The organism is Halomonas sp. 3A7M (assembly GCF_014897875.1).
GTDB lineage: Bacteria > Pseudomonadota > Gammaproteobacteria > Pseudomonadales > Halomonadaceae > Vreelandella.
In genome coordinates this window covers 1-56,320 of record NZ_JABUZD010000145.1, presented here as the reverse complement: position 1 = coordinate 56,320, position 56,320 = coordinate 1, and the positions used below count along the sequence as shown (strand labels likewise).

54 protein-coding genes (1 of these 54 cut by a window edge) are annotated in these 56,320 nt (G+C 53.2%); 25 read left to right on the top strand and 29 right to left on the bottom strand.

Annotation, left to right across the window (positions count from 1 at the left end; all coding sequences use genetic code 11):
• Together INT19_RS12610 and INT19_RS12605 are read left to right on the top strand one after the other, a co-directional pair.
• A protein-coding gene (locus INT19_RS12610) for a TonB-dependent siderophore receptor (protein ID WP_193061008.1) crosses the window boundary here: on the top strand, nt 1-1,388 show its 3' portion. Its footprint begins 739 nt before the window's first position; only the last 1,388 of its 2,127 coding nucleotides appear in the window; the start codon falls outside the window, past its left edge; the stop codon is at nt 1,386-1,388.
• A 197-nt stretch (nt 1,389-1,585) separates the two neighbouring features.
• Nucleotides 1,586-2,386, top strand: coding sequence for a PhzF family phenazine biosynthesis protein (locus INT19_RS12605; RefSeq protein WP_193061007.1), 801 nt, complete (start codon nt 1,586-1,588; stop codon nt 2,384-2,386).
• Between the two features lie 129 nt (nt 2,387-2,515).
• Here the strand turns inward: INT19_RS12605 and luxS are convergent, their stop codons facing one another.
• The 4 genes from luxS to hisI all read right to left on the bottom strand — a co-directional run bounded on the left by luxS (nt 2,516) and on the right by hisI (nt 7,002).
• Nucleotides 2,516-3,040: an S-ribosylhomocysteine lyase gene (luxS, locus tag INT19_RS12600; protein ID WP_193061006.1), complete on the bottom strand. Its 525-nt coding sequence runs from the start codon at nt 3,038-3,040 to the stop codon at nt 2,516-2,518.
• Nucleotides 3,041-3,061: 21 nt separating this feature from the next.
• The gene (locus tag INT19_RS12595; protein ID WP_193061005.1) at nt 3,062-4,432 is read right to left on the bottom strand and encodes a dihydroorotase; all 1,371 of its coding nucleotides are present in this window, start codon (nt 4,430-4,432) and stop codon (nt 3,062-3,064) included.
• On the bottom strand, nt 4,429-6,450 hold the full coding sequence (gene thrS / locus INT19_RS12590) for a threonine--tRNA ligase (protein ID WP_193061004.1): 2,022 nt from the start codon (nt 6,448-6,450) through the stop codon (nt 4,429-4,431). The genes INT19_RS12595 and thrS overlap by 4 nt, the downstream gene beginning before the upstream one ends.
• Nucleotides 6,451-6,570: 120 nt before the next feature.
• The gene (gene hisI / locus INT19_RS12585; protein ID WP_442311338.1) at nt 6,571-7,002 is read right to left on the bottom strand and encodes a phosphoribosyl-AMP cyclohydrolase; all 432 of its coding nucleotides are present in this window, start codon (nt 7,000-7,002) and stop codon (nt 6,571-6,573) included.
• A gap of 97 nt (nt 7,003-7,099) precedes the next feature.
• On the opposite strand from hisI, the gene INT19_RS12580 reads away from it, so the two are divergent.
• Nucleotides 7,100-8,284, top strand: coding sequence for an S-(hydroxymethyl)glutathione dehydrogenase/class III alcohol dehydrogenase (locus INT19_RS12580; protein ID WP_193061003.1), 1,185 nt, complete (start codon nt 7,100-7,102; stop codon nt 8,282-8,284).
• A gap of 59 nt (nt 8,285-8,343) precedes the next feature.
• Here the strand turns inward: INT19_RS12580 and INT19_RS12575 are convergent, their stop codons facing one another.
• A complete protein-coding gene (locus INT19_RS12575) occupies nt 8,344-9,525 on the bottom strand; it encodes an AAA family ATPase (RefSeq protein ID WP_193061002.1) in 1,182 nt (393 codons plus the stop codon).
• A gap of 27 nt (nt 9,526-9,552) precedes the next feature.
• Complete coding sequence (locus tag INT19_RS12570; RefSeq protein WP_193061001.1) at nt 9,553-10,188, bottom strand: TetR/AcrR family transcriptional regulator; 636 nt, start codon at nt 10,186-10,188, stop codon at nt 9,553-9,555.
• A 180-nt stretch (nt 10,189-10,368) separates the two neighbouring features.
• Between INT19_RS12570 and INT19_RS12565 the strand changes: the two genes are divergently transcribed.
• On the top strand, nt 10,369-11,892 hold the full coding sequence (locus tag INT19_RS12565; protein WP_193061000.1) for an MFS transporter: 1,524 nt from the start codon (nt 10,369-10,371) through the stop codon (nt 11,890-11,892).
• Nucleotides 11,893-11,956: 64 nt separating this feature from the next.
• Here the strand turns inward: INT19_RS12565 and INT19_RS12560 are convergent, their stop codons facing one another.
• A complete protein-coding gene (locus INT19_RS12560; protein WP_193060999.1) occupies nt 11,957-12,484 on the bottom strand; it encodes a hypothetical protein in 528 nt (175 codons plus the stop codon).
• A gap of 51 nt (nt 12,485-12,535) precedes the next feature.
• Nucleotides 12,536-12,979 (bottom strand): MerR family transcriptional regulator, encoded by a 444-nt coding sequence (locus INT19_RS12555; protein ID WP_125745891.1) that lies wholly within the window; start codon nt 12,977-12,979, stop codon nt 12,536-12,538.
• Nucleotides 12,980-13,052: 73 nt separating this feature from the next.
• Here INT19_RS12555 and INT19_RS12550 point away from each other — a divergent pair, with 73 nt between their 5' ends.
• Both INT19_RS12550 and INT19_RS12545 read left to right on the top strand, forming a co-directional pair.
• Complete coding sequence (locus tag INT19_RS12550; RefSeq protein WP_193060998.1) at nt 13,053-14,081, top strand: SO_0444 family Cu/Zn efflux transporter; 1,029 nt, start codon at nt 13,053-13,055, stop codon at nt 14,079-14,081.
• A gap of 344 nt (nt 14,082-14,425) precedes the next feature.
• Nucleotides 14,426-15,622 carry an MFS transporter gene (locus tag INT19_RS12545; RefSeq protein WP_226924612.1) on the top strand — a complete coding sequence of 399 codons (1,197 nt, stop codon included), beginning with the start codon at nt 14,426-14,428 and terminating at the stop codon, nt 15,620-15,622.
• Between the two features lie 443 nt (nt 15,623-16,065).
• Here INT19_RS12545 and INT19_RS12540 read toward each other — a convergent pair whose 3' ends face one another.
• Nucleotides 16,066-16,458, bottom strand: coding sequence for a RidA family protein (locus tag INT19_RS12540; protein WP_193060996.1), 393 nt, complete (start codon nt 16,456-16,458; stop codon nt 16,066-16,068).
• Nucleotides 16,459-16,597: 139 nt separating this feature from the next.
• Here INT19_RS12540 and INT19_RS12535 point away from each other — a divergent pair, with 139 nt between their 5' ends.
• Nucleotides 16,598-17,536 (top strand): LysR substrate-binding domain-containing protein, encoded by a 939-nt coding sequence (locus INT19_RS12535; protein WP_193060995.1) that lies wholly within the window; start codon nt 16,598-16,600, stop codon nt 17,534-17,536.
• A 44-nt stretch (nt 17,537-17,580) separates the two neighbouring features.
• Here INT19_RS12535 and INT19_RS12530 read toward each other — a convergent pair whose 3' ends face one another.
• The 4 genes from INT19_RS12530 to INT19_RS12515 form a co-directional block, all read right to left on the bottom strand.
• Nucleotides 17,581-19,656: an FUSC family protein gene (locus INT19_RS12530; protein WP_193060994.1), complete on the bottom strand. Its 2,076-nt coding sequence runs from the start codon at nt 19,654-19,656 to the stop codon at nt 17,581-17,583.
• Nucleotides 19,657-19,659: 3 nt separating this feature from the next.
• Nucleotides 19,660-20,532: an efflux RND transporter periplasmic adaptor subunit gene (locus tag INT19_RS12525; protein WP_193060993.1), complete on the bottom strand. Its 873-nt coding sequence runs from the start codon at nt 20,530-20,532 to the stop codon at nt 19,660-19,662.
• Nucleotides 20,532-20,750: a DUF1656 domain-containing protein gene (locus tag INT19_RS12520; RefSeq protein ID WP_193060992.1), complete on the bottom strand. Its 219-nt coding sequence runs from the start codon at nt 20,748-20,750 to the stop codon at nt 20,532-20,534. Before INT19_RS12520 ends, INT19_RS12525 begins: the two co-directional genes overlap by 1 nt.
• 259 nt (nt 20,751-21,009) lie before the next feature.
• Nucleotides 21,010-22,173 carry an MFS transporter gene (locus INT19_RS12515; RefSeq protein ID WP_193060991.1) on the bottom strand — a complete coding sequence of 388 codons (1,164 nt, stop codon included), beginning with the start codon at nt 22,171-22,173 and terminating at the stop codon, nt 21,010-21,012.
• Nucleotides 22,174-22,313: 140 nt separating this feature from the next.
• Between INT19_RS12515 and INT19_RS12510 the strand changes: the two genes are divergently transcribed.
• The 5 genes from INT19_RS12510 (at nt 22,314) to INT19_RS12490 (ending at nt 28,148) form a co-directional block, all read left to right on the top strand.
• The gene (locus tag INT19_RS12510; RefSeq protein ID WP_193060990.1) at nt 22,314-23,198 is read left to right on the top strand and encodes a helix-turn-helix transcriptional regulator; all 885 of its coding nucleotides are present in this window, start codon (nt 22,314-22,316) and stop codon (nt 23,196-23,198) included.
• Nucleotides 23,199-23,253: 55 nt separating this feature from the next.
• Nucleotides 23,254-23,778, top strand: coding sequence for a sigma-70 family RNA polymerase sigma factor (locus tag INT19_RS12505; protein ID WP_193060989.1), 525 nt, complete (start codon nt 23,254-23,256; stop codon nt 23,776-23,778).
• Nucleotides 23,775-24,749: a FecR domain-containing protein gene (locus INT19_RS12500; protein WP_193060988.1), complete on the top strand. Its 975-nt coding sequence runs from the start codon at nt 23,775-23,777 to the stop codon at nt 24,747-24,749. Before INT19_RS12505 ends, INT19_RS12500 begins: the two co-directional genes overlap by 4 nt.
• Before the next feature lie 83 nt (nt 24,750-24,832).
• Entirely contained in the window at nt 24,833-27,244 is a 2,412-nt protein-coding gene (locus tag INT19_RS12495; RefSeq protein ID WP_226912520.1) for a TonB-dependent siderophore receptor, read from the top strand.
• 31 nt (nt 27,245-27,275) lie between these two features.
• The gene (locus INT19_RS12490) at nt 27,276-28,148 is read left to right on the top strand and encodes an alpha/beta hydrolase (RefSeq protein ID WP_193060987.1); all 873 of its coding nucleotides are present in this window, start codon (nt 27,276-27,278) and stop codon (nt 28,146-28,148) included.
• Between the two features lie 9 nt (nt 28,149-28,157).
• Here INT19_RS12490 and INT19_RS12485 read toward each other — a convergent pair whose 3' ends face one another.
• Nucleotides 28,158-29,060 (bottom strand): LysR substrate-binding domain-containing protein, encoded by a 903-nt coding sequence (locus INT19_RS12485; protein ID WP_193060986.1) that lies wholly within the window; start codon nt 29,058-29,060, stop codon nt 28,158-28,160.
• 186 nt (nt 29,061-29,246) lie between these two features.
• Here INT19_RS12485 and INT19_RS12480 point away from each other — a divergent pair, with 186 nt between their 5' ends.
• A complete protein-coding gene (locus INT19_RS12480) occupies nt 29,247-29,825 on the top strand; it encodes an NAD(P)H-dependent oxidoreductase (RefSeq protein WP_193060985.1) in 579 nt (192 codons plus the stop codon).
• Between the two features lie 29 nt (nt 29,826-29,854).
• Here INT19_RS12480 and msrQ read toward each other — a convergent pair whose 3' ends face one another.
• From msrQ to INT19_RS12455, 5 genes are all read right to left on the bottom strand, one after another.
• Entirely contained in the window at nt 29,855-30,475 is a 621-nt protein-coding gene (gene msrQ, locus INT19_RS12475) for a protein-methionine-sulfoxide reductase heme-binding subunit MsrQ (RefSeq protein ID WP_193060984.1), read from the bottom strand.
• Nucleotides 30,475-31,491, bottom strand: a complete 1,017-nt coding sequence (gene msrP, locus INT19_RS12470) for a protein-methionine-sulfoxide reductase catalytic subunit MsrP (RefSeq protein WP_193060983.1) — start codon at nt 31,489-31,491, stop codon at nt 30,475-30,477. Before msrP ends, msrQ begins: the two co-directional genes overlap by 1 nt.
• Nucleotides 31,492-31,576: 85 nt before the next feature.
• The gene (locus tag INT19_RS12465) at nt 31,577-33,076 is read right to left on the bottom strand and encodes a sensor histidine kinase (protein ID WP_193060982.1); all 1,500 of its coding nucleotides are present in this window, start codon (nt 33,074-33,076) and stop codon (nt 31,577-31,579) included.
• A gap of 3 nt (nt 33,077-33,079) precedes the next feature.
• Nucleotides 33,080-33,781 (bottom strand): response regulator transcription factor, encoded by a 702-nt coding sequence (locus tag INT19_RS12460; RefSeq protein ID WP_193060981.1) that lies wholly within the window; start codon nt 33,779-33,781, stop codon nt 33,080-33,082.
• 61 nt (nt 33,782-33,842) lie between these two features.
• Nucleotides 33,843-34,142, bottom strand: coding sequence for a hypothetical protein (locus INT19_RS12455; RefSeq protein ID WP_193060980.1), 300 nt, complete (start codon nt 34,140-34,142; stop codon nt 33,843-33,845).
• A 207-nt stretch (nt 34,143-34,349) separates the two neighbouring features.
• Here INT19_RS12455 and INT19_RS12450 point away from each other — a divergent pair, with 207 nt between their 5' ends.
• From INT19_RS12450 to INT19_RS12440, 3 genes are read left to right on the top strand one after another with little or no spacing between them, the layout of a single operon-like run.
• Nucleotides 34,350-35,324, top strand: a complete 975-nt coding sequence (locus INT19_RS12450; protein ID WP_193060979.1) for a DUF2157 domain-containing protein — start codon at nt 34,350-34,352, stop codon at nt 35,322-35,324.
• A complete protein-coding gene (locus tag INT19_RS12445) occupies nt 35,321-36,415 on the top strand; it encodes a DUF4401 domain-containing protein (RefSeq protein ID WP_193060978.1) in 1,095 nt (364 codons plus the stop codon). The genes INT19_RS12450 and INT19_RS12445 overlap by 4 nt, the downstream gene beginning before the upstream one ends.
• Nucleotides 36,405-36,950, top strand: a complete 546-nt coding sequence (locus INT19_RS12440; RefSeq protein ID WP_193060977.1) for a GDYXXLXY domain-containing protein — start codon at nt 36,405-36,407, stop codon at nt 36,948-36,950. Before INT19_RS12445 ends, INT19_RS12440 begins: the two co-directional genes overlap by 11 nt.
• An 8-nt stretch (nt 36,951-36,958) precedes the next feature.
• Here the strand turns inward: INT19_RS12440 and INT19_RS12435 are convergent, their stop codons facing one another.
• Nucleotides 36,959-37,870, bottom strand: coding sequence for a LysR family transcriptional regulator (locus INT19_RS12435; protein WP_193060976.1), 912 nt, complete (start codon nt 37,868-37,870; stop codon nt 36,959-36,961).
• A gap of 145 nt (nt 37,871-38,015) precedes the next feature.
• On the opposite strand from INT19_RS12435, the gene ycaC reads away from it, so the two are divergent.
• The 3 genes from ycaC (at nt 38,016) to INT19_RS12420 (ending at nt 40,458) form a co-directional block, all read left to right on the top strand.
• Entirely contained in the window at nt 38,016-38,651 is a 636-nt protein-coding gene (gene ycaC / locus INT19_RS12430; RefSeq protein ID WP_193060975.1) for an isochorismate family cysteine hydrolase YcaC, read from the top strand.
• A 90-nt stretch (nt 38,652-38,741) separates the two neighbouring features.
• Nucleotides 38,742-39,323: an antibiotic biosynthesis monooxygenase gene (locus tag INT19_RS12425; RefSeq protein ID WP_193060974.1), complete on the top strand. Its 582-nt coding sequence runs from the start codon at nt 38,742-38,744 to the stop codon at nt 39,321-39,323.
• Nucleotides 39,324-39,510: 187 nt separating this feature from the next.
• Nucleotides 39,511-40,458 (top strand): pirin family protein, encoded by a 948-nt coding sequence (locus INT19_RS12420; protein ID WP_193060973.1) that lies wholly within the window; start codon nt 39,511-39,513, stop codon nt 40,456-40,458.
• A 104-nt stretch (nt 40,459-40,562) separates the two neighbouring features.
• Here the strand turns inward: INT19_RS12420 and INT19_RS12415 are convergent, their stop codons facing one another.
• Entirely contained in the window at nt 40,563-41,444 is an 882-nt protein-coding gene (locus INT19_RS12415; RefSeq protein ID WP_193060972.1) for a pirin family protein, read from the bottom strand.
• 247 nt (nt 41,445-41,691) lie between these two features.
• Here INT19_RS12415 and INT19_RS12410 point away from each other — a divergent pair, with 247 nt between their 5' ends.
• Entirely contained in the window at nt 41,692-43,422 is a 1,731-nt protein-coding gene (locus INT19_RS12410; RefSeq protein ID WP_193060971.1) for a mechanosensitive ion channel family protein, read from the top strand.
• A 93-nt stretch (nt 43,423-43,515) separates the two neighbouring features.
• Here INT19_RS12410 and INT19_RS12405 read toward each other — a convergent pair whose 3' ends face one another.
• Nucleotides 43,516-44,301, bottom strand: a complete 786-nt coding sequence (locus tag INT19_RS12405; protein WP_193060970.1) for a glutamate racemase — start codon at nt 44,299-44,301, stop codon at nt 43,516-43,518.
• Nucleotides 44,302-44,537: 236 nt separating this feature from the next.
• Here INT19_RS12405 and INT19_RS12400 point away from each other — a divergent pair, with 236 nt between their 5' ends.
• A complete protein-coding gene (locus INT19_RS12400; RefSeq protein ID WP_193060969.1) occupies nt 44,538-44,699 on the top strand; it encodes a hypothetical protein in 162 nt (53 codons plus the stop codon).
• 56 nt (nt 44,700-44,755) lie between these two features.
• On the opposite strand, the gene INT19_RS12395 is transcribed toward INT19_RS12400, so the two are convergent.
• The 4 genes from INT19_RS12395 to INT19_RS12380 all read right to left on the bottom strand — a co-directional run bounded on the left by INT19_RS12395 (nt 44,756) and on the right by INT19_RS12380 (nt 51,000).
• On the bottom strand, nt 44,756-45,247 hold the full coding sequence (locus INT19_RS12395) for a RidA family protein (protein ID WP_226912518.1): 492 nt from the start codon (nt 45,245-45,247) through the stop codon (nt 44,756-44,758).
• Between the two features lie 43 nt (nt 45,248-45,290).
• Nucleotides 45,291-45,692, bottom strand: coding sequence for a c-type cytochrome (locus INT19_RS12390; RefSeq protein ID WP_226912517.1), 402 nt, complete (start codon nt 45,690-45,692; stop codon nt 45,291-45,293).
• 12 nt (nt 45,693-45,704) lie between these two features.
• The gene (locus tag INT19_RS12385) at nt 45,705-47,291 is read right to left on the bottom strand and encodes a flavin monoamine oxidase family protein (RefSeq protein WP_193060967.1); all 1,587 of its coding nucleotides are present in this window, start codon (nt 47,289-47,291) and stop codon (nt 45,705-45,707) included.
• 535 nt (nt 47,292-47,826) lie between these two features.
• Nucleotides 47,827-51,000 (bottom strand): acyl-[ACP]--phospholipid O-acyltransferase, encoded by a 3,174-nt coding sequence (locus INT19_RS12380; RefSeq protein ID WP_193060966.1) that lies wholly within the window; start codon nt 50,998-51,000, stop codon nt 47,827-47,829.
• Between the two features lie 134 nt (nt 51,001-51,134).
• On the opposite strand from INT19_RS12380, the gene INT19_RS12375 reads away from it, so the two are divergent.
• The gene (locus INT19_RS12375; protein WP_193060965.1) at nt 51,135-51,866 is read left to right on the top strand and encodes a helix-turn-helix domain-containing protein; all 732 of its coding nucleotides are present in this window, start codon (nt 51,135-51,137) and stop codon (nt 51,864-51,866) included.
• 27 nt (nt 51,867-51,893) lie between these two features.
• Here the strand turns inward: INT19_RS12375 and INT19_RS12370 are convergent, their stop codons facing one another.
• Nucleotides 51,894-52,829, bottom strand: coding sequence for a LysR substrate-binding domain-containing protein (locus tag INT19_RS12370; protein WP_193060964.1), 936 nt, complete (start codon nt 52,827-52,829; stop codon nt 51,894-51,896).
• 97 nt (nt 52,830-52,926) lie between these two features.
• Between INT19_RS12370 and INT19_RS12365 the strand changes: the two genes are divergently transcribed.
• Together INT19_RS12365 and INT19_RS12360 are read left to right on the top strand one after the other, a co-directional pair.
• Nucleotides 52,927-53,856, top strand: coding sequence for a DMT family transporter (locus INT19_RS12365; RefSeq protein WP_193060963.1), 930 nt, complete (start codon nt 52,927-52,929; stop codon nt 53,854-53,856).
• Between the two features lie 86 nt (nt 53,857-53,942).
• A complete protein-coding gene (locus INT19_RS12360; RefSeq protein WP_193060962.1) occupies nt 53,943-54,806 on the top strand; it encodes a putative RNA methyltransferase in 864 nt (287 codons plus the stop codon).
• A 161-nt stretch (nt 54,807-54,967) separates the two neighbouring features.
• Here INT19_RS12360 and INT19_RS12355 read toward each other — a convergent pair whose 3' ends face one another.
• On the bottom strand, nt 54,968-55,174 hold the full coding sequence (locus INT19_RS12355) for a cold-shock protein (protein WP_009722287.1): 207 nt from the start codon (nt 55,172-55,174) through the stop codon (nt 54,968-54,970).
• A 364-nt stretch (nt 55,175-55,538) separates the two neighbouring features.
• Here INT19_RS12355 and INT19_RS12350 point away from each other — a divergent pair, with 364 nt between their 5' ends.
• Nucleotides 55,539-56,012 (top strand): nucleoside deaminase, encoded by a 474-nt coding sequence (locus INT19_RS12350; RefSeq protein ID WP_095602597.1) that lies wholly within the window; start codon nt 55,539-55,541, stop codon nt 56,010-56,012.
• A 151-nt stretch (nt 56,013-56,163) separates the two neighbouring features.
• Here the strand turns inward: INT19_RS12350 and INT19_RS12345 are convergent, their stop codons facing one another.
• On the bottom strand, nt 56,164-56,274 hold the full coding sequence (locus tag INT19_RS12345) for a YqaE/Pmp3 family membrane protein (protein WP_442311550.1): 111 nt from the start codon (nt 56,272-56,274) through the stop codon (nt 56,164-56,166).
• Between the last annotated feature and the right edge of the window lie 46 nt (nt 56,275-56,320).

The window sequence follows — 56,320 nt, the reverse complement described above, 5'->3', positions numbered from 1 at the left end:
ATAACAATGGCTTCCTGATGGGAGGCCTGACCTGGGAGCCGACGGCGTACACCTCGGCAAGCGTTATCTTCGATTACCTGAAGCGTGACGACACCCCTAATAGCGGCGGTTATCCGCTTGATCGGGAGTACGACCGCAGCGAGTTCTTTGGCGAGCCCGGCTTTAACTATCATGACGTCGAGCGTACCAGTCTCACCGGGCAGTTCACTCATGATTTCAACAACGGGCTGACGCTGCGGGGGAATCTACGCTACAGCGACCTGACCGACGACTTCGGTTACGTTTATATCACCGACTCTGCGGCGCGCGTTGGCAGCGTGGTAGATCGCGACTACTTTGGTACCGACAACGAAGCCCAGGAGTTGATCGGCAACGCTATCCTGCAATATGACGCCCGCTTTGATCAGGTCGATAGCAGCACGCTCGTGGGTATCGAGTATCGTGACGCCTCAACCGAAGACCGTTCGTTTTACGGCGATGCGACCTCCATTGATATCGCAAATCCCGTCTTTAGCGGTGCCCCAAGTAGCCTGAACGTCTATAGCCGCAACAAGCAGGACTTCACCACCGAGTCGGTTTTCCTGACACAGAATTTGTCCTTCTATGACCGCTTCATCGTGACAGCGGGCGTGCGCAACGACTCAATGGATGTCTCAAGTACCAACATGGAGGGCGTTACCGATTCCGATGATTTCTCGGAGACCTCATTCCGTGGTGCTCTGACCTATCGAGTCACCGACGAAATTTCTACCTATGTCAGCATGGTGGAGTCGGTCGCACCGCCCACGATTGGCGTCGATCCCGAGCGGGGCGAGCAGTACGAAATTGGTGCGAAATATTCTCCCTTTGGTACGAATGCACTGTTTTCGGCGGCCATCTATGACCTGACCAGGGATGACGTCACCATCTCGGTTGTACAGGACAATGGCGTTATCGAGCGGGAAACTGTAGGTGAGTCCCGCGTACGGGGGCTTGATTTGGAAGCCAAGGCTGAGGTGACCGATAGCTTTAGCGTGGCCGGTGGTTACTCCTATATGGAGTCGGAAGTGGTACGCGACAGCAACGCCTCCAGAGAAGGTAACGAGTTCACTGCGGCACCTAAACATACGGCGTCACTGTGGGGCTACTATACCTTGCCACGCCAGGATATGAGTGTTGGCCTCGGCGCCCGTTATGTTGGCTCCTACTACTTTGATACTGCCAATACGTCAAAGAGCAGTGCAGCAACGCTCTTCGACGCGGCCTTCAGCTACCAGCTCACCAAAGACGCCGACCTAGCCGTTAATGTCAGCAACTTGCTCGACGAACAACACGTGGTTGGTTCAAGCACGGCTGATTACTATAATCCGGGGCGCGAAATCAGCGCGAAAGTGAGCTATCGCTGGTGATGTAATTCCGTCTATATTCCAGCAATCGCAAAATGCCCCGACTTGGTTCGGGGCGTTTTGGTATCGGGTCAGTCCCTGCGTGGCATAGAGTTCGAGCCTGCTTAGACGCACTCTGCCAATCAAGGCTTGGTATTATCGTGGGCAGGCTTTAATGCGATCTCTTAAATGACCCCTAATGTTAGAAAAGGCTGGCTGTAATGAATATTGATCTTTACCAGGTAGATGCGTTTGCCTCTAAACCGTTTGAAGGTAACCCTGCGGCGGTTTGCCCGCTGGAAACGTGGTTGGATGATGCGTTGTTGCAGGCAATCGCCATGGAGAACAACCTCTCTGAAACTGCCTTCTTTGTGCCGACCGAGTCTGGCTATCACCTACGCTGGTTTACCCCTTCGGTGGAAGTGGATTTATGTGGTCATGCCACGTTGGCGGCGGCGTGGGTGATCTTTAATGTGCTGGGCGATAGCGCTGAAACACTGCAGTTCGAGACCCGCAGTGGGCAGCTTTTAGTGCAGCGTGACAGTGACGAACTGGCGATGGATTTTCCTGCAAAGGTAGTCGAACCCTTGGCGATGGAAGCTGAGGTAAAGGCAGCGCTAGGGATTAATGAGATCGAAGAGCTGCTGATATCAGACGATATCGTGGTGGTGGTTAACGATGCTCAGTTGATTGAATCGCTAACGCCGGATATGCAGCAATTGAAGCACCTTCCTGGGCGCGGCATTGTCGTGACTGCGAAAGGCAGCGATGTAGACTTTGTCTCCCGTTGGTTCGGCCCCAAAGTCGGTGTGGAAGAAGACCCCGTTACTGGCTCGGCGCATACCTCGCTTGCGCCTTACTGGGCGAAAAAGCTGGGTAAACAGCAGCTTACTGCACGTCAGGGTGGTGCCCGCAAAGGTGCGCTGAGCTGCGAGATTGAAGGCAACCGCGTGATTATCAAAGGCCGCGTTGCGCCTTACTTGAAAGGGGTAATTACATTGCCCAATACACCGACAAACTGATCCACCACTGAAATGAAATAGTGGCGGTCAGTTTGCCATGACGCGACGGAGTAACGTGGTTTTAGCAATAGCTGCCGCTCACTATCAATTTGGTGAGCGGCTTCTGAAATGCTGATGGTCCTGAGTAAATCACTTCACATCATTACCTAAGGCTTTTAGTTGCTCGGGGCTGAGGGCGATGTCATCGTTTTTGTTTACTCCAATACCTTGCTCAATGATGCCCTGTGCAATCTGTTGGGCTTCTTCTAGCGAATGCATAACGAAGGTGCCGCACTGGTACTCATTTAGCTCGGGAATCTCGTCCATTCGATTTACCGCGAGTACATCGCGCATAGCAGCCAGCCAGGCATTGCCGACACGCTCTTCGCTCGGGCTTCCCAGCAGGCTCATATAAAACCCAGTACGGCAGCCCATCGGTGAAATATCAATAATTTCGACGTCTGCGCTGTTCAAATGATTGCGCATAAACCCCGCAAACAAGTGCTCAAGAGTGTGGATGCCTTTTTCACCCATCATGTCTTCATTTGGCTTATTAAAACGTAAGTCGAACACGGTGATGGTATCGCCGGAAGGTGAGTTCATGGTTTTGGCTACACGCACGGCTGGGGCATTCATGATGGTGTGGTCAACGGTGAAACTATCGAGAAGCGGCATGTTGCCTCCTGGCTGAGTCGCCTATAAGGGAACTTCTAAAAATTTGATGGGTTGCCCTTGGGGGCTACTCATCAGCGTTCCATCACGAACGACGGCTTGGCCGCGTATCACGGTCGCTATCGGCCAGCCGGTTACTGGCTTGTCGTGGTAAGGCGTCCAGCGACTGACGCTGGCGATCCATTCATTTGTGATGAGACGCTCGGTTTTAAGATCGACCAACGTAAGGTCGGCATCATAGCCTAGAGCAATGCGTCCTTTCCCTTCAATACCGAATAGCCGAGCTGGCCCAGCGCTGGTCAAGTCGGTGAGCCGCTGCAGGCTTAGGCGGCCTTTGTTGACATGATCGAGCATGATCGGCACTAGGGTTTGTACGCCGGTCATACCGCTGGGGGAGTTTGGGTAGGGTTTGTCTTTTTCATTTCGGGTGTGTGGGGCGTGATCGCTACCGATCACGTCGACCACACCGTCGCGAATGGCTTGCCAAAGAGCTTGTCGGTGGGCGTCATCGCGCACAGGTGGATTCATCTGCGCTAGGCTGCCCAGGCGTTGGTAACACTCTGGGGCACAGAGTGTTAGGTGGTGAGGGGTGACCTCGACGCTCACGCGGCGCTTGTGATGGGCGAGATAGGCCATCTCATCAGCGCTGGATACATGCAGTACGTGTAGCCGACGACCGATTTCACTGGCCATCTTCACAATGCGTTTGGTCGCCATCAGGGCGCTTTCAGGGTCGCGCCAGTGTGGGTGGTCGCACACATCGCGGCTGGCTTCGACCAGGGCGCGGCGAGCGCGTAGCCGCGCCTCATCTTCGGCATGCACGGCCATGCGCCGCTGGCCATGGCGTAGAATGCGCTGCAAAACGGTGTTGTCATCGGCCAGCAGGTCGCCGAAAGAGCTGCCCATAAAGACTTTCACACCCGCGCAGCCAGGTAGCCGTTCCAGTTCGGCCAAGCATTCGGCATTGACCGCCGAGCCGCCGATATAAAAGGCGTGGTCGCACCAGGAACGGCCTTGCGCAAGGGCGAGCTTGGCCAGCAAATCTTCTGGCGTAAGGGTGAGCGGCGTTGTATTGGGCATCTCGAAGACCCCGGTAACGCCGCCTAGCACGGCACCGCGTGTGCCAGCCTCTATGGTTTCCTTGTGGGTTTGGCCGGGCTCCCGGAAATGTACTTGGGTGTCGATAACGCCAGGCAGCACGTGGAGGCCCACGGCCTCAAGGGTGTTATCGGCTGTCCAGCTAGCGCGTAGCTCCCCTAATGCGACGATACGCCCGCCTAAGCAGGCGATATCGAGGCGTTCGATGCCTGCAGGCGTGACGACTTGTCCGTTGAGCACCAGTAGATCGGCGTGGCGGCGGGTGATCCGTACGCTTAGGTCGTCGGGAGTGGTCATGCGGTCGTCTCCACTGCGGGTGTTGGCGCGCGCAGGCGCTCCAGGCGGCTGGCTTGTTCGCGGCGCTGGGCATCAAGGTCGGGGGCACGGCTATGTTCTGCTAATAGCGTGATCGCCTCATCCACGGGCAGAGTCCCTAGGTCAGTGCCGTCACGATGGCGCAGGGTGACTTTACCCTCTGCCGCTTCGCGGCCGCCGACGATTAGCAAAAAGGGAATTCGCTGTAGGGTCTGTTCGCGGATTTTGTAGCCGATCTTTTCATTGCGTACATCGGCCTTGGCACGAATTTCCGCGCCGCACAGCGTTTCAGCTAAGGTGTTGGCATAATCTGCCTGTGGCTCGGTGATCGACATAACGACGGCTTGTTGCGGTGCCAGCCATGCGGGCAACTTGCCAGCATGGTGCTCGATAAGAATGCCGAGAAAGCGCTCTAATGAGCCGAAAAGTGCGCGGTGCAGCATCACTGGACGTTGGCGTTGGCCTTGCTCATCGACGTAGTCGAGCCCAAAACGCTCAGGTAGGTTCATATCCACCTGCAGAGTACCGCACTGCCAGTCGCGGCCGATGGCATCGCGCAGCACGAACTCTAGTTTGGGGCCGTAGAAAGCGCCTTCGCCAGGGTTGAGTTGGTAATCTAAACCCATCGTTTCCAGGGATGCGGTCAGCGCATTTTCAAGGCGATCCCACACCGCCTCGCTACCCATGCGGTTCTCTGGCCGAGTGGAGAGTTTCAGGCGCACATCTTCAAAGCCGAACTCGCGGTAAATATCGAGTACCAGCGCCACCACCTGGCGGCACTCGTCGTTCATTTGCTCGGGGGTGCAATAAATATGGGCATCATCTTGGGTGAAGTGGCGCACTCGCAGAAGGCCATGTAGCGCACCTGAGGGTTCGTAGCGATGCACCTTACCAAACTCTCCCATACGGATAGGTAGGTCACGATAGCTTTTTAGGCCATGGCGAAACAGCAGCACGCTGCCAGGGCAGTTCATGGGCTTGAGCGCTAGTGAGCGGCCATCCTCCGTCTGGGTGGTGAACATGTGCTCTTGGTAGTTCTGCCAGTGGCCAGAGGTCTCCCACAAACCGCGGTCCATCATATCGGGGGTGTTGACCTCGACATAGCCGCTGTTTTGCTGACGGCGGCGCATATAGGCGATCAGCGTCTGTAGTACTGTCCAGCCATCGGGATGCCAAAAAACGGCGCCTGGGGCTTCCTCTTGAAAGTGGAATAACCCTAGTTGGCGACCCAAGCGGCGATGGTCGCGCTTTTCGGCTTCTTCGAGGCGTTTAAGATGGGACTTAAGCGCTTTCCGGTCAGCCCAGGCGGTACCGTAAACGCGTTGCAACTGAGCGTTGCGCGCATCGCCTCGCCAGTAAGCACCGGAGAGCTTGGTCAGTCTGAAGTGCTTGAGGAAACGGGTGTTGGGGACGTGGGGGCCACGGCACATATCCACGTACTCCTGATGAAAGTAGAGCCCGAGGCTCTGTTCATCAGGCATTTCTTCGATCAGCCGCTGCTTGTAGCTCTCACCGCGCTCGCGGAAGATACCCAGGGCTTCGCCTCGTGGTACGCGTTGTTTGACGACATCGTACTCTTGGGCGATCAGCGCTTTCATGCGTGTTTCGATGGCGTCCATATCTTCTGGTGTGAAAGGGCGCTCATAGGCAATGTCGTAATAGAAGCCGTCATCTATGACTGGCCCAATCACCATCTCGGCGCTTGGGTAAAGCTGCTTAACGGCATGCCCGACTAAGTGGGCGCAGGAGTGGCGGATGATCTCCAGCCCTTCGTCGTCATTGGGAGTGATGACCTGCACCCGTGCATCACCTGTGATGGGGTCGCAGGCATCTACTAACTTACCGTTAACACGGCCAGCCATTGCCTGACGGGCCAGACCAGGGCCAATAGTGGCGGCAATCTCGGCGATACAGGTGGGGGGCGTTAGCGTCAGCTGGCGCTCATCCGGCAGGGTGATCGTAAGAGGCTCTCCGTTAGCGGTAAAGGGCGTGTCGGTCATGGCGTCGTTCTCGTATTGAATGATGTTATGAGCACAGGCAGGGACATTAGCGGTTGTTTCTATGTGAGGCGGTGTTGCGTGAGCTTGGCTGCCAGAAAGGGCTGTTAGGCGGTTTTGATGTCAATGGCTAAACGGTGCGGTAATAACCTCAACTGTTTCGTTGCGGATGGCGTTGTAGAAACAATTGGGCCGCCCGGTGTGGCAGGCTGGTCCGTGCTGATCAACCCGTAGCAGTATCGCGTCGCCGTCGCAGTCTAGCCGCGACTCGACCAGCCGCTGGCGATGGCCGGAACTCTCGCCCTTGCGCCACAGAGCCTGCCGCGAGCGTGACCAGTAGCACACTTGGCCGGTTGCTAGCGTTTCGAGTAACGCCTCGCGGCTCATCCAGGCCAGCATCAGGACCTCGCCGCTGTCGTGCTGCTGCGCGATGGCCGTGATCAAGCCGTCGGCGTTCCAAGGAATGGCGTCGATCACCGCTGCCAGCGGTCGGCGCTCGCCACGCTCGGCATTTTCTAGCTGCATCCAGATGTTCATCAGTGACTCGCATTGCATATTATTTATGTTATAACATAACATAATTGATGCCTTGAATAGCAAGGCTTGCTGGGAGCCCAGCGCGTTAATACGTAATCCAACTGCGGAGATGATGATGAAGACACGTGCAGCCATTGCCTGGGAACCCAATCGGCCACTAGAAATTGAAGAAATCGATCTGGAGGGCCCGAAAGAGGGCGAAGTCTTAGTCAGGATTGTCACCACCAGTCTGTGTCACACGGATATGTTTACGCTATCCGGCAAAGACCCCGAGGGCTTGTTTCCTTGTGTGCTGGGGCATGAGGGGGTGGGCATCGTCGAGGAGCTTGGGCGTGGGGTAACCTCGGTAAAACCCGGCGACCATGTGATTCCGCTCTATACACCGGAGGATCCCAACTGCCCCTATATTCGTTCGGGTAAGACCAATCTCTGCCAGACCATCCGCAAGACCCAGGGACAGGGGCTGATGCCGGATGGCACTAGCCGTTTCTCCTATAGAGGTAAAATGCTGCACCACTATATGGGCACTAGCACCTTCAGCGAGTACACGGTGCTGCCCGAAATCGCCGTAGCCAAGATCAGCCGTGAGGCCCCCCTGGCCAAGGCGAGTGTGATGGGGTGTGCGATACCCACCGGCATTGGAGCAGTAAGGAATACCGCCAAGGTCAAGCCAGGCGATACGGTGGCAGTGTTTGGGTTGGGCGCCGTCGGTATGGCCGTTATTCAAGGTGCTAAGCTCCAGGGGGCTGGGCGGATCATCGGCATCGATGTTAATCCGGCCAAGTTCCCGCTCGCCTTGTCACTGGGCGCGACGGAGTGCCTTGACCCGAACGATTATCCCGAGCCGCTACACGAGGTGATCATCGAGATGACCAATGGTGGCGTTGATTTCTCTTTCGAAGCCGTTGGCAACGTTCGCTTAATGCGCGCTGCGCTTGAATGCTGTCATAAGGGGTGGGGAGAAAGCATCATCATCGGCGTGGCGGGGGCAGGTGAAGAGATTTCGACACGTCCCTTCCAACTGGTGACGGGTAGGGTTTGGCGGGGCAGCGCGTTCGGCGGTGTGCTGGGGCGCTCCGAGCTGCCGGGCATGGTCGATGAGTGGCTGTCAGGGCGTTTCGACGTTGATCCCTACATCACGCACAATATGACCCACGATAATATCAATACCGCGTTTGATCTGTTGCGCCGTGGCGAAGCGATTCGCTCGGTTATCCACTTTCAACCACAGGAAACGATGACAGGGCCCCTACCGGGCAAGCTGGTCGGTGAGACATTTAATAAACCTCAACCGGCGTGAGGCTTATTGCTGACCGTACCTGAAATGGCGAGTCGCTTTGTTTCATTTAATCCGTCCATTTAATCCATCCAATGCCAGGGTGGTTCGTCCAACCATCCCTGGCCTAGGATAACGGTTTCGCCAAATTCTTTATTCAGAGCGATTGAGTTACAACTCTCATCTTTTTCCAAAGTAGCTACTAAGCGTGGCGCGTGGGAAACCACCCAAACCTGGGTTTCCCGCGAAGCACGAATAATCAGGCGCCCCAGTGCTGGTAACAAATCCGGATGTAGACTGGTTTCTGGTTCATTTAATACCAGCAGTGAAGGTGGCCTGGGGGTGAGCAGTGCTGCTACCAAAAGCAGGTAGCGCAGTGTGCCATCGGATAATTCCGACTGGTTTAAGGGGCGCAGCAGTCCATCCTGAAGAAATTGTAATAGGAAGCGGTTACCGGCGTCGGCTGCAAAATTGATGGTTGCACCGGGAAAGGCGTCTTCAATCGCCTCGTACAACGCTTCTCTGTCGCCAATCTCGTGGATGGTTCGTAATGCGGCCACTAGGCTGTGGCCATCGTGATCCAGCACCGGGGTGCGGGTACCAATCTGTGGGGTGCGGATAATAGATTGCGAATCGGTTCGGAACTGGTCATAGAAGCGCCAACGACGAATGGCTTGCCGGACCGCATGAACCTCAGGCACGGCGATTGGGTCACTGATTTCGTTCAAAATGCTTTCGTAGCTATTGAGATGGGCGTCGTAAACCTGCCATTTGCGGCCAACACGCACTTTCACCACTGGTCCGACTCGGTCGATCAGGCAGCTGCTGGGGCGGCAGACGTCGCCAGCCCAAATACACTCGCGCTTTATCTCGGGGTCGAACTGGAACATGGAAGGGTCCCCGTAGCCAGCAAACCCCTGCGGCGCGGGCATTCCCAGCGAAATGGCGTAACCAAAGTCTTCACCCACAAAACCCAGCCTAAGGCGGGGGTTGTTCCTCTTGGCGGAGCCTTCAATGGGCGCAGTGCCATCTTTCATGCTTTTGGTAAGTTTTTCCGGGCCAGCCCAGAAGGTGTAATCAAGCCCGCCTTCCTGGGCAATCGATGAGATCAGATTACCTTTGGCCGTCTCTGCCAGTAGCCGCAGCGATTTATACAGGTTGGATTTTCCACACCCATTGGGTCCGGTAACCACATTGAGACCTGTTAGGGGGGAGACAACGTTTTTCAGACTGCGATAGTTGGATACGGCAAAGGCGTTAATCATAGGCGCTGAGATCCGCGATAAAAAAGTTTATCTGGCTGTTTTTTCCGGAGGGGGCAGCATACGCAGACAAGCATCTGCCACTTGGTGTGCAAAGCGTGCACGGTCGTTAGCCTTGGCTGCAATGATATCGTCTGTGGCGCCATGCACCCCTGAATAAATAAGTAGGGCCACTACCCTTGGTTGCTCCACTCGCCAGGTGCCTGCCAATTGTCCACCTTCAATGATGTCTAGCAGTTGATCAAGAAGGGCGTTCCTGGCTTGGTTGGAACGATCATGATGGTGATGGTTGGTGTAGACGATATCGTGCGTTCGGTATGTTTGTGCATACACGTCGACGCTGACTTCAATCCATGTTCTCAATCGCTGCAGCCAATCGTGGTCTGGGCAGGCGTCCAGAGCTTTCTGGAGGCGCGCTAGAAAGTCAGCCGTGTACCGTTCACCCAAAGCAACCAGCATGTCGTTCTTGGATGAGAAGTAGTGATAGAACGTGCCTTTGGCTACTTGGGCTTCCTTAACAATTTCGTTGATTGTTGTGGCTTCAACGCCTTTGGCCAGGAAGAGCTTTTCGGCGGCAGTCATCAGCTCATTTAGGCGAATTTCGGCTGGTTTGGTTCTGGGCGTTTTAGCTGCCTGCGGCGTTGGCTTCGTTGTTTGATGATCCATTATGTCGATTTTTAACTCTTGGTTGGCTTCAACATCCCTTAGAAAATACGGCCTAGTTTAGGCGAGCTAAGGCTCAGAGCATAGGCGAACGATACTGTATAATTGATTGACCGACGGTCGGTCGGTTTGTATATTTAAGGAAAGAGCACGCAATTTTCGATCTCACCGTAAGGAATTGTCATGCAGCCTTCTCGCCGCTACGGCGCATTGTGCGCTGTTTGTCTTGGAAGCTTTATTGCCACACTTGATATCAGCATCGTCAATGTGGCGCTCCCTACCATGCAGATGGCATTGCGCACCGATATCGTAGGGCTGCAGTGGGTAGTCAACGCTTATGCGATCTGCCTATCTGGCTTCATGTTGTCTGCGGGTCCAATAGCGGATAGATATGGTCAAAAGCGCGCTTGGCTCAGTGGTGTCATCCTGTTCACGCTGGGCTCGGCATTGTGCGGCTGGGCGCCGTCATTACCGGTGTTGCTGGTGGGTAGGGCTCTCCAGGGAACTGCGGGCGCTTTCCTGATCTGTGGTGCTATGCCTATTCTTACCTCTGCCTTTCCCGATCCAAAGGAGCGTTCGCACGTAATCGGTGCTTGGTCAGCCTCCAACGCCTTGGCGCTAATCCTGGGGCCGTTATGCGGGGGACTATTGCTGGATCATTTTGGCTGGCAGAGCATTTTTTTGATTAATCTTCCTCTGGGGATATTGGTCGTTGTGCTAGGCATGTACGGCATTAAAGAGCGTAAGTATCCCGAACACGCTGCACGTGATCCGTTGGGCCAAGTTCTCAGTGTGGTAGCCCTGGGCGCGTTGGCGTTTGGCATGATTGAGGCAGGCGAAAATATCACAATGGGGGGCATTGCCTTGATGGTCGCCGCGATCAGCTTTGTACTGTTCGCGGTGGTAGAAAGTCGAGTAGAGCGGCCTTTACTGCCGATAGCACTACTGCAGGAGCGCGCTTTCTTAGTGGCGAATTTTGCCTCGTTCATATTGGGATTCTCTTACTACAGCAGCCTGTTCTTTTTCTCGATTTTTCTCCAGCAGATTCAGCATTGGTCGCCTGTTGAGGCTGGCTGGCGCATGATGCCGCAATTTGTCATGACGCTGTGCGTTTCTCTGCTATTCGGAAGATTAAATAAGCTGATTCCTCTACGGCGGTTAACGGCAGTAGGATACGGCTTCGCTGGGCTCGCTTTGCTATTAATGGCAACGGCCACGGCACAAACACCTTACTGGATTGTAGGGGGATGGTTTGCGTTACTCGGTGTCGGGGTGGGGCTGGCAGTTCCTGCCACTAGCATTGCCGTGATGAGCCTGGCATCGGCCGAACTATCGGGAGCCGCCTCTGCAACAATGAATGCACTCCGCCAAGCTGGCATGACAATTGGTATTGCGCTGCTTGGTACATTAATGAGTGAGCGGGCAATTCATGTTTTTGCCTCTGCTTCTGCCGTAGTTGAGAGAGGAGTTGAACAAGGAGTTGAACAAGGAGTGGGTAGTGTGGAGCAGATTGCGCGTGAGGCTATTACTCAGCACGTATTCCCCAACACCTCAATCGCTCTTCAAGACCTTTTTACCCGCGCGATGGAAAGTGGTTTTCATTTGGCAATGTTGTTGGCAGGGCTCGCCTGTTTTGGCGTACTAAGCTTGCTGCTCATGGGTAATCTTCATGCAGGCCAACGATATAGCCCTAGTTCCAGTCCATAGATGACACTGTAACTTCCTCTAGGCGTGTTAATCGCTGTCTCAAGATGGAAACTACCGCTACCCGCTAATGAGAATTAGCGGAGTCGTCGGCAGGGATAAAGGTTGCAGGCTCTGCCACTGGAGGTAGCTGCTTGTTTTCCAGAGTTGCCAAGGCAATCTTGTAGCAATCCTCGATATGTCGGTTGCCCATGTACTTCATGGCAGTAAAACTAATACTGCCTGCCACAGCGCTGCCAATAAAGGGAACAAACTTAGAAACACCTTTGGCAGCAACTTTAACGCCCATCTTGTTCAGCAGCGTTATGATTAACGTCTTGGTGATGTATTTTCCGGCTAACTTGCTTCCCGTATTGGAAATGGCGGTCATCACAAAAAGCTTGGTTTCAGTGTCTAGGCTTTCGATTTGTTCAGGCGATAAACCAAACTGGGCATTAATCTTGGGAATTATGCGCATCAAGATGGCCACGTCTGAGCCGATATCCAGCCCAGGTATGGGAATAATGGCGGTGCCTGCCGAGATCCCTGCGCTTTTGGTCACCATCGAATAGCATGACTTTTTAATAGCGTCGAGTTGTTCCCTTGTCTCAATCATGCGGTGTTCCTTTGTTACGATACTGAACTGCGATATTGCAGGGGGCAGCCTTTACGCCGTCACTTCTCCGCATCCCCGCTCGGTGCAGGTGGGTTGGTGGTCATACAGCGTTTGAATGATCTGACAGTTAGCCGCCTTGCCGCCTCGGCATTGATGCACCACTTGGCGCAGTTCCCCCGCCAGTGCTTGTAAGGCAGCGATGCGTTCTTCTAAGTGTGCTAGATGACGGCTGGCAATATTATCGGCGGCGGTGCAGTCGGTGTCGGGGTTGTCGGAAAGTGCTAACAACTCCTGGATACTGTGCAGATCTAACCCCAGACTACGGCCATGGCGGATAAAGCCAATGCGTTCTAATGCCGCCTGATCATAAGACCGGTAGCCTTGCTCTCCCCGCTGTGGCGGCGCCAGTAATCCCAGCTTTTCATAATGGCGAATGCTTTCCGGCGAGCATCCGGTTCGGCTGGCAACTTCCCCGATACGATAGTAGCGTTTCATAAGCTTGACCCTGTAACGATTACAGGGTTTAGGCTAGTCGTTATTCTCTTGACTAACAAGCAGGTAACCGACGATGAGTTTGATCAATGAGCTGTTGAGTATTGCGTTAAGCGCCGCGCCTTGGCTGCTGCTGGGGCTGGTGATTGCGGGATTAATTAAGGCGTTAATGCCAGAACATCTATTACAGCGTTGGATGGGGGGGCGTGGGCTGGGCAGCATTTTACGCGCAGCGGTGATTGGTATGCCGTTGCCACTGTGTTCCTGCGGGGCGATTCCCACCGCGCTGGCGTTGCATCGGGGTGGGGCGGGCCGTGGGCCAACCACGTCCTTCCTGATTAGTACACCCGGCGTTGGGGTAGATTCAATGCTCATCACCAGTGTGCTCTTGGGCCCATTAATGGCTCTGGCGCGAGTGTTGGGAGCCTTGGTAACGGCGATAGTGACGGGCATTTTAGTGGGCTTTACTGGCCAATCAGCGCTGCCGAAAAGCACTCCTGTTAGCAGCTGCTGTGCATCAAAAGGGACTGATGATGGCCATGCTCACGCACATGCCACTGAGTCGACAGGGGTGATCGCAGGATTAAAGTATGCCTTTAGTGATTTATTGGATGACATCAGTAGTTGGATGTTTGCCGGTTTATTGTTGGCGGGGGTGCTGGTTACCTTTGTGCCGCCAGAAACCCTGGTAGGTTTTTCGGGTGGCTTGTTGGCGCTAATCCTTATGGCGGTCATCGGTATTCCTTTATATATCTGTGCGACTGCAGCTACACCGGTTGCCGCTGGCTTGCTATTGGCGGGTATTTCACCGGGGATGGCGTTAGTTTTCCTATTGGCTGGCCCTGTGACGAGCCTAGCAACGCTGGCCATTTTGCGGCGTGAATTTGGCAACCAAGCGTTGGCGGTTTATCTGGTGAGCATTCTGCTGGTGACGGTGCTGATTGGCTGGGTGTTCGATCAAGGGCTGGCGATGACTGGGTGGGACCCGGTTCAGCAGGCCAACCAAGTTCAGGAGCTGCTACCTGCATCGGTCGAGTGGTTGGCTTTAGGCGCATTAGTACTGTTCTCAATTCGTCCTATGCGTAAGCGGTTGTTGGGGTTTTAGGTCGCTAACCACTAATAAGTGTTTTGGAAAATTTAATATAAACAGAGCTAGTTCATACCAGTCGTTAACTTTAGAAATGCACTTGTGCTAGGAGGCGTCGACCATAAATAGAGCCATTTGGGTGCCAGTTTTATAGGCATGCAAATGGCTCTTTTGGAAGCGTAGCCAATGCTGCTACTTTCCTCTTTCCTCTTTCCTCTTTCCTCTTTCCTCTTTCCTCTTTCTCCCTTTATTCCGGAAATGTCTCAGTAACCATTATTTCTCTTGACCTCAAGTTAACTAGAGGTTTTACAGTAAGTGCCGATTCTTATTTAGCAATGGCCGATAAAGGGTGGGCAGTGGGTATGCGCAATAGCAATTCGAGATCAATACCGTTGGTAAGAACGATCCTGCTGATCATTCTGATTGGGCTCAACCTGCGGCCATCCATGGCGGCTATTGGGCCGCTGGTTGAGGCAATCCGTCACGATATAAGTCTTTCATTTACACAGTTATCGCTTTTAACCACGTTGCCGGTACTAGCGATGGGGCTAGGGTGTTTTGTTAGCGCATTGCTCGTAAAACGAGTCGGTTTTAATAGCGTGATTACCCTGGCGCTTGCGTCGATTGCTTTATCGGATGCGTTGCATTGGTTTGGCTTCGGGTATACAGGCTTATGGGTAGCAGCGCTGGGTGCCGGCATTGGCATAGCGTTTATCCAGGCCGCACTGCCCGCGGTGATAAAACAGGCGGCAGGCGAGAAAACTCCCATGGTGATGGGGTTCTACATTGCCTCTATTATGGGTGGCGCAGCTCTCGCCGCTGCCATTACTCCTGTAATGAGTGGTTATATTGGCTGGCAGAACGCCTTGGCGTTATGGGGGCTTTTAGCACTTGCAGGACTCATTAGCTGGGTGAGGCGCGGGCGGATACTGCCAGCCCCTTGTCAAAACAGCAGCGTTAGCATTGCTTTTTCAGCGATGGCTCGGCAGCCTCGGTTTTGGTCGTTGGCGATTTTCTTTGGTTTAGGCACGGCGGGTTATACCTGCCTTCTGGCTTGGATTCCTCCCACCTTTATCCATTTAGGTTGGTCTGAAACGCAAGCGGGGCTGGCGCTTAGTTGGCTAACGGCCATTGAGGTGATAGCTGGCCTAACGTTTCCTATCTTGGCTCAACAAATGAAAGACCGCCGCCCGGTGTTACTGCTGGTACTTCTGTTATCGGTGGCGGGTTTCTTGCTGCTTGGGCTGGTGCCTGAAGCAATGGCTTGGCTAGCAATCACGCTACTGGGGTTGGGAATTGGTGGCCTCTTTCCGTTAAGTTTGATTATCACGATGGATCACTCAGACGAGCCCGTGCTCGCTGGCCAGCTGACTGCTTGGGTACAGGGCATCGGCTATCTCATTGCCTCTTTAGCACCTATCGCGGCGGGATTGATAAAAGACTTGCTGGGAGGGTTTGAGCAGGCATGGCTGATGCTTGGGGTGATTTTTATTGGACTGATAGTGATGAGCCTCCGTTTTGATCAATCTAAAGCGCCCCAGCAGCTACGTTTTAGTTAGGGCAAGGAGATTCTCGACAATCTCAATAGAAAAGATAAAACGCTAGTGCTCTCGGTTCGTTGGCACTCAGTTTAATCCAACCACTGCCAGGGCGGTTCGTCCAGCCACCCCTGGCCTAGGATAACGGTCTCGCCAACTCTTTATTCAGAGCGATAGAGTTGCAAGCCTCGTCGCTTTCCAGAGTTGCTACTAAACGTGCTGCGATCATTTAGCTGTCTGGGGTGTATCCTGGCAGTACCGCCTCGGCCTCGAAAGCGATCAGCCATTCCGGCTCGGCAAGGCCGTGCACTATCAACCAAGAGGCCGCTGGTGGCGCGGTGGGAAAGCGGTGTTAGTGCCTCCATCAAGTCCTCGCGACGTTCTGCGCTTCCAGGAGTCTATCGAGGCCGCCACTAGAAGCGCCGCTACTTAGCAGCGCATAGTCCTATGAGAAGTATTCCTGCTTATTCAGGTAATTTTGTAATGACTTTGATTTCAAAATCGAACCCCGCCAGCCATGTCACACCAACCGCCGTCCAGTTCGGGTAGGGTTTCTCCGGGAACGCGCGCGCCTTTGCTTCCATTACCGTGGCAAACTGAGTTTCCGGATCAGTATGGAAGCTTGTCACATCAACGATGTCCTCGAAGCTTGCGCCCGCTGCTTCCAGTACTCTCTGTAGGTTGTCGAAAGCAAGCTGCACCTGGGCGGCAAAATCTGGCTCGGGAGAGCCGTCTTCACGACTGCCGACTTGGCCCGACACAAACAGAAAGTCGCCAGAACGAACGGCGGCGGAATAGGTGTTTTGGTCATAAAGCGCCTGGCGGCCGGAGGGGAAAATAACGTCACGCTTAGCCATGTGAATCTCCTTCAGTAGGTCGAAACCGACCCGTTGTTTACGATGACGTCACTTTAAATCCCCATCTTTGGTGGATAAACGGCGAATGCTGTTCAACATTATTTGTAATTTTCAAACAATCACGGGGGATGATATAGCCATGGATCGCTTTAACGCCATGCAGGCATTTGCCCGAGTAGTGGAAACGGGCAGCTTTACCAAGGCAGCCGAGACGCTCCACATGAGCAAGACCAGCGTGACGCAACTGGTGCAGCAGCTAGAGGCGCGACTGCGTGTAAAGCTGCTCAACCGCACCACACGTAAGGTTAACGTTACGGCTGACGGTGCCGCCTATTACGAGCGCGTTATAAAGCTATTAGCCGATATGGATGATGCTGAAACCAGCCTGTCCAACGCCTCGGTGTTGCCTCGCGGCCGACTAAGGGTGGACGTGCCCAGCCCTTTCGCGCGCATGATCTTGATTCCAGCGTTGCCTGCTTTCCACGCTCAATATCCCGATATTCAAATCGATATGGGGGCGAGTGATCGCATGGTGGATCTGATAGGTGAAAGCGTGGACTGTGTGGTGCGCGGCGGAGAACTCACGGATTTATCATTAGTGGCGCGCCGCGTAGGCGACCTTCAGATCGGCGTTTACGCAGCGCCGAGCTATCTGGAAAGTGCTGGTTTGCCTTTGCACCCGCAAGAACTCTCAGCTCCGCCTCACTACATTGTAGGGCTCCGATGGGCCCGTGCCGGGGTGGATTCACCCTACGCCATGTACCTCAACGGGGGGCGCGTCACCGTACAAGGGCGCTATGTGATTTCGGTCGACGACGGTAATGCCGGTCTTGCGGCAGGCCTAGCAGGGCTCGGCGTAGTGTGGCTTCCTGACTACATGGCCAGGGAACCCGTATCTCGCGGGGAGCTGGTTCGCCTATTTGATGGTTGGTATCTCGATCCAATGCCGATGTACGTCGCTTTCCCACCGAATCGGCATGTAAGCGCCAAGCTGCGCGTGTTTATCGATTGGGTCGTGGAGTTGATGGCTCAGCATGCGCCCATGATTGATCGACGGGAGCAACAGCGATACAAGTAGCTAGTTCACTCGCGCTTTACTCTGGTAATTCCATGAGAGGACACTTATTTTTTTAGCATGGGAGCGCTCGGGGCTTTATGCATAGACTTAATCTTTGGCCGCTCCGCCATAATGCGCGCAAGACGCTCTAAGGCCAGTTCGAGTCGTTCAACCAAGCCTTTCATGAGCACGAGGCGGTCGGCGGGAATGTCGCCGTAGGTCTCAATCGCCGCTTCCAACTGCTGACCGGCTTCGCGAATACCTTGGGGCAGCCGCCCGTTGGCACTCTCTGCAAAACCGTTGGCCAGCGTCTGCAGTAGGTCTTGGTGCGTTTGGCGGATTAACGGATGCGGTGCATCGTCAAGACGGTCACGCAGGCGCAACATCGCAGTGCCCAAGTCGAGCCCTGTCAGGCCTAAAATAAACAGATGGCGTTGGTCCTCGGGGAGCATATCGTCGTGCTGAGCGAGCTGCAGTAGTCGGTCGGCCATATGGCCGCTGAAGCGGGTTTCAGCATCTCGAATCGAACGTCGGCGTAGCCCATCGATATCCTGGGAAATTGCCTTAATCAGACGCCGCCGTCTAAGTCGTGCACCTGGCCCTGGCAGTAGGCGAAAAGCCATAACGACGCAGGTTAGCCCAATCACCACGGCCACCACCCGGTTGGCGAAGCTATCGAAGGAGAAATCCATGCCGTTGCCAGGCATGGTCAGCAGAATGTTGAAAATAGCAAAGGCTAAGCAGTACCCCATAGTGGCCGGGTTAGTAGCTCCCAGTAAGCCTAAAAATAGTGGCGTGCCAAACAGCATCGCTAGCATCGGAAAACCATTGGCTTGGGAGAGCAGTACATGGCCGAACAGAAAGGCGCTGGGAATCGCCGCCAACATGCCTTTGTAAAACATCATCGTGATAGCTACGGGATTTTCGCGGCTGGCGAAGAAGGCTGAGAACAACGTGCCCAGCATCATAGCGATCATGGCGCTATTCCAAGCGGTAACAATCCAGAAGGTTGCCAGTAGCGCAAACAGCAACCCCGAGCGTATGGCGTTAATACTGGCGGCAAGGTGGTCACGGTGCCAAGCTAGCGGCGATGAGCGTAGTTTATGGCGCCCCGGTGAAGCAATTGCCTCGCGGGCATCGAGCATCACCAGCGCATGGCCAATCGATTCGCGAAGCCCCAAGCGAAGGCGCTGGTCGAGTGGGGCGATGCTGTTCTCCTGGTCACTTTCATGAACCTGATGGCGTAGCACCTGGAGTGCTTTTCTTGCTTTAGCGACCCCCTTAACGTGTTCTGCCTCACGAAAGCCCTGAGCGACCCGGCATGCAAGTTCGATACTTTGTGGGTCGAGCCGATCGGCGTGGTCGTACATCAGTTGGTGGAGCGCTTGGAGGTTGGCGAAAAAACGCAGCGTACGCCGCGTTAGCACGTGGGTAGCGCGCACTCGGCCGGGGCCGACAGGACCCTCAAAACGGGCCGCTTGGCTATCGGTTTCCAGTAGTGTTAATGGCTCTAGGCTACTCCGCAGGGCTTTCTGCATCGCTGGAATATCGTTGCTGGCTTCCAAACGCAGGGCGGCATGCTCGAAGGCTTCGTTGATGACGCTGTCGGCCTGGGTGGCAAGGTGCGTACCCACATGAGATGGCCAGAGTAGTGAGCTGACCAGCATCGCGCAGACTGCGCCTAGCCCCAGTTCGGAAAGCCGGGCCATGGCGATATCGAAAATACCCGCTGGTGTGCTACCGCTGGAAATCACCACGATCAGCATCGCGGTGACGGCAGCCATCAGGCAGCCGTAAGTGTAGTTGTTACGCCACAATGAACCGACATAAGTGCACAGCATAATCCAGGCCGTCAATACGATCAGTGCGGGTATGCGCGCTTGGACGAACAGCGCCATTATCACGATACCTGCAACGGCACCGATAACAGTGCCGGTAAGCTGGCAAATGCCTTTTTCAATCACCATGCCACTCATCGGTCGAACCTGGAGAAAAGCAGCCGACATTAGTGCCCAGTAAGGTCTTTCCAGGTCGAACCAGAGAGCCACATAGAGTGCCAGCATCATAGCCAAGGTGGTTTTGATAGCGAACTTGACCGCTGTGGCATTGGGCGTCAGGTAGGTATTAACAAACGGCGACATGGATCACTCAGGCTGTTCGGCAGCGTGGACGCGTACCGTTGCTGTCATACCGACGCTAAGCAGCGTGTCGTCAGGGACGTTGTCTAACGAAATGCGTACTGGGATACGCTGAGCCAAGCGCACCCAGTTAAACGTTGGTGCCACCTGCGGTAGCAGTTGCTGGTTGAGGGTCGTGTTGCTATCGGCAATACCTCGGCCAATACCCGCCACCCGGCCATCCAGCTGGGGGGCGCCGTTCATTAGAATGATCTCGACCGGATCGCCTACATTGATCGACGCCATTTTGGTCTCTTCGAAATAGCCAACCACGTAATAAGAGTTGGCGGCGATCAGTGCCATTACCGAGGTGCCACGATTTACGTAGTTACCCGCGACAAATTGCACGTTAAGTACATGGCCGCTGACTGGCGCCGTTACTTGTGTTCGTTCTAAATCAAGCTGGGCACTGATGAGGTCGGCCTGGGATTGATTGAGATCGGCGGCAGCAATACGTGAGTTGATTTGGGCAACCTGCTGGTCTTCTGCGCTAATCGCACGACTGCTACGCAGTTGGTTACGCCGGCTCTCTTCTGCGCGGCTGAGTTCGAGCGTTGCTTGACGGTGTTCAACCGTGGCCTGGGCTCTGTCGACTGCCGTTTGATAGCGTGTGTCATCAATCTCAAACAGTACGTCGCCCTGGTTAACGTAATCGGTATCGGTGACATTGAGCGTATGCACCCAACCCGATACATCAGGCGCAATTGTGACGACCTCTGCATGAATGCGAGCGTCGCGGGTCCAGGGAGTATAAAGATAGTAACGCCATAGCCAGGTACCGGCGGCAATCGCAAGTGCGACAATAGCCAGAGTGAGTAGCAATCGGAGCGAATGGCGCATCAAGAACCCCCGAGCAGGATAGTAAATACACAGGTAATGCCAGCCGTAAGGATGACGAAGAGCGACAGGTCGAACCACGCTGCGTACCACAACGTATGCTGCCCCAACACCCAGTGAAGCAGCGTGCGGGTCACCAGCGTGACGATGAAGCCCAATAGGGCATAGATCAGCAGTGGGCTAAGAAGGATGCCACCGAAAGCGATTTCCTGAAGACCCATAATATCCTTGAATAGCTGGAGAACAATAATAGAAACAATATGAGTAAGTTTACTCTCGGAGGGTCAGTAGTTTTGCGACCACTGCTGACGCTGCCAATAACCAGCAGTATAGAAAGCGTAAGCTAATCTTGCTTTATCGCAATACGCGCAGTTTAGGTGTTAAGCATGAGGCCGATCTATACACAACCGCCAAGCGGCACTCTTCATGCCACTCTCTTCAAGCCACTCTTTTCAAGCCACTTGGCGTATACGAACTGAGCTAGCGCTTGGTGAGTATGATGACTAGCTGTGTTGCCGCACCTACCGCGGCGACAACCCCTGCCCCCATCGCTAGTGTCGAAACGGGAAGCTGGAGGGTCAAGATAATGCCTCCGCTCGCTGCACCAATGGCACTGCCTAAATAGAGCGCTGATTCATTAAGTGCAACCGCCAGATTACCGTCGCCGTGAGGTTGGCGCGTACGAATCAGCTCGTTGTTTTGTGGCACTTGCAGCGCCCAGCCCACAGCACCCCAAAGCGCAATAGGTAGTAACGTCAGCAGTGGGTGAACCGACGCCGTGACAGGCAGAGCAATGAGCGCTAAAGAGAGCAGCAACATAATCGCCAGGGTAATCACAGGGCCGATAAATCTGTCCACCAGAGGCCCAATCAGAAAACTGCCCACGACGCCGCCAATCCCCCATACCCATAAATAACCGGTAATCGACCGAACAGCGCCTGACTCGGTAGCCGTCATAAAAGGGGCGATAAAGGTATACATACCCAAACTGGCAACGGCGCCCAATAAGGAAACCGCCAGAATGGCCATGGCATGCGGGGCTTTCAAAATAGCCAGCTTGCGGGCAAGCGGCAGTGACGGTAGGGAGGGTAGTAAAGGCAGTTTGGCGTGAAGCCCAGCATAGGCGATGATGCCGAGTGCTGAAATAAGCCACATCGCTGATTCCCAGCCTAAACGTTCCGCCAGCAACAGGCTGAAAGGCACCCCTAACACCGTGCCACTCGCCATGCCGCCCATAATGATAGCAATCGCTTTACCGCGGCGGGCTTCAGTCGTGATGGCGGCTGAGGCGGCAATGCCCATCGCAAGATAAACCCCTGCGCCAACGCTAGCGACCGCACGCCATATGGCGAGGGATATAAAGCTGCTGGCCAGGGCGCTGGCGATATTGGCCACAATAAACACGGCTAGCGCCAGTAGTAAGCCCACACGTTGATGATGACCGGGCAGAAGGGCAACAACGACAGGCGAGCCTAAGCCATAGGCTAAGGTAAATGCCGTGACTAACTGAGCAGCCGTGGCAGCAGAGACACTAAAGGCATCTTCAATGAGTGGAATGAGCCCTGCCGTTACATAAGAGGCCATCCCAAGCGCAAACGCACCCAGTGCCACTAGATATACCGCTAGACGAGATTGGTCAGCCATCACGCTCTCCATGTTAATTAAGGATCGAAAAATCACCGGGCGTTCTGCCAGCGAAGGGCTATTCTGGAGAGGCTTTAAGAGGGGTACAATTTAACTGTTTATGCTATTACTAAAAATACTAAGCTATTAAAGGTAACAAAATGACGGCTCCCCGGACGCTGACTCGAGCGCGGCAAGACTTGGCTGAGTTTCTACGTAAACATCGAGAGAAAATCGCACCGGAAGAGGTGGGCCTGCCTCGTGGCCGCCGAAGGCGTACGCCAGGGTTAAGGCGAGAAGAAGTCGCCGCCTTAGCGGGCGTGGGTCTGACTTGGTATACCTGGTTAGAGCAGGGGCGCGATATTAGCGTCTCGGCGACTTTTCTGGACAATCTAGCCAAAGCGCTTAAGTTGGATGCAGCTGAGCGACGCCATTTGTTCTTACTGACTCATCAGCGGTTACCCTCTGAACTAGGCAAAACCTGGTGCAGCGTGCCACCGCTGATCCAAACGTTAATGGACGATTTGCCGACACGACCTGCGTATATTCTTAACTTACGTTGGGATGTGCTGGCGTGGAACGGTGCCGCCGATAAGCTGTTCGATTTCTCGTCCCATGTGCCTGAGCGTCGCAATCTGCTGTGGCTGTTATTTACCAACCCTGGTATGCGTCAGCGCTTGTCACCCTGGCAAGCGCAGGTCAGTCAAATGCTCTCCAGCTTTCGGCGCGACTTTGCCCGTGCGGCGCAAGACCCCACCATTGATGAGCTTATCGAAGAGTTAACCAAGGTTTCGCCTGAGTTTAAGCTGATGTGGAAAACCCAGGAGGTCAACGCCCCCTGCCAGGGAGTGCGTCATCTTTACCTTGAAGGGCTGGGCGAGGTGGCGTTCGAGCACACGACACTCATTGTCGATGAAGAGCGCCATCTACGGCTGGTTTATTATGCCCACCAAGGTGACTACACGGAGAAGCAAGCTTTTAATCGATGGGTTGCCGCTAATGAGGGCGATAGTATTCTTAAAGAAAATAATAATGATTTGTATTAACTGATAGCTGTTATTAGAATATCCCTCCGTTTGCTGATCGTTTATCGGAGGGGGAATGCCTGTTTCAGCTGAGAATACGCCATTAGCCGAGATGTATAGTGCACATCACGGTTGGTTGCAGCGTTGGCTGCAGCGTAAAACGGGCTGTAGCTGGCAGGCGGCTGATCTGGCTCAGGATACCTTCCTGCGCATTCTCTCCTCCCCAAGTAATTCCTCCCAAATTAGTAAACTGCATGAGCCACGTAACTTTCTGACCACCATCGCCCGCCGGGTATGGGTGGACTTTGTGCGTCGGGATGCATTGGAAAAAGCCTGGCTGGAAGCTTTGAAACAGCAACCTGAGCCAGTGGTCGTCTCGCCAGAAGAGCAGGCCTTGATTCTGGAAACCCTGTTTCAGATTGATGAAATGTTGGAAGGGTTAGGCAACAAGGTAAGCCAGGCATTTTTGCTCTGCCATTTGGAGGGGCTGCGTTATGCCGAGATCGCCGAACGCTTGGGGGTATCCGTCAGCTCGGTGAAAAAGTACATGGCCAAGGCGACTGAACATTGTCTGCTGTTGATGTGCGAAGAATCGCTATGAGCGATACCCAGGCAGCCCGTAAAGATACCCTCAGAGCGGCTGCCCGCTGGTATGCACTGCTGTGCGCGGAGGATGTTACTGAACAGCAAAAACAGGCACATAATGCTTGGTTGGAAGCGGATCCGAATCATGTTCAGGCTTGGCAGCAGGTGGAAAAACTGCGTCAGCAATTGCAGGTGATGCCTGGCACTCTTTCGCTCAATGCGTTGCAGACCAAACAACGCCAGAGTCATAGCCGGCGAGCCGTGCTGCGCGGTTTTGCCTTGTTGGCAGTGGGAAGCGCCCTAGGCTCGTTGGCTTGGCAGCAGGCACCAGTGGAAAGCTGGATGGCCAGCCACCGCACCGCGCGGGGTGAGCGTCGCCAATATACGCTGGCGGACGGTACGCAACTGGTGCTCAATACCGCCACCGCACTGGATGTAGTGGAAACCTCGACCTCACGATTGATTCGTCTCTATGCTGGTGAAATCTTTATTCGCACCCGGGATGGCGCTGAAAACGCCAGCGCTGCTAAAACGCTTCAAGTGCATACCGAGCAGGGCACTGTGGTGCCGTTGGGCACCGTGTTTACCGTGCGCAAGCTGGATACGTCGACCCAGGTTACCGTGTTGGAAGAGGAGGTCGAGTTGATTCCGCAGTCGGCGGGTGGCAAGACGCAACGCCTTGTTGCCGGAGAGCAGGCGCAGATGAGCTCGGTTAATGTGGACGTTGCCACCGCCAACGCTCAGGCGGATAGCTGGACGCGCGGTCTACTGGTGGCGGTAGACTGGCCACTGAGCCGTTTGGTAGCAGAGTTGAGTCGTTACCGTACAGGCATGCTGCGTTGTGATCCCGCTATTGCCGTGCTGAGAGTGTCAGGTGCTTTCCCTATTGATGATACCGACCGGGCGCTCCAAGCCATTGCCAATGCGTTGCCGGTTAGCGTCGACCGCTTGACCCAATATTGGGTAACCCTAAAACCAAGCGAATAAAAACTTGGATTATTTATTGTCCCTTTTTCGATCTCGTTCGACCCAGAGATAAAGCAACCGATTCTGGAATTGACGAGATAACGATGACCACATCCTTTGAACCCAAGCAGACACTCATATCACTTCGATACCACCATGGTGGCAAATCCACGCGTGCGCTTGGCGGTATTGCCCTGGGCTGTGCCCTGATGAGTTCGATGGTGCTGTTGCCTGCTCAGGCGGCACAGGCGCAAACAGTGGATGGACAGTCGCAACAGGCTGCTAGCCAACAGGCATACAACATCGAACCGGGGGCACTGGGCAGTGTATTGAGTCAGTTCGCTAGTCATGCGGGCGTTGTGTTGTCTTTTTCTGCTTATCTCACTGAAGACCTGCAAAGCGTTGGATTGCATGGACGTTATAGCGTGGAAGAGGGGTTTGCCCAGCTGCTTCAGGGCAGTGGTTTGAAAGTGGTCAAGCGGGGGCCTGCGGACTATGTCATGGAGAAAACGGGTAGCTCAGAAAACATGGTGTTAGATACCGTGGAAGTGGTGGGCAGCCGAATCGCTAGTGATGGTTATTTGGCCTTTAGCACCTCGGCAGGTAGCAAAACCGATACACCGCTGATAGAGCTTGCGCAAAGCATCAGTGTGGTCACCGCAGAGCAGCTTCGTGACCGCCAGCCGTCGTCCGTAGAGCAGGCGGTGGCCTACACGGCAGGGGTTCGAGTGGAAGCGTCGGGGATGGACCCGCGCTTTGACTTGATCTCGGTGAGGGGGTTTCCGACGGTATATCATGGCGATTTTCTTGATGGCTTGCGCCAACCCAATAGTGGCTGGCTCTCTTACTATTCCACCGTGCCCTATAACCTGGAACGCATTGAGGTGGTTAAAGGCCCCGATTCGATGCGCTATGGTCAGCTTTCACCCGGTGGGCTGGTGAACCGGGTCAGCAAGCGTCCGCAGGTGGATGCGACGAAGGAAGTGCAGCTGCAGGTCGGCAGTCATGACCACCTGCAAGGCCAGTTCGATGTGGGGGGAGATATAGGCAGCGATGTGCAGTACCGCATAGTGGGTGTTATGCGCGATGCACAAACAGATATCGAACAGGTGGATAATGACGTCACCTTGCTGGCGCCTACTCTCCATTGGCAGATGAGCGAACGTACCGACATTACCTTTATTACGCAGTATCAGGAGCGCCAGACCTCCGCCTCACCGCGCCCTTATCAGGATGGTGATAACTTGACCCATTTTTGGGCTGGCGATGAAGATTACGACAAGCTGGATCAACAGCAGTGGGCACTGGGCTATGAATTTAACCACCGTTGGAGTGACCAGCTGCAACTGCAGCAAAATGTACGCTACGGTCAGGTGGATGCCACCAATCAGTACCTTTCAGCAGGTACCTTAGCCGGTACAACGCTAAACCGCAGCAGTGTCGGCCTTTACGAAGAGATGGAGTCGCTTAGCACCGACACCCGGCTGATGGCGACCTTTGATCAGGGCGCGGTGGAGCACCAGGTGATGTTAGGCGTCGATTACGCCTATCTTGAGAACGATGTTATTTATGCGGGTGGCAGCGCGCCGTCGATCGATATCGACAACCCGGATTATAGTCAGCCTGTCGCTCAGCCGAGTAACGTTTGGACCAACGACAGTGGTAAAAACCATCGTAGAGGCCTTTATTTACAGGATCAGATTAAACTCGATAACTGGCGTTTGACCGCCGGTCTGCGTCGCGATTGGGTGCGGGACGAAACTCGCAACAACCTCACTGGTACTACTAGCGAAAGCCAAGATGAACAGAACACGTGGCGCTTTGGCGCACTTTACGCGTTCGATTCAGGGGTATCTCCGTACTTTAGCTATGCGCAGTCGTTCTTGCCTGAGAGCGGCACCGATGCAAGCGGCAATGACTTTGATCCCACCGAAGGTGAGCAGTTTGAGTTGGGGTTGAAATACCAGCCAGTGGGCAGCGAAGCGATGTTGACTGCGGCGATCTACCAGATTGATGAAACCAATCGTAAAACCACCGATCTCGACAATCCGCTGTTTCAAATCCAAACCGGAGAGGTGCGCACCCGTGGGTTGGAGCTTGAGGCTGTTGGGAATGTCACCGATAACCTGCGCATGACGGCAAGTTACAACTATAACCGCAGCGAAATCACCGTAGATAATGATGGCAACGAGGGGAGTGACTTGGCGAATACCCCACGCCATCTGGCGTCCCTTTGGGTGGATTATCGCGTTCCTGCGTTGGAGCGACTGCATCTTTCCGGTGGCGTGCGCTACACCGGAAGTGAGTACATTGATAACGCCAACAGCAATAAAAACGCTGGATACAGCCTGATTGATATGGCGGCTCACTATGATTTCGCGGGCTCTTTACAGGGAGTTCGTGCCAGCCTCAACGCCACTAACGTAACGGACGAAGAGCACATTTCCTGTGAGGGTATCTATTGCTATCGCGGTGCCGGGCGCAGCCTGATTGGCAGCCTCTCATACAAATGGTGATTAAGCCGTAGCATCGCGAGGACAACTAGTCATGCAATTATCCGTCAGAATATTAGTGTTTACCGGGCTGGCTTTAATGGCCGTATTAGGGCAAACAACGCATGCACATGCGTCGCCCGTTACGGCCGAACGTCAGGTGACCCTTGATCAGACGCTGGAATGGGCGATGCAAAACGAGCAAGGTGCCACCTATCGTATCCTGATCAGTAAACCGGAAGGCGAGGTGCCTGATAGCGGCGGTTACCCGGTGATTTATGTGTTGGATGGCAACGCTTATTTCGCTTCCTTGCATGAGGCTAAGCGGGCACAAGAGCAGTTTCGCCAAGCCATCATTGTTGGTATTGGTTATCCAGGAGAAGCGCCGCATAACTTTCTGCGACGCTCCTACGACTTATCTCCTCCGGTGGCAGAGGAACACAACGAACCACCTCAAGGAGGACAGGATGAACTGCTCGATTTTATCGAGCACAGCCTAATGCCAGCGGTTGCCGAGCGTTTCCCTGTGGATGCTAATCACCAGAGCCTTTATGGGCACTCGTTCGGCGGTATGTTTGCGATTTATGCCTTATTTACTCGGCCGGATCTGTTTAACCACATTGTCGCGGCCAGCCCCAGTCTCTGGTGGAACAATAGCTACCTGTTGAAACATGAACGCGACTTCAGGCAGCAGGTAGAAGCCGGAGAGGTAAATGTTATCCATCACAGCCTGTCATTGGCCGTGGCCGATAACGACTCTCTGCAGAACCAGCAGGATGCTAGCCAGCTATACCAGCGGATTGAAGCATTGTCGGCATACGGGTTGCGTAGCAGTTTTCACACCGTGGAGGGCGAAGATCATATGTCCGTTCCCTTTGTGCTGGAATCGCGGGTTCTCAAACAGCTTCTGGGCACTCGGGGCGGCTAATTGAGTGATTTAAGCGATCAAATACTTCCCTGGCAGTTGTTCAGCTAAAAACTCCATAAACAGTCGGGTGCGCTGGGAAAGCGTAGTTTGGCGGTAGTACACGGCATTGACCGCTTGGGTCTGCATTTCTATGCAATCGGGTAATACATCCACCAGTGTGCCGTTGCGACGGGGAGTGATGGTCATAAAGTCGGCGAGGCAGACAATACCTTCTCCTGCCATGGCCAGCTCTATTAGCGTACTTCCGCTGGAGGCCGCCAGCGTTGGAGTGATATGCAAGGGTTGGCCATCGGCGCGGCACAGAGGCCAGCGGTTGAGATGATCGAGCTGGCTGAAGCCTAGCAAACTGTGTTCTTGAAGGTCGTCGATGCTTTGCGGCGCGCCGTTGCGTTCAAAGTAGGCGGGGCTGGCCAGAAGACGCAGCGGGCTGTGGCCAAGGCGGCGGGCGTGTAGCGACGAGTCTTCTAGTTTGCCAATGCGGATGGCCAAATCAACCCGCTGCTCCAGTAGATCGATAAAGCGGTCATGGGTATCGAGTTCCAGCGTAATACCAGGGTAGCGTGCGCGGAACTCGCCAATCACCGGCACAATCACGAACTGCATAAAGCTGGGAGCGGCGTTGATCCGTAACCTGCCTTGCGGCTGATTGTGGCGATCCAGCATCGCTTCTTCGGCTTCTTCCACGGCGGCGAGAATACGGCGGCAATGGTTTAGGAATGTTTCTCCCTCTTCGGTCAGCTCCAGGCGACGCGTGGTTCTACGTAGCAGGGTAGCGCCGAGTTTTTGCTCCAGGCGGTTGAGCGCACGGCTAACCCCAGAAACGGTAATGTCAAGCCGTTCTGCAGCACCGGTGATTGAGCCGCTATCGACGACCGTCACAAAGGCCTGCTGTTCTTCAAGGGTGCTTTTCATTGAGTGCTGTTCATAGCGTTATCGGTTGCCTTAATGGCGAATACCCTGTTTGTTGATTTTAAATCAAAAGTGTCTTGCTGACGTGTCGCTATTTTTTCGCATGTTTTGAACTCACAATACCGTTCATTAAACGCCATGCAAAAGAGTATAAGCATGGATATCAGGCTATCATGAGAGGTTTTATTAATGAAAATTCTGCTGATTAATGGCGGTAAAGCGTTTGCACACTCTGGCGGTGAACTCAATAATACGCTGCACGGCGTGGCGGTAAGCACTCTGCAGGAAATGGGCTATCAGATACGCGAGACGGTGATTGATCAAGGCTATGATCTGAAGGCCGAGGTGCAGAATTACCTGTGGGCGGACACGATTGTGTATCAAATGCCTGGTTGGTGGATGGGCGCGCCCTGGATTGTGAAGCGCTACATTGATGAGGTGTTCACAGAAGGCCACGGCTCGCTTTACGCCAGCGATGGCCGTAGCCGCCAAGACCCGACCAAGCAGTACGGTAGTGGTGGCCTGCTGCAGGGACGTCGCTATATGTTGTCGTTAACCTGGAACGCGCCTTTGGAAGCGTTCGATGAACCGGATAACTTCTTCGAAGGGTGCGGTGTGGATGGTGTTTACTTCCCGTTCCACAAATCTCAGGAATTTATCGGCTTAGAAGCCCTGCCGACCTTTATCGCCAACGACGTAATGAAGGCTCCAGATGTAGCGCGCGACAAATCTGCCTATCGTAAGCACCTGCGCTGCGTACTTGGCTAGGTTTCGTCGGTTGATAGCTCTTACAAGCCCTAAGTACGACTCAATCTATAGCGCAGCTTTGGCAGTGTGCGCGCGACGGGCGGCAGGCGGGTTGCCATGACTAACGTGGCAATGGCGGCATACATGGCCCACTCTTGCATGTCGGCGCGCACCACCCAAAAGAAGTGCAGCAGTACCAGCCCTAAAATGACATAGGAAAATTTGTGTAACGGCTTCCAGCGTTTACCTAAACGGCGCATCGACCATTTGTTAGAGGTCGCCCCCAATACGGCAAGGCCGATCAGTGCGATCATGCCAACAATGATGTAGGGCCGTTTGACCAGCTCGCTACCCAACAGTGTCCAGTTAAGCCCTAGAATAAACAGCGCGTAGCTGAGCATATGCAGGGTGGCGTAGGCGAGTGTCCATAGACCAAGCTGACGGCGGATCAATGCAAAGCCTTTCCAGCGGGTGAGCTTGGCGAGCGGCGTAAGGCTTAGCGTGAGCAGCAGCATCCATAGCCCGCCAATGCCGATGTTTAGCAGCAGATAATTGCCTGGCTCGGGGCCTGCGGCGTTAATCGCTACCTGCCAGCCCCAGAACACCAGCGGCGCGAGCGCCGCCAGGAAAACGCCTACCCGCCACAGTAACCATACCCGTGGTGCAGCCATTAGTAGTGCTTCCTTAAATCCATACCAGCATATAGCTCGGCAACCTCGTCGGCATAGCCGTTGAACATCTGGGTATCAATGGTATTAGCGTTGAACAGGCTGTTGGGAAGCCGCCGCTCGGTGGCTTGGCTCCAGCGTGGGTGGTCAACTTGTGGGTTAACGTTGGCGTAGAAGCCATACTCATCGGCGGCGATTCGTTGCCAGGAATTGACCGGCTGCTCTTCCACCAGTGAGATACGCACAATCGATTTAATGCTTTTGAAGCCATACTTCCAGGGCACCACCAGCCGCAAGGGTGCGCCGTTTTGGTTGGGCAGTTCACGGCCATACATGCCCATGGCGAGCAGTGTTAGCGGGTTCATAGCCTCGTCTAGGCGTAAACCTTCCACATAAGGCCAGTCGATTATCGAGAACGAAGAGCGCTGGCCAGGCATTTGCTCTGGGTCCACCAGGGTTTCAAAGCGCACGTACTTGGCTTTGCTGGTGGGATCGGCACGTCGAATCACCTCCGCAAGGGGGATGCCAAGCCAGGGAATTACCATCGACCACGCCTCTACGCAGCGCAGGCGGTAAATGCGCTCTTCAAACTGCGCAGGCTTAGCGAAGTCTTCTAGGGCAAAGCGCCCGCCGTTATTCACTTCACCATCGACCACCACGCTCCAGGGCTGGGTTTCCAGGCTGCCTGCATGGCGGGCGGGGTCGCGTTTGTCGGTGCCAAACTCAAAAAAGTTGTTGTAGCCGCTGGCATCGTCAAAGGGGGCGATTTTATCTTTATCAGGGTCGCTGGGGGTGATCGCTCGCCATTGGGTGTCGCTGATTTTTTCCTTCAGCCAGGCTGGGGCATCGCCTTCCGGCACATCAGCATAATCTTCGTTGGCGCGGACGTGGCCGGAGAGGGCAAGCCCCGCGCCTAAGCCCGCCATGCCCCCCATAAAGCGCCGTCGGGAGAGGTAAATAGATTCCGGTGTTACATCGGATTCGTGTAAATCACTCGGTTTGGCTATCTTTATAAGCATGTGGTATCTCCACTCGCTATGGGGAAAGGGTGTGACTACTGTGACCAGTTTGCATGAGAGTTATCACAACCAACTCTCTAGGTTATTACGTATTTATAACGTTGGGGGGCGAGGGGGCGGTGGGTAACCGTATGCAGAACGATGCCCCGCCACTGGCTAGGTTTTCGACGCCGATATCACCGCCCTGAAGCGTCATGATTCTGCGCGCAATCGCTAGCCCTAGCCCTGCATGGCCAACGCCACTAGAGGTTTCGCCACGATAAAACGGGTCAAAGATATGCGGTAGATCCTGTTCCGCAATGCCTGGGCCGCTATCTTGTATGCAAACCTGTGGTTCTCCATTCATTTGACTAAGCACAACGTCGATTTGGCCGCCAGCGGGGCTGTAGGCAATGGCGTTGCTGATTAAGTTGTCCAGCACACGTTCGGTCATCGCTAGGTCGGCGTACGCGGTTGGCAGTGCTGGGTTGCCACTTAACGTTAGCGCCAAGTGGTTGTCGCGTGCAGCTTGGTCGTGCTTCTGCACCACGTCATGGACCAGCTCCGCTAGCGGGAAGGGTTCTGGCACCGGCTGTTTCTCTCTTGCCTCAAGGGCGGCAAGCTCGAAGAGCTCATCCACTAAGCGGCTTAACCGACGGCCCTCTTTGAGGGCAATGTCGAGAAAGCGATCTTGTTCTTGGGGGCTGAGACGATCACGTCTTAATTTCAGGCTTTCGATATAGCCTTGCATGGAGGCTAGCGGGGTGCGTAGGTCGTGGGATACCTGGGCGATCAAACGACGGCGCTGGGCATCTTTTTCTGTCAGTTGTTCGATCTGGGTGGCAATCCGGCGAGCCATGTCGTCGAAGGTAACGTCCAGATAGTCGATCTCGTCACGCACCACGGACTGTTTGTCGTGCCATCTGTTATCGAGTTGGGACTGGCTCATGTCGCTGTTCTCGAACGCTTCTACTCGCCGTGTTAATGATCTCAGGCGGCGAGTCAGCAGGCGGAAAATAGTCAGTCCTGCGAGCATCGCCACTGTTAGGCTGACCAGCAGCGCCCAGGCGCTCATTTCCAGTAGTTTGCCACCACGGGCCATGGTTTCCGCCGCGTCGTACTCTTCACCCCGTAACACGACATATAGATATCCTTCGGGGTTGTCTGCTGTTGGCACTGGGGTAACGGAAAAGACTTTCTGCCGGTCATGGCTGCGAGGGTCGTCGCCCAATATTGGATAAAGGCTCATGTCAGCCATCAGCCTGCGTATGGGGGCCATCGAGACTTGCTTGCGTTTAATCTTCGCTGGATCTGCTGAATAAGACAGAATGGTGCCATCCAGCCCTAGCAGGTAGATCTCGATGCTGGGATTAATGGCCATGTAGAGTGCGAACAGTTCTTCCAGGGCGCTACTATCAAGCTGCCCGTTGCTGACTAGGTTTCTGTCTGACACTAGATTTTTGGCCAGATTCTGGTGTAACGCCTGATTGACCGAAGCGTTGTATTCACGCAGCGAATAGAGGCTGATGAAGGTATATAGCAGGCCGACGACGAGCAATAACAGAAACAAGCCTAAGGCTAGCCGAGTATAGAGTGTTTTCAGCATAACTTATTCGCGGAAGCGATAGCCCACCCCCCAAACGGTTTGGATAAACACCGGGTCAGCGGGATCTGCTTCGATCTTGCCCCGTAAGCGGTTGATATGGGTATTGACGGTATGCTCGTAACCTTCGTGGCTGTAGCCCCACACAGTGTCGAGCAGTTGGATACGGCTGAATACCCGACCTGGGTGGCTGGCAAAGTGCCATAACAGGTCAAATTCCCGGGCGGTGAGTTCGACAGGCTGATCTTTTATAAACACCCGCCGACGCAGCGGATCAATGCGCAGCCCGTCGGTGATTAATTCTTGCTGGCTGGGTTGCGTGACGGTGGCAGATGCCATGGCATCTACGCGTCGGAACAAGGCTTTCACCCTTGCCGATAGTTCAGCCACACTGAAAGGCTTGGTGAGGTAATCATCCGCCCCCATTTCCAGACCTAGTACGCGATCAAGCTCCGTACTTTTGGCGGTTAGCATCAGTACCGGAACGTAACCTGGGCCGGAGCGAATTTCGCGGCAAATCGACAGCCCATCCAGGCCGGGCAGCATCAAGTCGAGAATTACTAGATCGATACCCCCTTCACGAAAACGTTCAAGCCCGGTATCACCCCGTTCACAAAGAACGGGGTTCATACCAAGCTCGGCCACATGCATGCGGACGAGCTCACCGATACCCGGGTTGTCCTCAATAATCAGTACGTTTCGTGTCATAGGTATCCCAGCTTTTGAGTGCTCAGATTAATAGTGTGGCAGAAGCTTATATGTCCTCGTCTTACATGTCCTCGTCTTGCATTTCCATGTCTTTCTCCATTTCCATGCCATCGTCAGACATGCTGTCATCATGCATATCCCCGTCCATAGAACCGTCCATGGAGTCGTCCATCGCGTCGGACATATCATCCATCGCCATATCGCTTTTTCCCATTGACTCATGCTCCATTGGCGCACTCTCCATAGACTGAGACATGTCGTCTTCCATCATGCCTTCTTCGGACATCATGTCATCGGCGTGGCTAGCCGTTGCCATTAGGCTAAATAAGCAGATGGCAGTGACTGTAGTAAGCTTATTCATAGAGGTCTCTCCCCAAGATTTAAGCCTGCCTAACTGACAGGTTCAAAATCTAGCCTAGATGCTCACCATCACAGGCGGGTCACGGGGTGATAAAGAGTGTATCGCGCAAAGTTCACAAATGTGTCACGGGGACTCTAACGATAGGGCGATGTTTGTAATAACGCTTCCCCTTATTTCAACAAGTGTGTTTCAGCAAGGAGAGCGCTCATGGCCACTACACGCCGTAAACTCATGTCGTTAATTGAGCAGGGAGTGATACCTCCTGAACAAGTGCCGTTAGCGGTTAAGGTGGCGGGACTACATCCGTCGCCCCACGCCTGGGCACTGTTGATTGACCGGCTGCTGCTGTGGCTGGGTGGCTTGGCACTGGCTTGCGCGGTGCTGTTTTTCGTGGCTTTCAATTGGTCGGACATGGGCCGCCTGCCACGCTTTGCGTTAGTGCAGGCCGCGTTGGTGTTGGCGGCAGGCATAGCGGTGTGGGGTAGCGCGAGCGTGATGCTTTTTCGCGTGGCGTTAGCCGCGGCGTTTCTGTTGATAGGCGTACTACTGGCGCTGGTTGGTCAGGTTTACCAAACGGGTGCTGACCCATGGCAGCTGTTTTTCCTTTGGTGCCTGCTTAGTTTGCCGTTGGTATGGATCGCTCGTTTTGATGCCCTTTGGGTGGCATGGCTAGGACTTTTGAACCTATCAGTGTGGCTGTATAGCAGCACTTGGGGCGGCATTTTAGGCAGTGTGTTCTTGGCTGATAATGCCGGTTTATGGGGGCTGGTGCTGATCAACTTAGCGGCTCAAGTCGTCTGGGAGTGGGGCGTGCAGCGCCGAGGTTGGCCGGGGCGTTGGGCAATTTGTTTGTTGGCGCTGGGTAGCGGCGTGCCGCTGACGCTACTGATGATGGCGTGGGTGAGTGGGGAAACGCATGCGTTGACACCGATTGTGGCGGTTTACCCCGTGTGGTTGGCAGTGCTGTATGGCGTTTATCGTCAGTGGCGGCTTGAGCTATTTATGTTGGCAGGGGGCTGCGTCTCGCTGATAGCGGTGGTCACATTGCTACTCGCACGCTACGTATTATGGGAAGGCCAATGGAATGAAGGCGGCTTGCTGTTGCTGGCAGGTGCGGTCTTTGCCATGGGGGCGGCAGCGGTGATGTGGCTGAAGCGATTAAACGCGGAGGAGGCGTCATGAGTCAGTCTATGAGTACGTTAAAGCAGCGATTAACTCAGGCTGGCATTGCGCTAAATGAGCCTTCATCTACAACGCCGCTGGAATCACCCTGGTTTGTGCGGGTTCTGCAGGCGTTTTCCGGCTGGTTAGCAGCGCTGTTTCTGTTGGGCTTTATTGCCACGGCAGTGGTATTTGTACTGGAAAGCTCAGTGGCTTCTCTTGTCGTAGGCAGCCTGTTGATTGGCGGGGCATTTGCGCTACTACGCGCCGCACGAAGCGATGTGTTGGAGCACATGGCGCTGGCGTTTAGCTTAGCTGGGCAATTATTAGTAGCCTGGCCAGCGGTCGAGATGTGGGGTGTTTCCGCAAGCCTATGGTGGGTACTGCTGGCGCTACAGTGCTCGCTGGCGCTGATCATGCCGAGCCAGGTTCACCGCAGTATGTCGGCGTTTTTAGCAAGTTTAGCGTTAACGATGGCGTTGGCAGCCAATGGACTGGCACCGGTGGCGATTGGCATGGTGGTGCTGGTGCTGACACTGCTCTGGTTGAATGAATGTCGTTGGCCTGGGCGCATAGGGGCGGTTCAGGCATGGGGGGCTGGCCTGTTAATGGGAGTGTTGGTGCTTCAAGGGCAGGCGTACTCTAACCAGCTTGCCTGGCTTTACGATTCAGACGCTCAGTGGTTTGACCCATGGCTTGCCAGTTGGCTGAGCACTGCTTTGGTGGCGTTGGCCTTAGTGTGCGTTATTCATCAGGCATTTCGTCAGCATTCTCAGCCTGCCATTGTGCAACGCTTGGTGATTTATGGCGCAGTCGCGCTAGTGGCGGTGGTATCAGTGTATATGCCGGGGCTTGGCGCTGGGGTTACCGTACTATTGCTCGGATTTACGCTTGGTCACCGGGTGCTGATGGGAAGCGGTATTTTGTTACTACTGATGGCGGCTAGTAATTATTACTACTGGCTGGAGGTGACGCTGTTGATGAAATCACTCATGTTGCTGGCAATGGGGGCGTTGCTGTTATCCATTCGCTGGGGACTGAAGCGTTGGTGGCTAAACCGATGGTTAACAGTGCATAAGCCCATGCCGCTAGGAGATGCTAATGAGCCGTAACGTGAAGCGAAACCGCTGGATAGTCATTGTTGCCACTGCTGTTGTGCTAGCGGTGGTTAACTGGGCCATTTGGCAGAAAGAGCATCACCTGGCCGAAGGTGAGATTGTTTATTTGGAGCTTGCTCCGGTTGATCCGCGCTCGTTAATGCAGGGTGACTACATGGCGCTAAGCTTTGCCTTGGCTAACCGTATTCGTATGCAGCGTGCAATTGATCGCCACGAAGAGGCGGATGGAAATGCCATGCAAACGGCAGCCAATGACAGCGTGGTGGTTCGTTTGGATGAAGCATCAATCGCCCACTTCCAACGCTTGGATGATGGCACGCCGCTAGGCGATGACGAAAGACGCTTACGCTACCGGTTGCGCAATGGGAACGTGCGCTTTGCTACGGATGCATTTTTCTTTCAGGAAGGCCACGCTGAGCGTTTTGAGCTCGCCCGTTATGGTCAGTTTCGAGTCAACGAGCACGGCGAGCTGCTACTAGTCGCGCTATATGACGAAGAACTCAAGGCGCTGGGCGAAATGGAGCGGTGATGCGTGTATTAGCGTTCCATTCCAATGGCTGCGTATCGTTCGGCAAGAAAGTCTAACAGTGCTCTGACAGAGGGCAGCAAGCCTCGACGGGAAGGATAAACCGCATGAATAACTTCCCGTCGAGGCTCCCATTCAGGCACTACTTGCACTAGCTTATTTGAGGCCAACGAATCGCCTAGCATTAAACTTGGAAGTTGCACCACACCAACGCCAGCCAGTGCTGCTCTATAAAGTGCGGTCATATCAGTGGTAATAAACCGTGGCGAATGCTCAATTTGGCACTCTTCACCGTCGCGTTGAAGGTGCCAAGTGTGAGCTTCCTCTGGCCTTGCTCTGCTTAGACTAGGCAGTTTGCTAAGATCGTTGGGCGTTGATGGCATGCCGTGTTGTTCAATCAGTATTGGGCTTGCTACCAAGCATTGCCCGCGATCCGATAGTACCTTCAGAACAAGCTCGCTATCTTCTAAAGGAAAGGGGCGGGCGCGGAGTGAAATGTCAAAACCCTCAACAAACGGGTCAATACGGCGGTTAGTTCCTTCCAGATGTATCAGGACATCTGGGTAGAGCACCATGAAATCAGCCAGTATTGCACTGACGTGAAAGCTCAATAGCCCCGTGGGACAACTGATGCGGATGGTACCGCAGGGCACTTGTTGGGTTTCTTCGATGAACTGCTGGGCCGCTTCAGCTTCCACTAGCATGGCTTTGCAGTGCTGGTAGTAGCGTTGGCCAATATCAGTGAGTGTTAGGTGGCGGGTCGAACGGTGCAACAAGCGCACGTTAAGCTGACTTTCTAACTCTCCCACTCGTCTGCTTAATTTTGATTTGGCAATGCCCAGCGCACGGCCCGCTGGAGAAAACCCTCCATGGTCGACTACCTTCACAAAATAATAAAGATCATTCAGATTAGGGGGCGTCATGTGTTCTCCCTGTGCAACGCTGTGTCTTAATTTTCTATCTAATCATCGAGTCAGCGAACTACTAAACTCTGTATGGCATGCGCAAGAGCTGTTGGATCTGTGTTTTCCAAAAGCCCACTCAGGCTAATAGATAAAGGAGTATGTCATGGCTAACCCCTATGTTCGTCTCGATAAAGATAACGCTGCCGTTCTTTTAGTAGATCACCAAACTGGGCTGTTGTCCTTAGTTCGTGATATTGACCCTGATCGGTTCAAAAATAACGTACTGGCGCTTGCTGACTTGGCGAAATACTTTGGTCTGCCAACGATTCTTACCACAAGCTTCGAAGATGGGCCTAATGGGCCGCTGGTACCTGAATTAAAAGAGATGTTTCCAGAGGCGCCTTACATCGCACGCCCTGGACAAATTAATGCCTGGGATAACGAGGACTTCGTAAAAGCGGTTAAGGCGACGGGTAAGAAACAGCTGATTATTGCGGGCGTGGTGACCGAGGTATGTGTGGCTTTCCCGGCGCTTTCCGCACTTGAAGAAGAGTTTGATGTGTTCGTGATCACCGATGCATCGGGGACCTTTAACGAACTTACCCGTGATGCTGCTTGGGACCGCATGAGTAGCGCCGGTGCCCAGTTAATGACCTGGTTTGGTGCTGCCTGCGAACTTCATCGTGATTGGAGAAATGATATTGAAGGCCTAGGGGCGCTCTTTTCTAATCATATCCCCGACTATCGCAACTTAATGAATAGCTACAGCACTTTGACACAATCCTCTGATAAGAAGTAAACCATGCTCATGACTGGGGGCAGGTAGGCCCCTGGTCATTGCTTGCAAGGATGGCATTAATCCGTTGTCCATCAATTATGGAATACCACCATGCCCCCTGAACATAGTGCAGAGTCACCCGAAGAGTCCGGTGCGCTAACACTGAAGATATGTCATCGCGTGAAACCCGAGGCGCGGGCTGAGTATGAAGCATGGTTAAAAAAAATCATCCATGTGGCGGGTCAGTATCCTGGTCATCTTGGCGTGCATATTCTTCGTCCTGCTGAGGGGCACCATGATTATGAAATAGCGCTTAGGTTTGCCTCCCATGCTGAAGCCGGGAGATGGCTTGAGTCTGCCGAACGAAAGGCGTTGATCAATGATGCGTTACCGGCCTTTCGGGAAGAGGAAGTCATCCAGATTCAAAGCGGTATCGATTACTGGTTCTCGCCACCTAATGCACCTGTTAACAAACAGCCTGTGCGCTGGAAGCAGTGGCTTGTTACAACCTCGGTTATCTGGCCTCTCACCATGTTGGTTCCGTTTCTTTGGGGGCCGCTTTTCGCGTTATTTCCCTGGTTGAATACATGGGGTATTCGCCACGGTGTTGTTGCTGCCAGCGTGGTCGGGCTGGTGGTCTATGTGGTGATGCCCCGTGTGGTGCGTCTAGTCGCGTCATGGATGTTTCGCTGATATCTATTAAGTTATAGCAATAGGCCCTTGGCTGGGTAACGTGCAATATAAGAAGGAGAAGGCGATGTCTGATACACCTGCAAGCCCCTTTACCATTGAACATGAAACCAGCGATACCAAGGGACGCTATGTGCTCGCTTAACGAGTATTCGACACTTTCCTGCCTCTCACTTCTGGAGAAATTCCTATGAGCTGGATGCCCGATATTGAGCCTAAATGTCCTTCCGCAGGCAACCTACACGATATTGAAACACTGATCGTACCTCGTGCACACGACCTAGGTGGCTTTGAGGTACGACGTGCGCTTCCCGCGCCCAAGCGCCAGATGGTTGGCCCGTTTATTTTTTTTGATCAGATGGGGCCCGCTGAATTTCTTAGAGAGGATGGTATCGATGTTCGTCCTCATCCCCATATTGGACTTGCTACGGTCACTTACTTGTACCAGGGAGAGTTCCAGCATCGGGACAGTCTGGGGACTAATCAGATGATTCATCCTGGGGCGGTTAATTGGATGGTTGCTGGTAATGGCGTGACCCATTCCGAGCGTACTAGCCCCGCTACACGTCAGAATAAGCACTCCCTGTTTGGTATTCAGACGTGGGTGGCATTGCCTGAAGCATACGAAGATAAACCCGCCAGCTTTGCGCACCATGGGCAGGAGACATTGCCGCTGCTTAAAGGTGAGGGTAAAGAGGTTCGTTTGATTCTGGGTACGGCATGGGGTGAACAGGCGCCTGTACAGACCTTTTCGGAGATGTTCTATGCGGATGCAGTTCTCCAGCCAGGTGCTAAGCTTCCTTTGCCAGATGGCCACGAAGACCGTGGGCTCTATGTAACGTCGGGTAGCGTTAGTATTGCAGGGGATATCTTTGATGCGGGACAAATGATGGTTTTCCGCCCGGGTGACCCCATTACCGTAACTGCGGGCGAAAGCGGAGCTCGGCTAATGCTGCTCGGCGGCGAAACGCTCAATGGACCACGCTATATCTCCTGGAACTTCGTGGCGTCTTCCCGGGAAAAATTAGCGGCTGCTAAGCAGGCGTGGATGGAAGGTGACTTCGAGCATGGGCGATTTAAATTGCCGCCGGGGGACGATGAAGAATTCATTCCTTTTCCAGACCAGCAGCGTAATTAATTCGTAGCGGAAGGGCTGGCTATTAAGCCAGCCCAATTGTTACTTCAATAGTAATTACTTCAACAGTAGCTGCTTGAAAAGTTGCTGCTTAAATAGCGACGTCATTAGCTTGGCATGTGGCCAAAGCGGCCGTTGTTAAAGTCTTCTATCGCTTCAATGATGTCACGTTCGCTATTCATCACAAACGGCCCATGACCTACCACTGGCTCATTGAGCGGCTCGCCACTCAGCAGCAACAGGGTTGCGTCATTATTGGCTTCAAGTGTCAGCGCGTCACCCGCTCTTGAAAGCTCGGCTACTTGCGCGTCACGCAGTACCTCTTCGCCATTGACTTGAACCGTCCCTTTTAGCACGACCAGCAGGGTTGTCCATCCATCCGGCTGCGTCAGCGTGGTTGTCTGGCCACCGTTTAGTCGCACATCCCATACGTTCATCGGTGAGAACGTCTGTGCTGGGCCCGCGTGGGCCTTACGGTTGTCATCTATATAGCTGCCGGCGATCACGCGGACGCTCCCAGCTTGATCAGGTAGCGCTGCCACAGGAATCTGGGCATTAAAAATTGCCTGATAGCCTGGCGTCGCCATTTTGTCTTTAGCGGGTAAGTTTACCCACAGCTGAACCATCTCTAGTGTACCGCCTTGCTCTGTAAACGCGGGCGAATGAAACTCATCGTGCAGGATACCCGCACCCGCCGTCATCCACTGCACGTCGCCTGGGCCAATTACGCCGCCTTTGCCCGTTGAGTCGCGGTGCGCCACTTCTCCTTGGTAGACAATCGTGACGGTTTCAAACCCGCGGTGCGGGTGTTGCCCGACACCACGTGGCCGCGTGGTGGGAGTAAAGTCGGCGGGCCCAGCATAGTCCAGTAACAAAAAGGGACTCAACTGCTCGGAGCGTGGGCCATAGGAGAACAGCGAACGCGCCGGAAAGCCGTCACCCACCCAGTGAGGGCGTGGAGCGCTGGTAACACCTACTAACTTTTTCATCGTTTCTCCTTAAAGAGTACGTTGCTGGTTAAGAAGGGTACGTGTTAAGTGAAGCATGTAATAGATAGTGCAACTGAGACTCAGTGTTGCAGTGTTGGAACACTAGATGCTTGCTGGATTGAAGAACGTCGTCTGTACTTTGCTCAACCACTGGCATGGATGCACTGTGTTCAGCGCAGGGCTGGCGGTTTTATTGCCAGTTAGTGGCTGGTTGTTTGGCTCACTTACTTTTAATGACAAGGTTGGTATGAAAAAAAACAGCTTGTGGCCTGTGTGGGTTGTGCTGGTTGTCACTTTGGTGTTTTCCAGCGTTAGCACAGCGCAAACTCAAGGAGATGAGAGCGAAAATGAGCGGTGGTTCGCTATTGACTCGCTTAACGCAGGGCTAGGAGAGGTGCCGGAAGAGGCTAAACGAATGTCGCCACGGGAAGCGGTCCGTAGCTTTTTAACCTTCACCGAAAGTGGCAATTACGCCTCAGCCGCGCATTTGCTTAATCTAAACGGCATTGATCCAAGTGAGCAGCAGGCGAGGGGAGCTGAGCTTGCGAGGCAGTTAGCGGAGGTACTAAAGCGTGGTGAGTGGCTAAATGCCTCGAATCTGCCGGCTCGCCAAGACGCAGCGATTGAAGACGCTTCTGGTCAGAACCCTTTAGCGGGTTCGCCACGACGAAATATAGAGCTGGCAGCATTAAAAGTAGAAGGACAGGCTTATGATGTTCGGATAGGGCGTTATCGAATCAATGAAGAAGATCCTGTTTGGCTAGTAATGCCAGAGAGTGTGTCGTCTATTCCAGCTCTCTATGAAGAGTATGGGCCTTCAATGCTAGAAAGCTATATTCCAGAACGGCTGAAGGCATCGTTTGGCATACTAAAAATTTGGGAATGGTTAGCGATCCCGGTTTTTTTAATCGCCATTGGCACGGTAGGCATGGTGACTTACTACGTTGTTGGGCTAGTGGCACGTATTCTGCCTTCAGGCGTGTCTACTATTTTCGCCGATCAAATTGGCGTGCCCATGGCGATGATTGTTATGTCGCTGGTAACGCAGATGTTGCTGGACTACGTTGTATCGTTTTCCGCCATTGTGACGACGACGTTCCGCGTATTGTTGATCTCAATTATGGCCTGGGGTGCTGGTACCATTGCACTACGCTTGATCGACACGATCATGCTGCGCATGACACGGCGCTTAGTCGGGGAAATTGACGATACTAAGCCTAAAGATAAACGTCGTCTGTTAACCTCGCTGTATGCTTTGCGCCGCGTGATTATCTTAATCACCGTCATTGGTGTGTCGGTTTATGTACTGGGGCAGATCCAGCTGTTTGAGTCTTTAGGCTTGTCGCTGTTGGCGTCGGCTAGTGTGCTGGCCGTACTGGTAGGTATTGCCGGCCAAGCGGTGTTAGGCAATATCCTCTCTTCTTTTCAGCTGTCGCTTGCCAAGCCTATACGAATTGGTGACTTGGTCATCTTCGAAGGGCAATGGTGCTATGTTGAGGGCATTTTTTATACCTTTATTCGACTGCGCTCCTGGGATGAACGACGTGTCATCGTGCCGGTTACCTACTTTACGTCTAAGCCGTTTGAAAACCTCTCGGTGAAGAGCACTAAAATGTACCGCTTCTTAGAGCTGACGCTGCATTTAAGCGCTGATATTTCTCAAGTGAGGGAGATGTTTTTAGCCTATGCCCAGGAAGAAGATAATGTCATTGAGCATCATAAACTGCTTTGTTATGTGACCAAGCAAACTGCCTACGCGCAAACGGTCACTTGCTATTTAATGACATCGGATCCTATGGCGGGCTGGACGGCCGAGATGAACATTCGCGAGAAAATGTTGGCCTTTATCCGCGATAACCATCCAGAGTGGTGGCCAAGAGAAGTCATGGTTATCAGCCATGAGGATATTGCACGCGGAGATGGACAAGGCAAGCGTTCACAGGACGCGGATAGCTCTGCGGATAAACCGTCTGAGTAGAGGGCAACTAGGCAGCGGCATGTGCCGCTGTCTGGAGTATCAGCTTGTGGGTATTTCATCGTGGTTCACGTTGAAATGTCAGCAGGCCATACGTCATGGTAGCGAGACCACCTCTAACGGGATATCTACGCCGAACTGCTGCAACATACGTTGGAAGGTTTCGACGTTATAGGCATCACTTTCTGTTACTAGGCCACGAATCTGTCCTGTGCCCTGTGTGCCGTTGCCTAGCCCCGCGACAATCGCTTCGGCGGGATCGAGGAAGCGGCAGTTTGGACGCGCCGACTCGAAGTAAGAACGCAACCATGGTAGATGCGTACTTGAAAGCGTCAGAGTATCGATATCAGGATTCTGTTGGAAAACGTCGTCTATAAAAGCAGTGACCGCTTGCTGAGTTGTCTTCGGGTCGAATATGAAGGCACCATTCTCGACAAGTTCCACCATGGAGGAGGCATTGATCAAGCTGACATTATCCGGATTAGGCGCATGGTGAGCGATGAATTGCTTCAGAGGTGAACTTTCGATGAGAGAATGCACCCCCATGATGCCAATCTTGCCAGTTACCGATATGGCAAGCGCTTCTGCGATAGGTGGGTAGACGCCGAACAAGGGGACCAATGTGCTTTGACGAATATCGTCCAGCACCATAATAGAGGGTGCGTTCGAGGCGATAACGATGGCGGAGGGTGTGTAGCTCTCGAGGAAACGTAGCGTACGATGCATAACTGTGAGTAGCTCATCCCGCCCTTTGCTGCCATAAGGAAAGCTCGCCCGGTCAGCGAAATATAAAATATCCTGTTTGGGAAGGCGTTTGTGTATCTCGGCAACAATGGCATAGCTACCGATACCCGCGTCGAAAACAGCGATAGGTTGGTGCATAGCAAGATCCTTGGCGTCAGCTGGTAAATCCTAATGATCCATAATGTTTAAACGCTATGGAAGCGTTATTTCCAGCGACTGCTAAAGAAGGAAAAAATCATATTTCAGGCAAGAGAGGGGAAGGGATAGCTATAGATGCACCCGTTGATCAAACGGCTGAATGCTGGCTCTAGCTTACTGCTCGTTTTTAACGATACAGCTAGCGAAAGGAAATACAAGGACGTTAGGAAATTGTCATGATGAAATCACAATTACAGGTAGTGCAGCGTTTTCTTCCCGATTGGGGCGTTACCTATGGCCCGGCAGGCGATGGCCGTTTTCCGGCGATCGCGCCCTATGCTAGTGCTGTACATAGTGCCTCAGATGTCGTTTGTGGTCTGCTAACAGCTTGCTGTTAAAAAAGCCGACTACTTTTATGTAATCGGCTGTTTTGCTTTCTTTGCAGCCCTGTAGGCTACGGTCGAACGGCGGTAACTTCAATTTCTACTAGCCAACCGGGATTGACTAGTGCATCGACGACCATGGCAGAGCGAACGGGTAGGTTAGGCTGTTCTTCGGTACCGAAGAATTGCGTGTAGCCAGCCATAAAGCCCTGGAAATCGACTGTCTCGCCCTCTGGCGCGACAAGAAACGCCTGCATTTTTATAATATCGCCTACCCCTAAACCTAGGTTTTCTAACTGCGCTTTAATGCGGTTCATTACCGTCACTGTTTGCTCTTCGGTGGTTCCAAATGCTTCTGCACTATTTGGATCGGCATCTTCATTGATGATACTAGGAACGGTGCCACTAAGATAAACCGTCGCACTGCTAGAGGGTATCTCAACCGCTTGTAGGATAGGAAAATCAGAATTGGGAATAGGGTGGCGAATAATGTCTTCCGCTAGTGCAGTGCCAGCATAGGCGGAGAGCAACGTTAGCCCGATAATAGCGTTTCTAAAACTCATCATTTAATTCCTTTTGAATTGCTTGTGGTTGAGTGAAAAAAAGTTAGCGCATACTCGCAATCTGTTCTGCACTAGCTTGGTTGTCAGTGTAATTATTGCCAAAATTGGTGCGGATAAAGTTCACTACCGAAGCAACTTGTTCATCTTCCAATAAGCCACCTAAAGCGGGCATAGCTTTATGACCGTAGATAACCAAGCTGATTGGGTAGGCAGCCGTCATTAAGTTGGGATTGTTAGCAAGCGCTGGGTATTCTCCTGCCCCTTTGGCACCTTGCCCACTGGGCATGTGACAACCGGCACAAACACCTGCATAGATGGATGCGCCGTCAGTTTGTGTCAGCATGGAAGGGTCATCGAACCAGTTGCTCGTATCAATGGAAGTCTCCTGGGCCATAAGTGGCATAGAGAGTAAGAGTGCAGTCATTGAAGTGAATAGTGTTTTCATATCGCGAACTCCTTAAGCCTCTGTAATAGTGGTGTGTAGGCGTTCGACGGCATCCAGAGCGGAGAGTACGGCCCCTTCCATCCAGGCCGGAAGATACGAAATATGCTCGCCTGCCATTAACGTTCGCCCGTCCATTACGGTGGCGTCTTGGTAGTCCGCTTCACGATCTTGCCATAGCCCATAACAGCCCAATGTCCATGGAACACGATGCCATGCCACTGAAGCGCCGGTTTTGAACTCATCGTAATATTGAGGGTGAATCTGCGATCCGTATTCCATGACCTTAGCGATTCGGTCTTCGGGAGAGAGGGCGTTAAATTGATAGGCGTAAGCACCCCATGGGTAAGCAGCTAAAAGCACGCCCGGGCCATCGCTAAACATGTTGTAGGGCGGGTAAGAAATTAGCGTAATAGGCAGGTTGGTATAGCTAATGCCGCCGTAGATGTGTTCATCCTCTTCCCAAAAGCGTCGCTTAAACTCAATGCCCGCTTTGAAGGCTGATGCGTAGGGCATGGAATCAATGATCTTGCTCATACGTGGTGAGAAGTCATGATCAATCTGGCTGAGTACCGAAAAAGGAATGGTGCAGATGCAGTAATCGGCGGTTTCTGTTTGTTCATTACTGCCGCTATCGGCGGAGACCCAAGAGGCTGTTACGCGATTACCTTCGTGGCTAATTCGGGTAACTTTAGCGTTATAAGTGATCAGCTCGCCAACTTGCTCTTCAAACCCTTTAGCAATCATGTCCATCCCACCCACTGGTTGGAAGATGGTGGACTGCATATGCAAGTTATCGCCTGTCGTTAGATTGCGCCAAAGCGTTGAATTCAGTATGTCAGAAAGGGCGTTCACTTGAGATGGCTCAGGCTTTCCATCAACGCCGCCACCTTCAGGGTGCGACCAACCGCGGAAAGAGGAAGACTCACTCCCTGTTACATAATCTAAATTGTCGTTTAGCGCCCCATAGCGTTTGAGTGCGGCAACGAGTTTTTCTGCATCTTCAGCACTAACCGCTTCATCTAGACCCTTTTGATCAACGACTTTGGCAAGTAATTCTGCGACGTGTCCTCTGAAATCAGTGGCCACCTCCTTAAAGCGTTGAGGTTTACCATTAAAGGCCTCTGAGTCATGTAGGTAGGCGTTATAATTTACCTGAATGAAAGGCTCCAGTTTAACTCCGAAGCGTTTGCAGTAATCCAATACAGCAAAATGATCTGACGGGATTCGCCAAGGGCCAGGGTTTAAGTAATTGCCTTCGGCAAAGTCGATATGCTGGGTAAATCCACCTAATTCGGTATAGCTGTCGCCTCCACGTAATGTCCAACAACGGCCTCCGGCCTTATCGCGATACTCGAGAATTTTTACGTTGTAGCCTGCATTACGCAACTCAAAGGCTGCTGTCATGCCTGCTAACCCAGCGCCTAAAATTAAAATGTTGGTATTGTCAGGGGCTCCCTGTAGGTTTAGTCGACCCCGCCAGTTAGACGGTGAAGCAAAACCCATTGTGCTCATTGCGGAATACATTGCCGCCGCCCCTGCGACTGCGCCCACCATGCCTAAAAAAGACCGACGCGTAACACCTTCTGGGTTGAATGACATTGCTACCTCTCTATGAAGTCATAGGCAGGTAACTAGAGTCCATTCAGCTTTTCAGTTTCATCCTATGCATAGCATTAAGAGCAATGTCTTAAGAGCAATGTTTTGAATTTAAGGACTAATCTGCAGGGCTCTAATTATCTAGCCGATATACGGTACATGCAGATATATGCATGTACCGTGCCAGATTTAATAACCCATTGTTTTAACTAATTTAGTTAAAGTTTATAAATGTTATAAGAATCACAAGCGTAGGTGTAAATTCCAGATTAGTGCGCGCCTTTAGGGGTTATCTCTTTTTTGGTGCGAGAAGGGGAGATCGCTTGCGGGTGAGCAGATACCAGACTTTATCCATTGCTGAACGTTACTCTCTTCAATCAGAAAGCCGTCTCGTTAGCTAAAAGCTGTGGCTGTAAGGATGGCCGTTTTAGGCAAACCGCTAATACGTAACTCAGCTAGCCAAGCCTGAATACGAAGCTTGGCTAGCTAAACGCTTTATCCTGTCGGCAACAATGACTTCTATCGAGTTGGCGAAAATCTAAGCATGGCGGCCAATCAGGGTTAAAAAGCCATCTTCATCGATAAACCCTTTATCGCCGGTGACAAACCAGCGTTGGCCATCGAGTTCTTTAATGGCGGCGGCTGTGCGTTTCGGGTCGTTTAGGTAGCCCCGCATCACCTGAGGACCGCTGATCAAAATCATGCCTGCTTCTCCGGTAGGCTGTTCCGCAAAGCTTTCCGGTTCAACGATTTTAAAGCTGGTGCCGGGGAGCGGCATGCCGACGGTACCAGCTTTACTGCCTTGCTGTATTGTCTGGTAATGAGCGCCCAACGAATCCGGTAGATTGACCGATGCCACAGGAGCGGTTTCGGTTGCCCCGTAGCCTTTATAAATTGGCTTATGGAATTTTAGGACGAAGTCGCTGCATACCTGCTCATCCAATGTTTCGGCACTGACAACGACTGCCCGTAGGCTTTCTAGCATGAGTGGGTGCACTTTGGGGCTGTGGTTTAGGTGCTGTAGAAAGTCTGATGTGCCGAACATCAGGGTAGCTTTGTGCTTGGCGACAGAGCTGGCAATACCAGCAGTGTCGTTGGGGGCCGCGTGGCAGACCAACGGCAGGCCTTCGATAAGTGGCAGCAGTTGGGTAACGGTGAGACCAAAGGCATGAAACAGCGGCAGCGAGCCGATCACCACATCGTCATATTGGGTATTAAGCACATCGGAGGTCTGCTTAATATTGGCCATCAGGTTGCGGTGGCTCAGCATGACGCCTTTAGGCTGTCCTTCGCTTCTACTTGGAAACACAATGGCGGCGGTGGCATTGGCATCTCTACTGCGGCAGTAAAGGCGCTGAAGCAGCCACGCAGGTAGCAGGCGAACGGCAAGCCAAGTGCTGACGCGTTCATGGCGTCGGATATCGGCTTGTAGGTCTTCCAGGTAAATCGTCTGAGTATTTGCTAGCCGCTGGCTGATGTTTAACCCTTGTTGCTGGAGTTTTTCGACGAAGTGGCGCGAGGTCAGCACTGTATTGATGTCGGCTTGGGTGAGCGCCGCAGAAAACGCGTCTTCTTTCGCGGTGCCATTGGGTCTGTCGTTAAAATGATAGTTGAGGCTAACCAGTGTTTTTCCAGCCAGAAGTGTTGCCATATTGGCCAGTGCACCCGCGCTGCTATTGGGCAGCAGTAGGCCCACGTTTTGCTCAGGGGTTAGCGTGTGGATGCGCTTTGCAATATGCAGACTGGCGGTAAGTGCTTGGCCTGCCGTCAGCGGGTGGCTAAGGGTATCAGTGAGTGCTTGTGCGCCAAGGTTACGCTTCACGCTACGAATCCAGGCGTCGGGCAGCGAGGGCAGCTCATCGATAGCATGTTGCCACGAGTTAGTTGCTTGTTCGAAGATGCGCCGTTTGAGCACGTCGGCCGGGGTGTCTTTAGGCAGCGGCTTGCCAAACGCAACGACGACTGAGCGATGGAGAGGCGCGTTACGCAGCTCTTTGAGTTTGCTGGATGAGCGAGAAAACTGGCTACCCCACAGGCCGCGCAAGTAAAACGGCACAATACGTACCTCTGGGTTCGCCAGCTTACACGCGCGTTCATAGCCTCGGCGCAGCTCGCCTAGCTGGCCGTTGCGGCTGATCGCGCCTTCGGGGAACAGGCATACCACTTCACCGTTATTCAGCTGTTCGGCAACCGCGGCTAGGGCGTTTTCGGCTCCTGCGCCCCGTTCGATAGGAATACAGCCCAGCGCCTTAAAAAACCAGCGCAAATACCAACGCTGATAAATATCCTTCAGCATGACAAAGCGCACGGGGCGAGGGCTGGCAATTTGCACCATTGCCCAGTCTACCCAGCTGATATGGTTGCCAAGCAGCAGCACGCCGCCTTGGGCGGGCAGGTGCTCTAACCCATGAACATCAACACGATAGCGGCGGGTGAGCAGAAAACTGAGTAGAAAGCGTACTAAGCTTTGCGGCAATTTGAAGATAGTGTAGCCACCGCCCACCATGGCAACGGTCGCCACGAGCAGCAACAGGTAGTGGCTATCTACACCTGCCAGGGCAAACAGCGCGGTAAGCGCCAAGAAACCCAGCATAGACAGATTCTGAATCCAGTTATTAGCAGCCAACACAGTGCCTAGTTCATGGTCTGCCGCATGAAATTGAATCAGTGCATTGAGCGGTACAATGAATAACCCGCCCATCATGCCAATAAATACAAAGTTCAGCGCTTGGCTGATGGGGGTGGTGAGCAGTGGCAGGCACCACAGACCCACCGCAACGCCGACAGCGCCTAATGGAATCAAACCGGTTTCAATACGGTTACGCGACAGCTTGCTGGCAAGCAATGATCCTAACGCAATCCCAATACCGCTAGCGGCAAGAATTCCTTGCAGTACTAAGGTGTTATCAATGCTGAGTGCATCTTTGGCGTAGGCGGGAAACGCGGCGAGCAGCACCTGGCCCACCGACCAGAAAGTCGCAAGACCGATAATTGACAGCCGCAGCACCGGTTGGCGGCCCAGAATGCTCAGGTTGTCTTTGAGTGCGCTGCCTTTGATATAGCGCTGCCAGGTGAGCGGGGTCGTCGAGGGCTGTGCGTTATCCGGTTTCAAGCGATACAGTGCCATCACTTGTATAACGCTGTTCAACACCAGCAGCCAGCCCAGCGGCGCAATGCTGCGTAATAGCTCGCCGGGTGTTTGGGCGCTGGGCAAGATCCAGCTTTCAAACAGCGCGGTAAAGGCCACGGTGCCTGCCAAAATGGCACCAATGGTGACGGCCTGGATAAGTCCGTTAGCTTCTGCCAAGCGGGGTTTGCCAAATAGCCCTTTCACCAAGCCATACTTTGCGGGGGAGTAAAAGGCTGACTGAATTGCCAGTATTAGCGTCATGGCAAACGCCAGCCAAAACCAGCCTTGGTAATAAGCGGCGGTGATGCCCAGTGAAACAGCGACAGCGGCCCAGGCGGAAACCCGGAGAATGCGAACTTTGGGGTAGCTATCCGCCACATGACCTGCGGGGCTGAACAGTAAAATAAACGGCAAAAGGATAAGCCCATTGACCAATGCCGTCAGTACCACCTGGGTTTCGCCATCGTAGCTTTTAAAAATCGTGTTTTGAATGACGATTTTATGCCCTAAATCCACAAAGGCATTCAAGAAAATGGCAATCAGGTAGGGCCAAACACCCGTGATGCGTAGTAAAGGTTGCATGAAATGACGCCTTATAAACCAGAAGTTAGGGCACTTTCGGTAAATGGGGTTAATGTTGCAACTCTGGTGGTTCAAGTTGTGTTATTTGGGCTTTACGGTATCGTTATACGCTACTTTATATGTCTGGAGGTTGTGTGTCTCAGACAAGCGCGCTTATTGATACCTTAAAACGCCAGCTGCGCTCCCAGGGGAAAACCTACGCTGATGTGGCGTTATGGCTTGGGTTGAGCGAGGCCTCGGTCAAACGGCTATTCGCTGAGCAGCACATCACCCTAGAGCGGCTAGAGCGTATTTGCGATCAGCTTAACCTGGAATTTGCTGAGTTGGTGCAATCCATGCAAGAGGAAGAGCACCGTTTGCAGGAGCTGACCCAGGCGCAGGAGCAGAGCATTGTCGATGATCGTGAGCTGTTCTTGGTCGCTGTGTGTGTGATTAACGGCTATCGGTTTGATGAAATTCATCACCAGTACCAGCTCAGTGAGGCGCAGTGCACTCGGCAACTGCTGGCGCTAGAACGGCTAAAGCTGATTGATCTATTGCCGGGTAATCGAATCCGGCGGCGTGTGGCCGCGAATTTTCGTTGGCGGCCTGGCGGCCCCATTCAGCGTTTTTTCCAGCAATATATTGCCACAGAGTTTTTTCAGTCCCGTTTCGATAGCGACAGCGAAAAGCTAATTGTGCTGAATGGCCTGCTTTCTCATGCGGGTAATGCTGAATGGCAACAAACGATGCAGCGGCTGGCAAAAGAGTTTCACGCCCTGTGTGAACGCGAAAGCGGGCTGCCCATTAATCAGCGCTTTGGTACCACCTCAGTGCTGGCTGTGCGTCAGTGGCAATATGCGTTGTTCCAGGGCTATAAGCGGTAAGGCTAGGTTCGACATGCCACGCGGCTATCACGATGTATTGCGAAAGAGTGCTGCTTCCTGCGCTAGCCACTCGGTAAAGCGGCCCACCGCAGGTGGCATTTCCCCATCAGGAGGCAAAATCAAATCATAGGCGAAGGGGGAAATGAGGGGATAGTGCTCTTCAAAAGGGCGCACTAAAACACCGCTTGCAAGCCGGTCGGCAACGAGTGGGTAGCTGGCAAGTACCACGCCTTGGCCGGCAATGGCTTGATCTAAGGCCAGGCTATAGAGCGAATATTGGCGCTGGTTAGGCATTTTACTTATCGCTATCCCAACCGCTTTGAACCAATCGCTCCAGCCTGGGATGTGGCGCTGGTTGGCATGGGTACACCAATCCACGGTGAGTAGCGTCTGTGTTAGTAAGTCGCTGGGCGATTTTATCGTTGCCTGTGCTAATAAAGTGGGCGAGCAAACGGGAAATAGTGTGTCTTCAAAAAGACGTTGGCTAGAGACGCCTGGCCAAGGACCTTGTCCGTAGCGCAGCGATAAGCGCGCCCTGTTTGGCAGCCATAACGGTTGGGTTAGGCGAGACTCGGCATCTAGCGATATTTCTATTTCGCGCTCGTTTGCTTCAAAACGAGGTAAACGAGGCAGCAACCAAAGCTGTAGAAAAGAAGGCGGTGCGCTGATCAGTAAGCGAAAGGCTTGTTCCGAGCGCTCGGTGACGTGCTGTACGCCACTGGCGATACGCAAAAGCCCCGCTTGCACATCTTCCGCTAATATCCGCCCCGCCTCAGTGACACATACTCCATTGGCATGACGTTCAAAGAGCGCCACCCCCAAATGCCCCTCTAGCTGCTTCACCTGACGGCTAACCGCGCCAGAGGTAACGCCAAGCCGATAAGCGGCGGCTTTGAAGCTGTTCTCGCGCGCAGCTTCGGCAAAGGCGCGTAGTGCATTAAGTGGTAATCTTTCAATTCTCATAGCATGAGTTTTCCTAAGCCTAGGCCAGAGAAGTAATCGTTTGTACGAGGTTTCTCTTCCTGGTGCAATAGGCGCCTTAATGTTATGGGAGCGTGCAATGAATACTCAAAGAGTAGCGTCAATTAACGCTAATGACAGCTCTGTAGTGGTATTCCAGCGTAAATCAGTGGATACCACAGCAGCATCACTAATGCTGCTATTTTGCTTGATACTGGGGTTTCAGCAAGTAGCGATTAAAGGTGTGGCTGAGGATATCTCACCCATGGTGCAGATAGCTCTACGCTCCGCTATCGCTGGAACACTGGTCGGTTTACTAGCTTATTGGCGAGGCGTTCGCTGGGCAGATTTGCGCCGTCATTGGATTGCCGGTTTGTTGGTTGGCTTAGGGTTTGCGGCGGAGTTCGCATTTGTTGCCTGGGGGTTAACGTATACCTTGGCATCGCACATGTCGGTCTTTCTTTACACGGCCCCCATTTTTGCCGCGCTTGGCTTACATCTTTGGGTGCCTGGTGAACAGCTGTCTATGCGGCAGTGGTGGGGAGTAGGGTTGGCGTTTACAGGGATGGTGATTGCGATGGCGCCGAGTGGTAGCTATGCCATAGAGATCATCATCGGTGATGCACTGGGCTTGCTAGCTGGACTCTCCTGGTCGGCTACGACCGTTGTAATTCGCAAGACCTCGCTTTCCGAGGCACCAGCAGAACTTACCTTAAGCTATCAACTGGGTATAACGGCGCTGCTACTGTTGCCGGTAGCGGTTATCTCTGGCCAGTTAATGAGCGCGCAGTTTGTTCCTATGGTGGTTGCCAGCCTTGGTTTTCAGGCGCTGGTTATTTCTTTTGGCGCGCTGCTGCTTTGGTTTACGTTGCTGCGCCGTTATCGTGCTTCTCAGTTAGGTGTGTTTTCTTTCTTAGCGCCGCTTTTTGGTGTGCTTTTTGGTACCCTGCTGCTTAATGAGCCGCTTAGCGTCAATTTTATAATTGGTGGGAGCGTTATCTTAGCCGGCATTGTTCTGGTAACGCGCTAACCACGTGGGCCGCCAATGATGGCCTTGCGTCTTTTAATCAGTGAAGAACTGACTTATGGGCCTAACTGTTTTATGAATTATTTTTTATGAATAGCACTCCTTTTCAATTACTAGCCTGTCCGTTAGATGGCGAGCCGCTTCATCTGGCAGGCAGTACTTGGCGCTGCTCTGTTGGGCATAGCTTCGATGTTGCTAAGCAAGGTTACGTCAACTTGCTTCCGGTACAGCAAAAGCGTTCCGCTGATCCTGGTGACAGTAAGCTGATGGTGGCAGCAAGGCAGCGTTTTCTTGAGGCTGGTTACTATCAGCCCATTGCCCAGGCGGTAAGTAAACACCTGTTAAACCATGCTGATGCGCAATCTGCCAGCTCGCTATTTGGCTGCCTGGATGCTGGCTGCGGTGAAGGTTATTACTTGCGTGAGCTATCTCGTGCTGCATCGAATTCGCGGCCACTTTCATTGCTGGGGTTAGATATTTCCAAGTGGGCAGTGCTGTCGGCGGCCAGACAAGATGATAAAAAATCTCCGCTTTGTCGTTGGGTTGTCGGGAGCAATGCGCACTTGCCAGTTCAAGCGGAGACGCTCGACAGTGTGCTGTGTATGTTTGGTTTTCCAGTGCATCACGAATTTGCGCGGGTATTAAAGCCGGGTGGCCTATTGGTGCAGGTTGAGGCAGGGGCGGGGCACCTGCGTGAGCTGAGGGAGGTGATTTATCCCACGCTTAAGCCAGACACGACAAGTGAACGGGAAGTGCCTGAGGGCTTTATCCAGTTGCACACAGAGTCACTTAACTATCAAATAACGCTGGAAGGGCAGGCATTAATTGGTGACCTATTAACGATGACGCCCCATCTTTACCGCGCCAGTCAGGAAGGCCGAGCACGTGCAGCGGCACTTGATGAGCTTACCCTGACGGTAGATGCCAAACTAATGGTGTATGAGCGTAAATAAGGGGTGTTACAAATCCGACCATACTCTCTTTCTGCATCTTTATGCTAACTGTCTTTCATTTTGTCTTTCATTTTCAACATGCAAACGCAACAAGGCCCGCATAAGCGGGCCTTGTTATTCGAACCTGTTAAGGTTCGAGCAAATTCTTAAACCGTTAAGGCTTAGGACATTTGCTTGATGTTAGAAGCCTGAAGGCCTTTCTTACCCTGGGTAACGTCAAAAGAAACGTTAGCACCTTCTTGAAGGGTTTTGAAACCGTCAGACTGAATTTCAGAGAAATGAGCAAAAAGGTCGTCGCCGCCGTCAGAAGGAGCGATGAAACCAAAACCTTTAGTGTCGTTAAACCATTTAACTGTGCCAGTTGCCATGATGTAGATCCTTTCGCGCTAATGCGCCGTAATAAAGTTCCTGGTATTACCCAGATGAATAGTAGCGGGTGAAACAAGGAATACAATATCAGGCTGCCGAAATAGATCGTACACTTCTGAAACCATGCTGCTTGCTAACCAACTGACGCTACAGTGACATGATTTTTTCTTCGGGTCAAAGCTTTTTTATGAATATTTCCTGGGGGGTGGTGTCAGGACAGCGGTTACTTCCACCCCACTTTTCAGGTGCTTGGGGGCTTTACGGTGAGTCAGACCTTCAATGTTAAAAATGGTATCTTTGGCGAAGCACTTTTGAAACGACAACCCTGTCGGTAAGGCACGTTATCAAAACGAGGAGAATCCAATGATTGCCGAACATGAATTGGCATACCTAAAGCGTGCGGTGGCTTTAGCAGAGGAGGCTTTAAATGCAGGGGATGAGCCATTTGGTAGCGTGCTGGTAAATGCCGAAGGTAAGGTGTTAGCCGAAGACCGTAATCGCATTGCCGGTGGAGATTCTACTCAGCATCCAGAGTTTTCGCTGGCCCGCTGGGCAGCGAACCATATGACGCCTGAAGAGCGCTCTAAAGCGACTGTCTATACCTCTGGAGAGCACTGTCCAATGTGTGCAGCGGCTCATGGGTGGGTAGGGCTAGGACGTATCGTTTACGTCAGTTCTTCTGAGCAGTTGGGAGCATGGTTGGCTGCACTTGGCGTAGCGCCACCTCCAGTCGCCCCGCTATCGATTAATGAGGTGGTGCCAGGTTTGACTGTTGATGGCCCAGTGCCTGGGCTGGACGAGCAAGTCCATGCCCTGCATCGCCGCTTGCATGCATAACATCAGGGCCGGGTTTTGAAGGGCTGGGTTTTAATTGTTTGGCAAGGCTCGGTAAGCAATGCATGGCCCAGAAAGACAAACGCCGCCTTGTGCTCGACAAGGCGGCGTTTGTTAAATCGATGCAAAAAAGAGCATCAGTGCTTCAATATGCCTAGTGTTTCAATATGACATAGAAGGCGTGGATGATGCCTGGGATAAAGCCAAACAGCGTGAGAATGATATTCAGCCAGAAATGTCCTTTGAAACCGACCTCAAAAAACACCCCTAGCCTGGATTTCTCATAGTACCTCAGCCAGTACCGCACTCAG

Bases quoted from the DNA above. Each gene is read 5' to 3' on its own strand.
- INT19_RS12395 (WP_226912518.1), bottom strand. From the start codon at position 45,247: ATGAGTTTTAGAAACGCTATTATCGGGCTAACGTTGCTCTCCGCCTAT.
- INT19_RS12455 (WP_193060980.1), bottom strand. From the start codon at position 34,142: ATGAATAAGCTTACTACAGTCACTGCCATCTGCTTATTTAGCCTAATG.
- INT19_RS12500 (WP_193060988.1), top strand. From the start codon at position 23,775: ATGAGCGATACCCAGGCAGCCCGTAAAGATACCCTCAGAGCGGCTGCC.
- INT19_RS12465 (WP_193060982.1), bottom strand. From the start codon at position 33,076: ATGCTGAAAACACTCTATACTCGGCTAGCCTTAGGCTTGTTTCTGTTA.
- INT19_RS12505 (WP_193060989.1), top strand. From the start codon at position 23,254: ATGCCTGTTTCAGCTGAGAATACGCCATTAGCCGAGATGTATAGTGCA.
- INT19_RS12545 (WP_226924612.1), top strand. From the start codon at position 14,426: ATGCGCAATAGCAATTCGAGATCAATACCGTTGGTAAGAACGATCCTG.
- INT19_RS12355 (WP_009722287.1), bottom strand. From the start codon at position 55,174: ATGGCAACTGGCACAGTTAAATGGTTTAACGACACTAAAGGTTTTGGT.
- INT19_RS12360 (WP_193060962.1), top strand. From the start codon at position 53,943: ATGAATAGCACTCCTTTTCAATTACTAGCCTGTCCGTTAGATGGCGAG.
- INT19_RS12405 (WP_193060970.1), bottom strand. From the start codon at position 44,301: ATGCACCAACCTATCGCTGTTTTCGACGCGGGTATCGGTAGCTATGCC.
- INT19_RS12530 (WP_193060994.1), bottom strand. From the start codon at position 19,656: ATGTCGCCGTTTGTTAATACCTACCTGACGCCCAATGCCACAGCGGTC.
- ycaC (WP_193060975.1), top strand. From the start codon at position 38,016: ATGGCTAACCCCTATGTTCGTCTCGATAAAGATAACGCTGCCGTTCTT.
- INT19_RS12390 (WP_226912517.1), bottom strand. From the start codon at position 45,692: ATGAAAACACTATTCACTTCAATGACTGCACTCTTACTCTCTATGCCA.
- INT19_RS12380 (WP_193060966.1), bottom strand. From the start codon at position 51,000: ATGCAACCTTTACTACGCATCACGGGTGTTTGGCCCTACCTGATTGCC.
- INT19_RS12535 (WP_193060995.1), top strand. From the start codon at position 16,598: ATGGATCGCTTTAACGCCATGCAGGCATTTGCCCGAGTAGTGGAAACG.
- luxS (WP_193061006.1), bottom strand. From the start codon at position 3,040: ATGCCGCTTCTCGATAGTTTCACCGTTGACCACACCATCATGAATGCC.
- hisI (WP_442311338.1), bottom strand. From the start codon at position 7,002: ATGCAATGCGAGTCACTGATGAACATCTGGATGCAGCTAGAAAATGCC.
- INT19_RS12410 (WP_193060971.1), top strand. From the start codon at position 41,692: ATGAAAAAAAACAGCTTGTGGCCTGTGTGGGTTGTGCTGGTTGTCACT.
- INT19_RS12580 (WP_193061003.1), top strand. From the start codon at position 7,100: ATGAAGACACGTGCAGCCATTGCCTGGGAACCCAATCGGCCACTAGAA.
- INT19_RS12350 (WP_095602597.1), top strand. From the start codon at position 55,539: ATGATTGCCGAACATGAATTGGCATACCTAAAGCGTGCGGTGGCTTTA.
- INT19_RS12565 (WP_193061000.1), top strand. From the start codon at position 10,369: ATGCAGCCTTCTCGCCGCTACGGCGCATTGTGCGCTGTTTGTCTTGGA.
- msrQ (WP_193060984.1), bottom strand. From the start codon at position 30,475: ATGGCTGCACCACGGGTATGGTTACTGTGGCGGGTAGGCGTTTTCCTG.
- INT19_RS12450 (WP_193060979.1), top strand. From the start codon at position 34,350: ATGGCCACTACACGCCGTAAACTCATGTCGTTAATTGAGCAGGGAGTG.
- INT19_RS12400 (WP_193060969.1), top strand. From the start codon at position 44,538: ATGATGAAATCACAATTACAGGTAGTGCAGCGTTTTCTTCCCGATTGG.
- INT19_RS12415 (WP_193060972.1), bottom strand. From the start codon at position 41,444: ATGAAAAAGTTAGTAGGTGTTACCAGCGCTCCACGCCCTCACTGGGTG.
- msrP (WP_193060983.1), bottom strand. From the start codon at position 31,491: ATGCTTATAAAGATAGCCAAACCGAGTGATTTACACGAATCCGATGTA.
- INT19_RS12595 (WP_193061005.1), bottom strand. From the start codon at position 4,432: ATGACCACTCCCGACGACCTAAGCGTACGGATCACCCGCCGCCACGCC.
- INT19_RS12515 (WP_193060991.1), bottom strand. From the start codon at position 22,173: ATGGCTGACCAATCTCGTCTAGCGGTATATCTAGTGGCACTGGGTGCG.
- INT19_RS12575 (WP_193061002.1), bottom strand. From the start codon at position 9,525: ATGATTAACGCCTTTGCCGTATCCAACTATCGCAGTCTGAAAAACGTT.
- INT19_RS12540 (WP_193060996.1), bottom strand. From the start codon at position 16,458: ATGGCTAAGCGTGACGTTATTTTCCCCTCCGGCCGCCAGGCGCTTTAT.
- INT19_RS12560 (WP_193060999.1), bottom strand. From the start codon at position 12,484: ATGATTGAGACAAGGGAACAACTCGACGCTATTAAAAAGTCATGCTAT.
- INT19_RS12425 (WP_193060974.1), top strand. From the start codon at position 38,742: ATGCCCCCTGAACATAGTGCAGAGTCACCCGAAGAGTCCGGTGCGCTA.
- INT19_RS12490 (WP_193060987.1), top strand. From the start codon at position 27,276: ATGCAATTATCCGTCAGAATATTAGTGTTTACCGGGCTGGCTTTAATG.
- INT19_RS12435 (WP_193060976.1), bottom strand. From the start codon at position 37,870: ATGACGCCCCCTAATCTGAATGATCTTTATTATTTTGTGAAGGTAGTC.
- INT19_RS12555 (WP_125745891.1), bottom strand. From the start codon at position 12,979: ATGAAACGCTACTATCGTATCGGGGAAGTTGCCAGCCGAACCGGATGC.
- INT19_RS12480 (WP_193060985.1), top strand. From the start codon at position 29,247: ATGAAAATTCTGCTGATTAATGGCGGTAAAGCGTTTGCACACTCTGGC.
- INT19_RS12605 (WP_193061007.1), top strand. From the start codon at position 1,586: ATGAATATTGATCTTTACCAGGTAGATGCGTTTGCCTCTAAACCGTTT.
- INT19_RS12365 (WP_193060963.1), top strand. From the start codon at position 52,927: ATGAATACTCAAAGAGTAGCGTCAATTAACGCTAATGACAGCTCTGTA.
- INT19_RS12495 (WP_226912520.1), top strand. From the start codon at position 24,833: ATGACCACATCCTTTGAACCCAAGCAGACACTCATATCACTTCGATAC.
- INT19_RS12420 (WP_193060973.1), top strand. From the start codon at position 39,511: ATGAGCTGGATGCCCGATATTGAGCCTAAATGTCCTTCCGCAGGCAAC.
- INT19_RS12370 (WP_193060964.1), bottom strand. From the start codon at position 52,829: ATGAGAATTGAAAGATTACCACTTAATGCACTACGCGCCTTTGCCGAA.
- INT19_RS12385 (WP_193060967.1), bottom strand. From the start codon at position 47,291: ATGTCATTCAACCCAGAAGGTGTTACGCGTCGGTCTTTTTTAGGCATG.
- INT19_RS12550 (WP_193060998.1), top strand. From the start codon at position 13,053: ATGAGTTTGATCAATGAGCTGTTGAGTATTGCGTTAAGCGCCGCGCCT.
- INT19_RS12520 (WP_193060992.1), bottom strand. From the start codon at position 20,750: ATGGGTCTTCAGGAAATCGCTTTCGGTGGCATCCTTCTTAGCCCACTG.
- thrS (WP_193061004.1), bottom strand. From the start codon at position 6,450: ATGACCGACACGCCCTTTACCGCTAACGGAGAGCCTCTTACGATCACC.
- INT19_RS12440 (WP_193060977.1), top strand. From the start codon at position 36,405: ATGAGCCGTAACGTGAAGCGAAACCGCTGGATAGTCATTGTTGCCACT.
- INT19_RS12510 (WP_193060990.1), top strand. From the start codon at position 22,314: ATGACGGCTCCCCGGACGCTGACTCGAGCGCGGCAAGACTTGGCTGAG.
- INT19_RS12445 (WP_193060978.1), top strand. From the start codon at position 35,321: ATGAGTCAGTCTATGAGTACGTTAAAGCAGCGATTAACTCAGGCTGGC.
- INT19_RS12485 (WP_193060986.1), bottom strand. From the start codon at position 29,060: ATGAAAAGCACCCTTGAAGAACAGCAGGCCTTTGTGACGGTCGTCGAT.
- INT19_RS12570 (WP_193061001.1), bottom strand. From the start codon at position 10,188: ATGGATCATCAAACAACGAAGCCAACGCCGCAGGCAGCTAAAACGCCC.
- INT19_RS12460 (WP_193060981.1), bottom strand. From the start codon at position 33,781: ATGACACGAAACGTACTGATTATTGAGGACAACCCGGGTATCGGTGAG.
- INT19_RS12525 (WP_193060993.1), bottom strand. From the start codon at position 20,532: ATGCGCCATTCGCTCCGATTGCTACTCACTCTGGCTATTGTCGCACTT.